38 protein-coding genes, 1 tRNA gene, 1 rRNA gene and 5 pseudogenes (1 of these 45 running past the window's edge) are annotated in these 57,671 nt (G+C 72.1%); 12 read left to right on the top strand and 33 right to left on the bottom strand.

Annotation, left to right across the window (positions count from 1 at the left end):
* On the top strand, positions 1-907 hold the 3' portion of the coding sequence (locus tag ACFZBB_RS32935) for a protein kinase (protein ID WP_391130324.1). 293 nt of this gene lie to the left of the window's left edge; only the last 907 of its 1,200 coding nucleotides appear in the window; the start codon falls outside the window, past its left edge; its stop codon occupies positions 905-907.
* On the opposite strand, the gene ACFZBB_RS32930 is transcribed toward ACFZBB_RS32935, so the two are convergent.
* The 5 genes and pseudogenes from ACFZBB_RS32930 to ACFZBB_RS32910 all read right to left on the bottom strand — a co-directional run bounded on the left by ACFZBB_RS32930 (position 885) and on the right by ACFZBB_RS32910 (position 7,529).
* Positions 885-1,466, bottom strand: coding sequence for an FHA domain-containing protein (locus ACFZBB_RS32930; protein ID WP_391130321.1), 582 nt, complete (start codon positions 1,464-1,466; stop codon positions 885-887). The two genes, ACFZBB_RS32935 and ACFZBB_RS32930, sit on opposite strands and share 23 nt — an antisense overlap.
* Positions 1,467-1,567: 101 nt before the next feature.
* Positions 1,568-3,334: pseudogene (locus tag ACFZBB_RS32925) on the bottom strand (IucA/IucC family protein).
* Positions 3,335-3,459: 125 nt separating this feature from the next.
* Positions 3,460-4,164, bottom strand: coding sequence for a GNAT family N-acetyltransferase (locus tag ACFZBB_RS32920; protein WP_391130318.1), 705 nt, complete (start codon positions 4,162-4,164; stop codon positions 3,460-3,462).
* A 117-nt stretch (positions 4,165-4,281) separates the two neighbouring features.
* Positions 4,282-6,117 carry an IucA/IucC family protein gene (locus ACFZBB_RS32915; protein WP_391130314.1) on the bottom strand — a complete coding sequence of 612 codons (1,836 nt, stop codon included), beginning with the start codon at positions 6,115-6,117 and terminating at the stop codon, positions 4,282-4,284.
* A 62-nt stretch (positions 6,118-6,179) separates the two neighbouring features.
* Positions 6,180-7,529: a diaminobutyrate--2-oxoglutarate transaminase family protein gene (locus tag ACFZBB_RS32910; protein WP_391130342.1), complete on the bottom strand. Its 1,350-nt coding sequence runs from the start codon at positions 7,527-7,529 to the stop codon at positions 6,180-6,182.
* A gap of 291 nt (positions 7,530-7,820) precedes the next feature.
* Between ACFZBB_RS32910 and ACFZBB_RS32905 the strand changes: the two genes are divergently transcribed.
* Positions 7,821-8,984: a trypsin-like serine peptidase gene (locus ACFZBB_RS32905; protein WP_391130311.1), complete on the top strand. Its 1,164-nt coding sequence runs from the start codon at positions 7,821-7,823 to the stop codon at positions 8,982-8,984.
* Positions 8,985-9,089: 105 nt separating this feature from the next.
* On the opposite strand, the gene hflX is transcribed toward ACFZBB_RS32905, so the two are convergent.
* From hflX to miaA, 5 genes are all read right to left on the bottom strand, one after another.
* Positions 9,090-10,586: a GTPase HflX gene (gene hflX, locus ACFZBB_RS32900; RefSeq protein ID WP_391130308.1), complete on the bottom strand. Its 1,497-nt coding sequence runs from the start codon at positions 10,584-10,586 to the stop codon at positions 9,090-9,092.
* Between the two features lie 344 nt (positions 10,587-10,930).
* Entirely contained in the window at positions 10,931-13,102 is a 2,172-nt protein-coding gene (locus ACFZBB_RS32895; protein WP_391130306.1) for an HD domain-containing protein, read from the bottom strand.
* 198 nt (positions 13,103-13,300) lie between these two features.
* Positions 13,301-14,206 (bottom strand): diaminopimelate epimerase, encoded by a 906-nt coding sequence (gene dapF, locus ACFZBB_RS32890; RefSeq protein ID WP_391130303.1) that lies wholly within the window; start codon positions 14,204-14,206, stop codon positions 13,301-13,303.
* A 52-nt stretch (positions 14,207-14,258) separates the two neighbouring features.
* Positions 14,259-14,777 (bottom strand): hypothetical protein, encoded by a 519-nt coding sequence (locus tag ACFZBB_RS32885; protein WP_355338786.1) that lies wholly within the window; start codon positions 14,775-14,777, stop codon positions 14,259-14,261.
* Positions 14,778-14,882: 105 nt separating this feature from the next.
* Positions 14,883-15,797 (bottom strand): tRNA (adenosine(37)-N6)-dimethylallyltransferase MiaA, encoded by a 915-nt coding sequence (gene miaA, locus ACFZBB_RS32880; protein ID WP_391130300.1) that lies wholly within the window; start codon positions 15,795-15,797, stop codon positions 14,883-14,885.
* Between the two features lie 120 nt (positions 15,798-15,917).
* On the opposite strand from miaA, the gene ACFZBB_RS32875 reads away from it, so the two are divergent.
* A complete protein-coding gene (locus ACFZBB_RS32875; RefSeq protein ID WP_391052242.1) occupies positions 15,918-16,154 on the top strand; it encodes an Rv0909 family putative TA system antitoxin in 237 nt (78 codons plus the stop codon).
* Between the two features lie 86 nt (positions 16,155-16,240).
* On the opposite strand, the gene ACFZBB_RS32870 is transcribed toward ACFZBB_RS32875, so the two are convergent.
* Positions 16,241-16,978 carry a class III extradiol dioxygenase subunit B-like domain-containing protein gene (locus tag ACFZBB_RS32870; protein WP_391130298.1) on the bottom strand — a complete coding sequence of 246 codons (738 nt, stop codon included), beginning with the start codon at positions 16,976-16,978 and terminating at the stop codon, positions 16,241-16,243.
* Positions 16,979-17,077: 99 nt separating this feature from the next.
* Positions 17,078-18,565 carry a tRNA (N6-isopentenyl adenosine(37)-C2)-methylthiotransferase MiaB gene (miaB, locus tag ACFZBB_RS32865; RefSeq protein WP_391130295.1) on the bottom strand — a complete coding sequence of 496 codons (1,488 nt, stop codon included), beginning with the start codon at positions 18,563-18,565 and terminating at the stop codon, positions 17,078-17,080.
* A gap of 112 nt (positions 18,566-18,677) precedes the next feature.
* Here miaB and ACFZBB_RS32860 point away from each other — a divergent pair, with 112 nt between their 5' ends.
* Entirely contained in the window at positions 18,678-19,694 is a 1,017-nt protein-coding gene (locus ACFZBB_RS32860; RefSeq protein ID WP_391130292.1) for a TAXI family TRAP transporter solute-binding subunit, read from the top strand.
* A gap of 93 nt (positions 19,695-19,787) precedes the next feature.
* On the opposite strand, the gene ACFZBB_RS32855 is transcribed toward ACFZBB_RS32860, so the two are convergent.
* Positions 19,788-21,245, bottom strand: coding sequence for an ATP-binding protein (locus tag ACFZBB_RS32855; RefSeq protein WP_391130289.1), 1,458 nt, complete (start codon positions 21,243-21,245; stop codon positions 19,788-19,790).
* Between the two features lie 17 nt (positions 21,246-21,262).
* Complete coding sequence (locus ACFZBB_RS32850; protein ID WP_391130286.1) at positions 21,263-22,030, bottom strand: response regulator; 768 nt, start codon at positions 22,028-22,030, stop codon at positions 21,263-21,265.
* A gap of 299 nt (positions 22,031-22,329) precedes the next feature.
* On the opposite strand from ACFZBB_RS32850, the gene ACFZBB_RS32845 reads away from it, so the two are divergent.
* On the top strand, positions 22,330-24,036 hold the full coding sequence (locus ACFZBB_RS32845) for an FAD-dependent monooxygenase (RefSeq protein WP_391130283.1): 1,707 nt from the start codon (positions 22,330-22,332) through the stop codon (positions 24,034-24,036).
* Positions 24,037-24,234: 198 nt separating this feature from the next.
* Here ACFZBB_RS32845 and recX read toward each other — a convergent pair.
* From recX to ACFZBB_RS32830, 3 genes and pseudogenes are all read right to left on the bottom strand, one after another.
* Positions 24,235-24,858: pseudogene (recX, locus tag ACFZBB_RS32840) on the bottom strand (recombination regulator RecX); the annotation flags it as partial.
* A complete protein-coding gene (gene recA / locus ACFZBB_RS32835; RefSeq protein ID WP_355338167.1) occupies positions 24,803-25,936 on the bottom strand; it encodes a recombinase RecA in 1,134 nt (377 codons plus the stop codon). The pseudogene recX and the gene recA, both read right to left, overlap by 56 nt.
* A gap of 237 nt (positions 25,937-26,173) precedes the next feature.
* On the bottom strand, positions 26,174-26,368 hold the full coding sequence (locus ACFZBB_RS32830; protein ID WP_188286122.1) for a DUF3046 domain-containing protein: 195 nt from the start codon (positions 26,366-26,368) through the stop codon (positions 26,174-26,176).
* Positions 26,369-26,468: 100 nt separating this feature from the next.
* Here ACFZBB_RS32830 and ACFZBB_RS32825 point away from each other — a divergent pair, with 100 nt between their 5' ends.
* A complete protein-coding gene (locus ACFZBB_RS32825) occupies positions 26,469-27,371 on the top strand; it encodes a hypothetical protein (protein ID WP_391130281.1) in 903 nt (300 codons plus the stop codon).
* A 94-nt stretch (positions 27,372-27,465) separates the two neighbouring features.
* Here the strand turns inward: ACFZBB_RS32825 and ACFZBB_RS32820 are convergent, their stop codons facing one another.
* The 3 genes from ACFZBB_RS32820 to ACFZBB_RS32810 are packed head-to-tail and all read right to left on the bottom strand — an operon-like array spanning position 27,466 to position 29,487.
* Positions 27,466-27,792: an AzlD domain-containing protein gene (locus ACFZBB_RS32820; protein ID WP_391130279.1), complete on the bottom strand. Its 327-nt coding sequence runs from the start codon at positions 27,790-27,792 to the stop codon at positions 27,466-27,468.
* Complete coding sequence (locus tag ACFZBB_RS32815) at positions 27,789-28,628, bottom strand: AzlC family ABC transporter permease (protein ID WP_391130275.1); 840 nt, start codon at positions 28,626-28,628, stop codon at positions 27,789-27,791. The genes ACFZBB_RS32820 and ACFZBB_RS32815 overlap by 4 nt, the downstream gene beginning before the upstream one ends.
* A gap of 10 nt (positions 28,629-28,638) precedes the next feature.
* The gene (locus tag ACFZBB_RS32810; protein ID WP_391130272.1) at positions 28,639-29,487 is read right to left on the bottom strand and encodes an AraC family ligand binding domain-containing protein; all 849 of its coding nucleotides are present in this window, start codon (positions 29,485-29,487) and stop codon (positions 28,639-28,641) included.
* A 105-nt stretch (positions 29,488-29,592) separates the two neighbouring features.
* Here ACFZBB_RS32810 and ACFZBB_RS32805 point away from each other — a divergent pair, with 105 nt between their 5' ends.
* Positions 29,593-34,236: an ATP-dependent helicase gene (locus ACFZBB_RS32805; RefSeq protein WP_391130269.1), complete on the top strand. Its 4,644-nt coding sequence runs from the start codon at positions 29,593-29,595 to the stop codon at positions 34,234-34,236.
* A 237-nt stretch (positions 34,237-34,473) separates the two neighbouring features.
* Here ACFZBB_RS32805 and ACFZBB_RS32800 read toward each other — a convergent pair whose 3' ends face one another.
* Positions 34,474-35,070, bottom strand: a complete 597-nt coding sequence (locus ACFZBB_RS32800) for an ankyrin repeat domain-containing protein (RefSeq protein WP_391130266.1) — start codon at positions 35,068-35,070, stop codon at positions 34,474-34,476.
* A 208-nt stretch (positions 35,071-35,278) separates the two neighbouring features.
* Here ACFZBB_RS32800 and ACFZBB_RS32795 point away from each other — a divergent pair.
* The 4 genes and pseudogenes from ACFZBB_RS32795 to ACFZBB_RS32780 all read left to right on the top strand — a co-directional run.
* Positions 35,279-35,568: pseudogene (locus ACFZBB_RS32795) on the top strand (ATP-binding protein); the annotation flags it as partial.
* A gap of 62 nt (positions 35,569-35,630) precedes the next feature.
* Positions 35,631-36,276: pseudogene (locus ACFZBB_RS32790) on the top strand (LuxR C-terminal-related transcriptional regulator).
* A 99-nt stretch (positions 36,277-36,375) separates the two neighbouring features.
* A complete protein-coding gene (locus tag ACFZBB_RS32785; RefSeq protein WP_391130263.1) occupies positions 36,376-37,179 on the top strand; it encodes a DNA-formamidopyrimidine glycosylase family protein in 804 nt (267 codons plus the stop codon).
* Positions 37,180-37,212: 33 nt separating this feature from the next.
* On the top strand, positions 37,213-38,010 hold the full coding sequence (locus tag ACFZBB_RS32780) for a glucose 1-dehydrogenase (protein WP_391130260.1): 798 nt from the start codon (positions 37,213-37,215) through the stop codon (positions 38,008-38,010).
* A gap of 683 nt (positions 38,011-38,693) precedes the next feature.
* Here ACFZBB_RS32780 and ACFZBB_RS32775 read toward each other — a convergent pair.
* The 9 genes and pseudogenes from ACFZBB_RS32775 to ACFZBB_RS32735 form a co-directional block, all read right to left on the bottom strand.
* Positions 38,694-39,164, bottom strand: coding sequence for a ferritin-like domain-containing protein (locus ACFZBB_RS32775; RefSeq protein WP_391130257.1), 471 nt, complete (start codon positions 39,162-39,164; stop codon positions 38,694-38,696).
* Positions 39,165-39,389: 225 nt separating this feature from the next.
* The gene (locus tag ACFZBB_RS32770) at positions 39,390-39,782 is read right to left on the bottom strand and encodes a helix-turn-helix transcriptional regulator (protein WP_355338132.1); all 393 of its coding nucleotides are present in this window, start codon (positions 39,780-39,782) and stop codon (positions 39,390-39,392) included.
* 94 nt (positions 39,783-39,876) lie between these two features.
* On the bottom strand, positions 39,877-40,428 hold the full coding sequence (locus tag ACFZBB_RS32765) for a nicotinamide-nucleotide amidohydrolase family protein (RefSeq protein WP_391130254.1): 552 nt from the start codon (positions 40,426-40,428) through the stop codon (positions 39,877-39,879).
* Complete coding sequence (gene pgsA, locus ACFZBB_RS32760; protein WP_391130251.1) at positions 40,425-41,201, bottom strand: CDP-diacylglycerol--glycerol-3-phosphate 3-phosphatidyltransferase; 777 nt, start codon at positions 41,199-41,201, stop codon at positions 40,425-40,427. Before pgsA ends, ACFZBB_RS32765 begins: the two co-directional genes overlap by 4 nt.
* 137 nt (positions 41,202-41,338) lie before the next feature.
* Positions 41,339-42,862 (bottom strand): annotated as a pseudogene (gene rimO / locus ACFZBB_RS32755) (30S ribosomal protein S12 methylthiotransferase RimO); the annotation flags it as partial.
* Between the two features lie 83 nt (positions 42,863-42,945).
* Positions 42,946-43,755: a RodZ domain-containing protein gene (locus ACFZBB_RS32750; RefSeq protein ID WP_391130339.1), complete on the bottom strand. Its 810-nt coding sequence runs from the start codon at positions 43,753-43,755 to the stop codon at positions 42,946-42,948.
* Between the two features lie 361 nt (positions 43,756-44,116).
* Positions 44,117-46,897 carry a DNA translocase FtsK gene (locus ACFZBB_RS32745; RefSeq protein WP_391130247.1) on the bottom strand — a complete coding sequence of 927 codons (2,781 nt, stop codon included), beginning with the start codon at positions 46,895-46,897 and terminating at the stop codon, positions 44,117-44,119.
* 127 nt (positions 46,898-47,024) lie between these two features.
* The gene (locus tag ACFZBB_RS32740) at positions 47,025-47,723 is read right to left on the bottom strand and encodes a response regulator (protein WP_355338120.1); all 699 of its coding nucleotides are present in this window, start codon (positions 47,721-47,723) and stop codon (positions 47,025-47,027) included.
* A 253-nt stretch (positions 47,724-47,976) separates the two neighbouring features.
* Positions 47,977-53,460, bottom strand: coding sequence for a HAMP domain-containing protein (locus tag ACFZBB_RS32735; protein ID WP_391130245.1), 5,484 nt, complete (start codon positions 53,458-53,460; stop codon positions 47,977-47,979).
* 325 nt (positions 53,461-53,785) lie between these two features.
* Here ACFZBB_RS32735 and ACFZBB_RS32730 point away from each other — a divergent pair, with 325 nt between their 5' ends.
* A complete protein-coding gene (locus ACFZBB_RS32730; RefSeq protein ID WP_391130242.1) occupies positions 53,786-56,458 on the top strand; it encodes a SpoIIE family protein phosphatase in 2,673 nt (890 codons plus the stop codon).
* Positions 56,459-56,582: 124 nt separating this feature from the next.
* Here ACFZBB_RS32730 and ACFZBB_RS32725 read toward each other — a convergent pair.
* The 3 genes from ACFZBB_RS32725 to rrf form a co-directional block, all read right to left on the bottom strand.
* Positions 56,583-56,655, bottom strand: a tRNA-Thr gene (locus ACFZBB_RS32725).
* A gap of 71 nt (positions 56,656-56,726) precedes the next feature.
* Positions 56,727-57,455: a DegT/DnrJ/EryC1/StrS family aminotransferase gene (locus tag ACFZBB_RS32720; RefSeq protein WP_391130336.1), complete on the bottom strand. Its 729-nt coding sequence runs from the start codon at positions 57,453-57,455 to the stop codon at positions 56,727-56,729.
* 133 nt (positions 57,456-57,588) lie between these two features.
* A 5S ribosomal RNA gene (rrf, locus tag ACFZBB_RS32715) occupies positions 57,589-57,671 on the bottom strand; the annotation flags it as partial.

Below are 57,671 nucleotides of genomic sequence, written 5' to 3'. Positions count from 1 at the left end.
GCTGCGCGGCGCGGACTTCCGCCAAGTGCTGCTGGACCGCGGCGGACTGCCGGTGGCCGATGTCATCGCCTATGGCGCGCAGATCAGCGCCGGGCTGCGGCACGCGCATGAGCGCGGGCTCGTCCACCGGGACATCAAGCCGGAGAATCTGATGCTTCTCCCGGACGGCGCCGTCAAGATCTGCGACTTCGGTCTGGTGGCGCACCGCGACGACAGCGCCACGCGGTACACCGATCCGCGGGCGGTCATGGGCTCACCGCCGTACTTCTCGCCCGAGCAGGCGCGCGGCGCCGAGGTGACCGCGCGGTCCGACCTCTATTCGCTCGGCTGCGTGCTGTACGCGATGCTCGCCGAGGGGCCGCCCTTCTCGGCCGGGACGTCCGTGGGATACGCGTACATGCACGTCCACGAGGCGCCGGAGCCCATCGAGCGGAGGCGCCCCGAGGTGCCCGCCGGACTCGCGCGCCTGGTGCACCGGATGCTCGCCAAGAAGCCGGACGACCGGCCCGCCGACGCCGGGGAGGTGGCCGAGCGGCTGCGTGCGCTGATGCGGCCCGCTCCCGTACGGCGCAGTCCCACGGTGCTGGACCGGAGCGCCGGCCATGTGCTGTGGGCGCTGCTGGAGGATGCCGAGGGGCTGCTCGCCGCGGACCGGTTCACCGACGCGGACGAGCGCTACTGGCAGGCGCTCCAGCACATCACGCGCCAGGGTGCGGAAAACGAGGCCGCACCATTTGCGGCGCTTTTCGGCCGGGCGCGGGCCCTGGAGGGTCTGAACGGCACGGCCGCCGTCGTCCGCCGCTTCGAGGAACTGTCGGCCGACGCCGCGGAGGCGCTGGGCCCCGAGCACCCGCTGGCCCGTTGTATCGCCGCCTACGCGGAGGTCAGAGCAGTACGCGGACGGTGACGTCGGCGGCGAGCCGGAGGGTGTCGCCGGGCCGTACGGGCGCCCGCTCGCCGGGCGCGAGCCGGTAGCCGTGGACGAAGGTGCCGTTCGTGGAGCTCTCGTCGGAGATCCAGGCGGAGCCGTCGGGCTCGACGCCGACCGTGGCGTGGATACGGGACAGATTGTCGTGCGCGGCGAGGAAGGGCACGGCGGGGCAGTACTTCGGGTCGCGGCCGAGCCGGATCGAGTTGGCCGGCTCCACCGGGACGATCTCGCCGCTGGGGAACCGCAGCCTCAGCGCCCGCGGCGGTGCGTCCCTGCGCGTCTCCAGGGGTCGGGGCAGCGCTCCGGGGATCACGTTGATCACCCGGGTGTGTTCGGAGTCGGCGCCGTGGGCGCTCGGCAGCAGCGCGGTCGGTTCCGCGGGTGCCTCCAGGGCGGCTCCCTGCGGCGGGGTCTGCGCGGCGCGGGCCGCGGCCATCAGCGCGAAGGGCACGAAGCAGCCCTGGCAGAGCAGTTGTCCCGGCCGCACGGCCGTACCGCACTCCGGGCAGGGCTCGGCGCCCACTGCCTCCCGCATGCCCGCCCCCACCTTTCCGCGGTGATTCCCGTACGCGTTCCGTACAGGATTCCGTACCGGGTCCCCGTGCTCGGATCGTATCGGCTCGGTCGCGGCGCGCCTCAGGGACGGGGAAGGTGGAGGGGGTTGGCGACCGTGCCGTGTGCGGCGGCGTGCGGGCGCTGCGCCCGGTCGCGGTAGCCGTCGAGGTGCAGCCGATTGCGGTTGAGGCAGAGCCGGTCGATGCGGGGCATGAGGAGGTCGAAGGCGGCGAAACGATCCTTGAGTTCGGGAAAGCGCTCCTGGTGGCGGATGATCTCGTCCCGCACCAGGGTCCAGAATTCGGCTTCGGGCACGTCCAGTTGTGCTTCGCACAGGGGCGTGAGATAGCGCAGGACCCCGATGAAGAGTCCGGCATGGATGAACTGGGTGAGGAATTCGGGCCGTTCGGTGAGCGGCACCTGGCGTACGTCGTCCGGCATGCTGTCGTGTTCGGGCAGTGGGTCCGCGGAAACGTTGATGTCGTCGACGAATTCCTACACCGCGAGGCGTACCGGGATGTCGTGCTCGTCGTAGACCACGATGGTGTTCTCGCCGTGCGGGGAGAAAACCGTGCCGTATTGGTAGAGAAAACGCAGGAGGGGCGGCAGCAGCGCCGCGAAGAGGTGGCGCAGCCAGACGCGGGGCGCGAGACCGGACCGGTCGACGAGTTCGGCGGTGAAAGATCGCCCGTTCGGGTCGGTGTGCAGCGGCGCGGCGAGGGTACGGGCGTGCTCTCCCGGTTCCAGGTGGGCGGCCAGCGGCTCGCGCCAGATGCAGCCGAGCAGTTCGCGGTACTGGTACGGGACGGTGGGCAGCCGGTCGTACTGCGGGTGCTCGACGGTGACGGAGGCGACCTCGCCGAGCAGGATCACCCGGGTCTCGTCCCGCAGGAAGGGGTCGGCGTCCCGCAGTCCCCGCACCCAGGAGGTGACGGCCGGGGCGGCCAGCGTGCGTTCGGTGGGCAGGCCGCGCCAGACCAGGGTGTTGAGGACGGACAGCGGGAGCTTGACGGTGCGCCGGTGCGGGCGGCTGGTGTTGAGGAAGGTGCGGATCGACTACTGGGGCAGCCGCATGTCGTTGTCAGTGGTGAGGTGGAGGATGGATCCGTCGCTGATCGCGGGGGCGAAGAGCGGCGCGATCGCCTGGTCCCACTGCCAGGGGTGGACGGGCAGCAGCAGGTAGTCGGCGGGGTCGCGGTTCCGGTCGGCGATGGTGTGCCGGAAGGTGTCGAGGGTGCCGGGGGTGAGTTCTTCGGCGTAGAGGAGATCGGGGGTGGCGAGCGTGGAGATACCGCGGTATCGGGCGAGGTCTCGGTGTACGGCGATCCAGGGCAGGCGCCGCGGCTTGCGCACCTCGGGTGCCCAGCGGGCGGCGTCGGCGGCGGAGAAGCCGATACGTCCCTTGTTGGCGACCAGCCAGGGGTGGCCGGTCTGGTGGCCTTCGAGGTCGGCGTAGTCCAGGTCGGCGAGTTCGGCCGCCGTCAGCGCGGTGCTGTCGAGCCGCACGTCGGCGCGGAGCGTCGCGAGGAGTTCCTGGATCAGGTGCCCTGTGGTGTCGCCGCTCAGGCCGAGCACGCTCTCGTGGCCGTGCAGCAGGAAGTGCAGCGGGTCACCGGTCGGCGTGACGCTGTCCGCGTCCACGTACCAACTGCCGTACGCGCCGCGCCGGGCGCGGAAGCGGTAGGTCACGTCCGGGCTGAGCCGTAGCCGGTACGCGGTCGGGCCCTCGGCGGGCTCCGGTTCGGGGACGATCACCTCCTCGTACGCGAACTCGGCGAGCATCTTGGCCAGCAGGCGCCTGGCCGCGTGCTGCCAGGCGGCGGAGTCGGACACGGAGGGGGTGAGCACAGTGAGGCTCCTGCGGTGGGGACCTGGTGACCTGGAAGGCAGGGGTGAGGAGGGTTCGGGGAACCGCCGCCGAGGCAGCGCCCGAAGGACGCGGGGTCGGGGCGCGCAGGCGCTGCCGGCCGGGCTCAGAGCCGGTGGCGCAGCGAACGGTCGCGGATCATGAGGGCCGCCCGCTTGCCGGGCAGTTCGAGTTCCGCGGACAGGCGGAAGCCCGCGGTGAGGAAGGCGGCGACGGAGGGAGTGTTGCGCAGGTCGGGTTCCGCGATCACTCGTGGGCAGCCGGGGCGGTGGTCGAGGACGATGTCGCACACAGCGCGCAGCAGTGTGCCGCCGAGGCCGCGTGCCCGGTCGGCGACGCCGCCGATGAGCAGGTGGACGCCGATGTCGTGCGGCCGGGCCGGGTAGAAGCGGGCAACCGGGTCCAGATCGGCGCGGTAGATCTCCCAGTAGCTCATCGGCGTGCCGTCCAGCACGCCGAGGCAGGGGACGCTGCGTCCGTCGCCCTCGGTCTGGCCGCGCAGGTGCCGCTCGGTGACGCGCTCGTCGCCGGCCAGTTCCCAGAATTCGGCGACGGCCGGGTCGTTCATCCAGCGCGTGAGCAGGGGCAGGTCGCGGTCGACGCGGACCGGCGCCAGCCGGAAGGAGCCTGCGGGGGTCTCGACGGCCGGCCAGGAGGCGGCCGCGCCGAGGAGTCCTGGCCTCGCGGCGCCCGCCGGGTCCTCGGTGTCCGGTTCGGCGGCGTCGAAGGCCGCCGCAGCGAAAAGGGCCAGGACCTCGGGCGGCAGCTTCAGGTCGAGGGTGTCCTCGGTACTGGAGTCGGCGGGTGTCACGGAAGCTCCTTCCTCTCCTGAGCGGGGTCCGGACCTGGTCGGGGTCCGGACCGGTTCCCGGCGGGGTACGGGTCCGGGGGCGAGGGCCGGGGACGGGCGCGCGGCCGGACGGTCCGCTCAGACGGTCAGCGGGTTGGGCATGGTGACGTAGACCGACTGGCTGTCGACCGGTCCGACGAGTTCGTCCATTCCGTGCAGCCTGGTCAGCAGATTGGCCTTGCTGCGCAGTTCCGGGGCGTCCAGCAGCCGGGCGGGAAGGCTGCTGCGGCCTCCCGCGGCGGCGGCCAGGAAGCGGCGGAATGCGGCGAGCAGCACCTGCTCGTCCGCGAGCCGCTGTGAACCGAAGGCGCCGATGAGACCGAGGACGTTGTTCACACCGAGGTAGTAGGCGAGCCGCTCGTCCGCGACCTCGTCGGCGACGAAGGTGTCGCTGTCGGCCCCGATGCCCGGCTGCTGGCGTTCCAGCTCCGCGCGGTGCGACTCGCGGAAGTAGTACCCCTGGTTGTCGCGGTAGCGCCCGCCGCAGGGCCAGCCGGAGGCGTCGAGCAGGACGAGAGTGTTCTGCTGATGCGCCTCCAGGGCGATGCCCGCCTCGCCGTCGAGCCACAGCACGGGCCGTACGACGGCGTCGAGGTAACGCAGGAACCACTCGGTGGCGACCGCCGTCGCGGGCCTTCCGGTGCGCTCCGCGAGGCGGGTGACGAGCATGGCCAGCCGGGAGCGCAGCGCGGGCGCGGGAACGCCGGGCCAGGGGCGCAGCGAGGTGAGTCCCGCCACGCAGTGCGCCTGGTCGCCGGGGCCGAACGGGCTGTGCCTGAGCACGACGTCCAGGCCGGGCACCGGTGTGCCGTCCGGCGTGTCCACACCCAGCCAGGCCGGGTCGCGGACGATGTCGAAGCCCGGGTGAGCGGCGTGCCACCGCGCGACGAGCCCGCTGCGCAGCAGCCGGTGCACCTCGGTGCCGCGCCTCAGCTCCTTGCGGAGATTCTCCCTGCGGGAGTTGGTGATGCGCAGCGCCAGGGAGAGCTTGAGCATCGCGGGCGCGTCGGGACGGTAGACGGTCCGCACGGATGAGGTGGCGTACCAGGGGTCACCGACCGGGCCCAGGTCACGCAGCAGCCCGGCGTCGAACAACCGCTGGACGGCGGGCCGGTGCAGGATGTCACGCGCCTGCCAGGGGTGCAGCGGGAGCGGCGCGGTGCCTGCCGGGCACGCGAGTTCGGGCCCGGCCATCGCGGTCAGCAAATCGGCGGCCGGTACGGGACGGCCGCGGTCGGTCCACGCGGAGTCGGTGGCGAGGACGGCGGCGTCCACGGCGAGCCAGTGCAGCACGAAGGAGCCGCGCGTCTCGGGCGAGTACGCGGCGCTCTCGCTCTCGCTGAGCCCTTCGCGCGCCTTGGGCGCGGGATGCGTCGGGTGACCGAGGAGCAGGGCCTGTTCCGACTCCAGGAAGGGCAGTTCCGGCTCGGGCCTGCCGGGCCGCGCACGCCGCTCGCTGACGAACACGGCGGTCCTGCGTACCGAATCGGCCACCCTCGCCACCAGGTCGTCGCCCTCGGCCGCCGCGCCGCCGCCTTCACGCGCCAGGAACGTGGCCAGTGCGACCGCGGTCAGCGGGCGGCTCGGGGCGGTTGTGAGGCGGACGGGCCCGAAGCGGTGGTGGCCGGTGGCCGACCAGTACAGGACAGCCGCCTGGGCCTGCGTGCCGCTGGCGGGCAGCGGGATCCGCAGCAGGCTGTCGGCGGGCTCCGTGAGGCCCGTCTCGCGGACCCAGCAGCGCAGCAGATTCTCGGCGCTCGCCGCTTCGGCGACGCGGTACGGGTCCGGGTGCTCCAACGGGTCCGGATCCTGGTCGGCCGCGGCGGCGCGCGGTCGCTGCACCGGTACGGCGGCGGCCAGCGGCACCGCCGCGCCGGGCGGCATGGGGGTGCCGGGGTCCACGGGTGCGGTCATGCCAGGGCTCCACTCGTCGGTACCGCGCGGCGGCACGGCTTCTCGCGGTCGGTCCGCCGGGGTCATGCCGGGCCGCCTCGCGTCGCGGTCCGCGCGGCGTCGATGGCGGCGGCCAGCCGGTCGAGCACGGCTTCGGCCTGTTCGTCGGTGATGGTCAGCGGCGGCAGCAGCCGGATCACGGCTCCGTGCCGTCCGCCCAGTTCGACGATGAGTCCGCGGCGCAGGGCCTCCTGCTGGACGCGGGCGGCGAGCGGGGGCGCGGCGGGAAGCGCTCCGTAGTCGTCGGGCTCGGCTTCGGTGTCGACGAGTTCGACGCCGATCATCAGACCGCGTCCTCGGACGTCGCCGATGCAATCGTGGTGCGCGGCGAGTCCGCGCAGGCGGCTGAGCATGCGCGCGCCGACGGTCTCCGCGCGCTCGTGCAGCGCGTGCTGCCGTACGAAGCGGAGCGTGGCCGTGCCGGCGGCCATGGCCAGTTGATTGCCGCGGAAGGTGCCCGCGTGGGCACCCGGCTGCCAGGCGTCGAACTCTTCGCGGTAGACGATCACGGCCAGCGGGAGGCTGCCGCCGATGGCCTTGGACAGCACCATGACGTCGGGCACGATTCCGCTGCGCTCGACGGCCCAGAAGGTGCCGGTACGGCCGACGCCCGTCTGCACCTCGTCAACCACCAGCGGGATGCCGCGCGCGGCCGTGATCTCGCGCATCGTGCGCAGCCAGGTGTCGGGCGCCGGGATGACGCCGCCTTCGCCCTGCACCGGTTCGAGGAGCATCGCGGCGGGCGGCTGCACCCCGCCCTTGGGGTCGTCGAGGAGATGCGCGGTCCAGCGCGCCGAGAGCTCGGCCCCCCGGTCGCCGCCGATGCCGAACGGGCAGCGGTAGTCGTACGGGTACGGCAGGCGGGTGATCCGCGCGTCCGCCTCGCCGACGGTGCCGCGGACGGCCGTGTCACCCGTAGCGGCGAGCGCGCCGGCCGTCATGCCGTGGTAGGCGCCGGAAAATGCGAGGAGTCCGCCGCGCCCGGTGGCGATACGGGCGAGCTTGATGGCCGCCTCCACCGCGTCGGTCCCGGCGGGGCCGCAGAACTGGATGCGGCCGTGCTCGGCGAGTTGAGCCGGCAGCGTCTCGAACAGCGCGGTGGTGAAGGCGTCCTTGACCGGAGTCGCGAGGTCCAGGACGTGCAAGGGAGCGCCCGAGTCCAGGACGCCCCTGATGGCCTCCAGGACGACGGGGTGATTGTGGCCGAGGGCGAGGGTTCCCGCGCCGGACAGGCAGTCGAGATACCGGCGGCCGTCGGCGCCCTCCACGGTCATCCCGCGGGCGCGGACGGGTACCACCGGCAGGGACCGCGCATAGGTGCGCGCGGCCGATTCGCGCTGCGCCTGCCTGCGGAGGATCGCCTCCCCCGTCATGGAATCGTCGGCCGATCCCTCGGCGGACACCTCGGCCGATGCCGCCAGTCGTTGTGTCGGCGCGCTCGAAATGGCGGCCACGTGCTCACTCCTCCGGGTCGGCGTCCAGGCAGTCGTCCCCCGCCGTACTAACGACTGGGTGACGGCTCGATCACGGGCGGCCCGGAGACTTTCGGCGCGGAACCGGCGAACACCCCCGGCCGTCCCTCACACCAGCGGCATAGTGGTGGCCACCGCGCATCGGGGGCGGCAACTGCCGTACAGCCGAAGACATCTCAGGGGGAGCAGTCCATGTCATCCATACGAAGGCCCTTGGTGGCCGCGGCGGCGGCAGCCGTTCTCCTCGCGGGCACCGCCACCGCGTGCGGGTCGTCCGGTGACTCCGCGGACGCCAAGCCCAGTTCGTCGGTGACGTCGGGCAACAACCTCGGTCTGCCGACGTCCTTCCCGACCAGCCTCGACGACCTGAAGAAGTGGGAGCAGGCGTACAAGAAGGGCGGCTGGAAGAACTGGGACAAAGCGAAGTGGCTGCGCAAGGCGGCGGATTTCGTCAACCCGGTGATCAACGGGCTGTGGAGCGACGACCGCATGAAGGGCGCGGACCAGAGCGACAAGAAGGTGCCGACCAACGTGTCGGCCGACCAGGGCGAGAGCGACCCTGCGCCGGATCCGGTGCAGGCGAGCCGGGTCACGGCGCCGTACCACGAGGCCGCACCTGGTGTCGGAAAACTCTTCTTCGACGGGCCCAAGGGCTCGATGGTCTGCTCGGCGACGGTGGTCCGGGATCCGGCGCATCCGGGAAAGTCGAATCTGGTGTGGACTGCGGGCCACTGCGTGCACGCGGGCGCGTCCGGCGGCTGGTACCGCAACATCGCCTTCGTCCCCGCCTACAACGACACGGGCAAGAGCGCCGCGGCCCTGGAGGGCGCCTCGCGTGATGTGCTGGCGCCGTACGGCGTGTTCTGGGCCGACTGGGCCAGCACCTCCGACCAGTGGATCAGCACGGGCGCCGAGTCCGGCGGCAGCGGTTCGCCGTACGACTTCGCCGTGCTGCATGTGAAGCCGGAGGAGGGCGCGGGCGGCAAGTCGCTGGAGGAGACGGTCGGTACGGCGATGCCGGTGTGGTTCGACGCGCCGTCCGCGACGCAGATCGGGACGATGGGCGCCTGGGGTTATCCCGCGGCGCCGCCCTTCAACGGGCAGCAGATGTACGACTGCGTGGGCAAGCCGGGCCGGCTGTCGCTGAGCGCCCAGGCGCCGACGGAGTACCGGATCGGCTGCACGATGACGGGTGGTTCGTCGGGCGGCGGCTGGTTCGCCAAGCGGCCGGACGGGACGACGGCACTGGTCAGCAATACGTCGATCGGGCCGGTGACGAACACCTGGCTGGCGGGGCCGCACCTGGGCGCCGAGGCGAAGAAGGTCTTCGACGGGGTGAGCCAGAAGTTCAACTAGCGGACGACGCATGGGTAAGGGGCCGCCTCTTGGAGGCGGCCCCTTACCCATGTCAGCGTGCGCGGCGGCGACCCGGCGTCGCGCTGCCGTGGCACCTCAGTGCTGTCAGGTCCTGGCCACGAGCGTGAACGGGGCCAGTTCCGCGGCCAGTTCCTCGTGCACCCGCACCTTGAGCAGCGTGCCGTCACCGGTGTGCTCCTCGGAGAGGACCTCACCCGCGGCGTGCACCCGGGAGACGAGGCCGCCGTGCGTGTACGGCACCAGCGCCTCGACTTCCACATCGGGCCGCGGCAGTTCCTGGTCGATGATCTCCAGCAACTCGTCGATGCCCATGCCGCTGCGGGCGGAGACCGCGATGGCGTGCTTCTCGTTGCGCAGCAGGCGCTGGAGGACCAGCGGGTCCGCGGCGTCCGCCTTGTTGACGATCACGATCTCGGGCACGTCCAGCGCGCCGACATCGCGGAACACCTCGCGTACTGCCGCGAGCTGTTCCTCAGGTACCGGGTGCGAGCCGTCCACCACGTGCAGGATCAGGTCGGCGTCGCCGACCTCCTCCATCGTGGACCGGAAGGCCTCGACCAGGTGGTGCGGCAGGTGCCGCACGAACCCGACGGTGTCCACCAGGGTGTAGAGCCGTCCACTGGGGGTCTCCGCGCGGCGCACGGTCGGGTCCAGGGTGGCGAACAGCGCGTTCTCCACCAGGACGCCCGCACCGGTGAGCCGGTTGAGGAGCGAGGACTTACCGGCGTTGGTGTATCCGGCGATGGCGACCGACGGCACCTTGTGGCGCTTGCGCTCCTGGCGCTTGAGGTCGCGGCTGGTCTTCATCTCCGCGATCTCCCGACGCATCTTGGCCATCTTCTCGCGGATACGCCGACGGTCGGTCTCGATCTTGGTCTCACCGGGACCACGCGTCGCCATGCCGCCCCCGGACGAACCGGCGCCACCGCCACCCATCTGCCGGGACAGCGACTGACCCCAGCCGCGCAGCCTCGGCAGCATGTACTGCATCTGTGCCAGCGAGACCTGCGCCTTGCCCTCACGGGACTTGGCGTGCTGAGCGAAGATGTCGAGGATCAGCGCGGTCCTGTCGACCACCTTGACCTTGACGACGTCTTCCAGATGGATGAGCTGGCCGGGGCTCAGCTCACCGTCGCAGACGACGGTGTCGGCGCCGGTCTCCACGACGATGTCACGCAGTTCCAGTGCCTTGCCGGATCCGATGTACGTGGCCGGGTCCGGCTTGTCGCGGCGCTGGATGACGCCGTCGAGGACGAGTGCTCCGGCGGTCTCGGCGAGCGCCGCCAGCTCGGCCAGCGAATTCTCGGCGTCGTCAACGGTCCCCGTGGTCCAGACGCCCACGAGCACCACGCGCTCCAGTCGGAGCTGCCGGTACTCGACCTCGGTGACGTCCTCGAGTTCGGTGGAGAGTCCGGCGACCCGGCGGAGCGACGCACGCTCGGAGCGGTCGAACTGGTCGCCGTCCCGGTCCTCGTCGATCTCATGACTCCAGGCGACGTCCTCTTCCATCAGGGCGTCGGCCCGAAGGCTCTCGGGGAGGCGCTGGCGGTTGTTCGAAGAGGAAGAAGAAGAGGAGGTCATTGGATCCTTTGGTCGAGCGGTCAACGGGTCGGCGGTGTTTCTGCCGTTACTACGATGGTCGCACGCCGGGCACTCGCGGTCACGCGGGTTTCGCCGCGGATACCCGCGAGGGCTGTCCGCCGGTCGACAGGACCGGATCTCCGGCGGCCGTCGCCGGATTCACTCGAGTGGGTGACGATCACCCCGGAACCTACGATCTGCCACCAGACGTTCACTGGGAGTAACGATCGAAGGAGAGAGTGATGATCCCCATCCCGAAGTCCCCACAGGTGCTCACCCGGGCTTCCGCGCACGCGTCCTCACGAGAGTCCTCGCACGCGTCCAAGCGTGTGTGCGCCCTGGTCTCAGGGCTGCGCCGCCGTGACGGCCAGTCGCGCGCGGTAGACGTCATAGACACCCGGCACCGACCGCATCGCCCGCATCAGGACCGCCAGCGCCTGGGGGTCGGGCAACTCCACCGTGTACGTGTGCCGCACCCGGTGCTCCTGCGGGGGCTCCACCGCGGCCGAGACGATCCCGACGCCCTGGGCCGCGATGGCCTCGGTGAGGTCGGCGAGCAGGCGCGGGCGGCTCAGTGCCTCGGCGAGGATCGTGGCCCGGAAGCCGTTGGCGGGGCTGTCGTCGCGCCAGCGGACGGGTACGGGCGCCCGGCCCGCCGTGACCATCCGGGCGGTGCTCGGACACTCGACGCGGTGGACGGCGACGGTGCCGCCGCGGATGACGAATCCGGTGAGGCCGTCCGGAGGCACCGGCGTGCAACAGCGGGCCAGCCGTACGGTCGCGTGCGGCAGGTCGGTGACCGCCACCGGTTCGGCGGCGCGCGCCTGGCCCGCGGCGTGGGTCGGGCGTACCGCAGGGGCCGACGTCGGCTTGTCCTCGTCTGCCGTCGCCGGGTTCTGGGTCAGCCACCTGGTGATGGCGATCCGGGCGGCCGGGGTGATGGCGTGCTCCAACCAGTCGGCGTCGGGGCCGGAGGTGGCGGAGTCGTCCATCAGGAGCTGGAGGGTGTCGCCGTCGCGCAGCCGGGTCCCCAGCGGCGCCAGCCGCCCGTTGACGCGGGCGCCGACGCACTGGTGACCGGCCTCGCCGTGCACCGCGTAGGCGGCGTCCACGCAGCTCGCCCCGGCGGCCAGCCGCATCGTGCCGATGGACTCGCCGGACTCGGTGGCGAAGACGGTGATCTCGCGGTCCTGGGCGAGGTCGTCCCGCAGAGCGGACCAGAAGGTGTCGGGGTCGGGGGCGTCGCGCTGCCACTCCAACAGCCGGGCGAGCCAGCCGGGCTGGGTCGGGTCCACCCTCCCCCAGGTCTCCGCCGCGCTCGCCCCCTGCTCGGCCTCGGCGGCCTGCGGAGTCTCCTCCACGGCGTGCGGATCGCCGAGCGCGATCACCCCGGCCTCCGCGACCCGGTGCATCCGCCGGGTGCGGACGAGGACTTCGGCGATCCGGCCGCGCTCGTCGGCGACGGCGGTGTGCAGCGATTGGTACAGGTTGAACTTGGGGGCGGCGATGAAGTCCTTGAACTCCGCGATCACCGGGGTGAAGCAGGTGTGCAGCTCACCGAGCACGGCATAACAGTCGGCGTCCTCGGCGACCACGACGAGCAGGCGGCCGAAGTCGCAACTGCCGAGTTCCGCGCCGCCGCGCTTGAGCAGGACGCGGTGGACGGAGACCGCGTGCCGCGGGCGGATGGCGACCTCGGCGGCGATGTCCGCCTCGCGCAGCACCTTGCGCAGGTCCTCGGCGACAGCCGCGAGGAGGTCGGGTCCGGCGGCGTTCGCGGCGATCATGGCGCGCGTCCTGGCGTGCTCCTCGGGGTGGAGGATCGCGAAGACCAGGTCTTCGAGCTCGGTCTTCAGCGCCTGCACACCGAGGCGTTCGGCGAGCGGGATCAGCACATCGCGGGTGACCTTGGCGATCCGCACCTGCTTCTCGGGACGCATCACCCCGAGGGTGCGCATGTTGTGCAGCCGGTCGGCGAGCTTGATCGACATCACGCGTACGTCATTGCCGGTGGCGACGAGCATCTTGCGGAAGGTCTCCGGCTCCGCGGCGGCGCCGTAGTCGACCTTCTCCAGCTTGGTGACGCCGTCAACGAGATAGCTGACCTCCTGGCCGAACTCCTCCCGTACCTGATCGAGCGTCACATCGGTGTCCTCGACGGTGTCGTGGAGGAGGGAGGCGGTCAGGGTGGTGGTCTCCGCGCCCAGTTCGGCGAGGATCAGCGTGACCGCCAGCGGGTGGGTGATGTACGGCTCGCCGCTCTTGCGCATCTGACCGCGGTGCGAGGACTCCGCGAGCACATACGCCCGCCGCAGCGTCTCGATCGCTTCGGGGCCCGCTTCGGGGTGGCGCGCGCGGTGCACCTTGGTGAGGTGCTCGATGGCGTCCGGCACGCGGTCCCGGCCGCTGGGGCCGAGTAGCGCCGCGCGGCCGAGCCTGAGCAGGTCGATCCGGCGCAGTCCACGGCGCGGAGCCCCGGCACTGCGGCCGGCGTCCACCGCGTTGTCTGCGCTCATCGGGCACCTCCAGCAGCCTGAACCGGCTGCGGACGCTCTCCACGCCCCGTGGGGCCGCGCCGGTGATTGATGCTACCGAGCCCACCACGTGCGGCAGTCACGCTCTCGCCGAGAGTGATCCCCATCACCCGTTCGAGGGAACGTGTGCGGGAATCCCGGTCGGATACCGCCGGAAAGGTGGTGGTTCAGGCACCGGGGTCAGCGGGAGGGGCCGCCGAGCCAGGCCGGGTCGATGACGCCCTCGGCGACGATCACCGCGGGTCCCGTCATCTCGATCTGTCCGTCGGCGGTCTCGGTGATCACCAGTCGGCCGCCGGGGACATCGACGATGTACGTGACCGGGCGGCCGGTGACGGCCGGGTCGGCGCCGTCACGGCGGGCCGCGGCGACCATCACGGCGCAGGCGCCCGTGCCGCAGGAGCGGGTCTCGCCGGAACCGCGCTCGTGGACGCGCAGAGCCACGTGGCGCGGCCCGCGGTCGACGACGAATTCGACGTTGGTGCCCGCCGGGTAGGCGTCGGCGGGGGCGACCGCCGGAGCACGGAGGAGGTCACCGGCATGGGCGAGGGTGTCAACGAAGGCGACGGCGTGCGGGTTGCCCATGTCGACGTGGAGCGCGGGCCAACTGCGGTCGCCCACGGTGACGGTGACGGCGCCGTCGGGAAGCGTGGCGCGGCCCATGCAGACCGTGATGTCGCCAGGAGTGCCGTCGTCGGCGTCCTTGGCGATGTGAACGTCGCGGACGCCGGCGCGGGTGGCGACGGCCAGATCGCCCGCGTCGGTCAGGCCGGCGCGCTGGAGGTAGCGGGCGAAGACGCGGACGCCGTTGCCGCACATCTCGGCGATGCTGCCGTCGCTGTTGCGGTAGTCCATGAACCACTCGGCCCGGTCGGCGAGTGCCGCGGCCTCGGGGTGGCCGGCGGAGCGGACCACGCGCAGCAGGCCGTCACCGCCGATTCCGGCGCGCCGGTCGCACAGCCGGGTGACGTCGGCCGGGGACAGGTCGAGCAGACCGTCCGGGTCGGGGACGATCACGAAGTCGTTCTCGGTGCCGTGGCCCTTGAGGAAGGCGAGCGGTGCGGTGTCGTGGCGCGCGTCAGTCACGTCATCGATCGTACGCGGGCGACGGAGGGGGACGGGCTGGTGGGCGGGGCCGTCAGCGCAGCCGGGCTACGCGCCAGACGGCGAGCACCGCCAGCAGGGCGATCAGCGCGGTGTACCCGGCCACGTAGCGCCAGTCGACACGGGCACCGGAGCCGCGGGCGGGCAGGCCGGGCCAGGTGTAGCCGACCCGGCGGGCGGCCATCAGGCCCCACCCGGCGGAGCAGCAGCACAGCAGCAGGCCGAGCATGGCGACGACAGGTCCCGCGTCGCCGGATTCGAAGGCGAGGGGGAAGGCGAACATCAGCGATCCGCTCACCGCGAGGGCGATGATCGGGGCGAGTTGCCAGATCCGCAGTCGGCGCTGGGGGCGCAGCTCGCGGAAGGACTGGCCCTCCTCCATCGGCGGAAGGGGCTCGATCGCTTCCAGGGAGCCGAGGGAGTCCAGGGGCTCGAAGGGCTCCAGGGTGTTCCTCGACTCGGGGATCGCGCCATTGCGCGGAAACTCCGGGGGAATCTGGGCTTCCGCCGCGGGGTCGCGCCCGGCTGGGGTGTCGCGTGGGCCGGCTTCCATCGCCACGCGCCCTCCCGATTCTCCGACACCGTAGCTAGATGCTCGATGATGGCACGGTCGACCGGCAGGTCCGGGACGCCGGAGCGTCCCGATGCCATCACGTGATCAGGCTGTAACCGCTTCTTGGAGCAACGTCAGCGCCTGGTGCGCGAGTTCCGTGCCGCGGGCCGTGAGCCAGTGCACACGCGGGTCGCGGCGGAACCACGAGTCCTGACGGCGTGCGAAGCGCTTGGTGGCGCGTACGGTCGTGGCGCGGGCCTCGTCCTCGGTGCACTCACCGGCGAGCGCGGCGAGCACCTGTTGGTAGCCGAGCGCGCGGGAGGCCGTCCGTCCTTCGCGCAGCCCTGCGGCCTCCAGGGTGCGGACCTCGTCGACCAGACCGGCCTCCCACATGCGGTCGACGCGCAGGGCGATACGTTCGTCGAGTTCGGGCCGGGGGACGTCGACGCCGATCTGGACGGTGTCGTAGACGCCCTCGGGGCCGGGGAGGTTGGCGGCGAAGGGGCGGCCGGTGATCTCCACGACTTCGAGGGCGCGAACGATCCGGCGGCCGTTGCTGGGCAGGATGGCGCGGGCGGCCTCGGGGTCGACCGCGGCCAGCCGGGCGTGCAGGGCGCCGGAGCCGCGCATGTCGAGTTCGGCCTCCAGGCGGGCCCGGACGGCCGCGTCCGTGCCGGGGAACTCCAGGGCGTCGATCGCGGCGCGTACGTAGAGGCCGGAGCCGCCGACGAGCACCGGGACGCGACCTTCGGCGTGGAGCCGGTCGATCTCGACGCGGGCGAGGCGCTGGTAGTCGGCGACGTTGGCGGCCTGTGTCACGTCCCAGATGTCCAGCAGGTGGTGCGGCACGCCCTGGCGTTCGTCCGGGCTGAGCTTGGCGGTGCCGATGTCCATACCGCGGTAGAGCTGCATGGAGTCGGCGTTGATCACCTCGCCGTCCAGGATCCGGGCCAGGGCCACGCCCAGATCGGACTTCCCGGCTGCGGTCGGGCCGACGACGGCGATCACACGGTTCTTCACGTGGCCAGTCTCGCAAACATTGGCCGCTGACCTCGATCGATTGGCGTGAAGCAGGTCAGGACGGGCACAGGTATGGTCGGGAACAGGGCGGGGGATTCACGATGCTTGGGAAGGTGCCGCATGGGCCTCAAGGACACATTCAAGGACAAGCTGGGCTTGGCGAAGAGCAAGGCCGGCGACTTGGCGCAGCAGCACGGCGGCAAGATCGAGTCGGGGTTGGAGAAGGCGGCGCACACCGTCGACTCCAAGACCGGCGGCAAGTACAGCGACAAGATCGGCACCGGGGTGGACAAGGCCAAGGGCGCCTTGGGCAACCTCAAGGACAAGAGCGGCAAGGACGGCGACGCGACCGCCTGAGCGCTCCCGCGGCGCCCTGCCGTACGACGTCCGAGTCGCGCGTCCGGGCGGGGGCTCCGGGTCGGATATCCGGGTAGCTCTCCGGCTCAGGTCCAGGTCGCCACGGCGTAGCCCACGCCGTACGGCGCCGCCTCGTACAGCAGCTCCCCCGCCAGGCTCGCGCCCTGTGCCGCGCCCGCGAGCACCTGCCACGGCGCCCGGCCGGACACCTTCAGCGCATCGGCCAACTCCGCGTCCAGCGCGGTGAGCGCGTCGGTGTCGGCGGCCGCCAGGGCCGCGGTCACGGCCACGTCGAAGGGCTCGGCGCGCTCGTCCAGGTAGCCGGGCCCCTTGACCGTACGGCAGGCGCTGCCGTCCCCCATCACGAGCAGGGCGACGCGTCCCGCGGCCTCGGCGACAGCGCGGCCCGCGGCGGCGCAGCGCGGCTGTTCCAGTTGCTCGCCGACCCCGAGGCCCTCGACGGGTGCGGCGTGCCAGCCGCGCAGCAGCCAGGCGGCCACGGCGAGCGAGGGCGGCAATGTGCGTGCGGGCTCAGCGGCGGGCTCGGCCGTGACGTCGGCCGCCGCGCCGGGTTCCGGTCCGAGGCGGACGTCAAGCGCGACACCGAACGGCCGGAAAGAGCCTGTGACGCCCTCGGCGAAAGCACCGCGGTGCGACCGGTCCGCCGGACCGATCACGACCAGCCGGTCGGGCCGGGAAGCGGCCAGAACGCCGATCGCGTCGGCGCAGGAGGCCCGCAAAGCGTCGAGTTCGGGTGCGGCGCCTGCCGCCACCTCCGGGACCAGCAGCGGCGGACAGGGACAGACGGCAGCGGCGACCAGCATGATCGAAACCTTACCGGCGCGGCCTCGCGGATAGACGGCCGTCGCCGGACAACGGCGTCGGCACGTTCAGCCGCGCACCGGTGTCCGGGACCGCGCGCGTCACTGGACGCTGCATCCGCCCAGGGACGCCGGCTCCGTCACGGCGGGCGCGCCGATCGTCGGCAGGCCCAGCATCACGCCCGTGCGGGGCGCGGCCGGAGCCGCGTTGCGCCGCTCCCACGCGTCGCCCGCCCGCGTACGGCGTACGGCGGCGGCGGGCTTCTCCGCGAGCAGATGGTGCGGCGCGGCGTAGGTGATCTCGACGGTCACCATGTCGCCGGGCCTGACCGGCTCGTCCGGGCGCTCGAAGTGCACGAGGCGGTTGTCGGGCGCGCGACCGGACAGCCGCCGGGTGGCGTCGTCCTTGCGGCCCTCGCCCTCGGCGACCAGCACCTCGATCGTGCGGCCGACCTGCTTCTTGTTCTCCTCCCAGGAGATCTCCTCCTGGAGCGCGACCAGCCGCTCGTACCGCTGCTGGACGACGGCCTTCGGGATCTGGCCGTCCATCTCGGCGGCGGGGGTGCCGGGCCGCTTGGAATACTGGAAGGTGAAGGCCTGCGCGAAGCGGGCCTCGCGCACCACGTGCAGGGTCTGCTCGAAGTCCTCCTCGGTCTCGCCGGGGAAGCCCACGATGATGTCGGTGGTGATGGCGGCGTCCGGCATCGCGGCGCGCACCTTCTCGATGATCCCGAGGTAACGATCCTGCCGGTACGACCGGCGCATCGCCTTCAGCACCGTGTCGGAGCCGGACTGGAGCGGCATGTGGAGCTGATGCATCACATTGGGCGTCTCGGCCATGGCGGCGATGACGTCGTCGGTGAAGTCGCGCGGGTGCGGCGAGGTGAAGCGGATCCGCTCCAGGCCGTCGATGGTGCCCGCGGCGCGCAGCAGCTTGCCGAACGCCTCGCGGTCGCCGATGTCGGAGCCGTACGCGTTCACGTTCTGGCCGAGCAGGGTGACCTCGACGACGCCCTCGGAGACCAGGGCCTCGACCTCGGCGAGCACATCGCCGGGCCTGCGGTCCTTCTCCTTGCCGCGCAGGGCGGGGACGATGCAGAAGGTGCAGGTGTTGTTGCAGCCGACGGAGACCGCGACCCAGGCGGCGTACGCGGACTCGCGGCGCGAGGGCAGCGTCGAGGGGAAGGTCTCCAGCGACTCGACGATCTCGACCTGGGCCTCTTCGGCGATCCTGGCCCGCTCCAACAGCACCGGGAGCTGCCCGATGTTGTGGGTGCCGAAGACGACGTCGACCCAGGGGGCCCGCTTCACGATGGTGTCGCGGTCCTTCTGCGCCAGGCAGCCGCCGACGGCGATCTGCATGCCGGGCCTGGCGGCCTTCTTCGGTACGAGCTGGCCGAGGTTGCCGTACAGCCGGTTGTCGGCGTTCTCCCGCACCGCGCAGGTGTTGAAAACGACGACATCCGCGCCGTCGGCGTCGGAAGGCGCGCGGACATACCCCGCGTCCTCCAAAAGGCCGGACAGCCGCTCGGAGTCGTGGACGTTCATCTGGCACCCGTAGGTGCGGACCTCGTAAGTACGCGCGCTCATAACAATCACCCAGAGTACGTGGTCGCCGGGGCCCGGCGCCCCCGCCTTCCCGGGACCGGCCGCCGCCGACCGCCCTTCCCCGATTCCCGCCCGGCTGGCAGGATCCCCATGCATGGACCTCCCCCGCCCCGTCGTACGCCTGCGCGATGCCGCGCTGGGCAGGCGACGGCGCGTGCTCCAGGCGCTGCTGGCCGGGGTCTCCGTGCTCGCCCTCCTGCTGTGGTGGCTGCTGCCGAACGCGGGTCCTTCGTATCCGCGGGCGCCGATGTCGCTGGCCACCGGGGTCGCCAACGGGGTGTACGAGAAGTACGGGCTGCTCCTCAAGGGCGATCTGCACACCGCGCTGCCGGGAGTGCGGGTCAATCTCGTGCACACCGAGGGCTCGGTCGACAACATCAAGCGAGTGGCGTCAGGACGGGCGGACTTCACCATCGCCGCGGCCGACGCCGTCGCCAATTACGACGGTCCCGGCAAGGACCAGTTGCGCGCCTGCGCCCGGCTCTACGACGACTACATGCAGCTTGTCGTACCGAGCGATTCCACGGTCCGGTCCGCGCGCGATCTGCGCGGGCTGCGGGTCGGGGTCGGCCAGGCGGACTCCGGGGTCAATCTGATCACCAGGCGGCTGTTCGCGGCGGCGGGCCTGGACATCACCAAGGATGTGGACGCGATACCGGTCGGCATCGACCAGGCGCCGGCGATGCTGCGCGACAAGCAACTGGACGCGTTCTTCTGGTCGGGCGGGCTGCCGACCGCCGCCGTGGCCGAGATGGCGCACTCCTCGCCGGGCATCAAGCTCGTCCAACTCGGCGACCTGGTGGCGAAGCTGCATTCCATGGGACCGCAGATGGCGTACTACCGGCAGGCCGTGATGCCCGCCGACGCGTATCCGCAGGCGCAGAAGGGGCAGGCGATCGCGACCATCGCCGTCGCCAATCTGCTGGTCACCACGGACCGCGCGAATACCGGCCTGGTCGAACGGCTCACCCGTGCGGTGATCGACAGCCGGGACGCGATCGGCAAGGAGGTGCACGCGGCGCAATTGGTGGACCTGCGGACCGCGGTGTTCACCGATCCGCTGCCGCTGCATGTCGGCGCGGAGCGGTACTACCGGTCGGTGAAGCCGTAGCGTGTGCTCCTCCGCCCCGACCCTGTCGCGCGCTCACCCCGCCGCGCATTCCGTGGTCATGATCAGACGTCGTACGATCCGACAACCGGACGGTCACGCCCCGACCGGCGCCGTCCTCGGCACCGTCAGGATGACCTCCAGGCCGTGCGGATCGCGCCGCCCGTAACTGATGGCGCCGCCGCCCTGACTCAGCAGGGCGCGGGCGATGGACAGGCCGAGGCCGGAGCCGTGCACATTCTGGTGGCGGGCGCTGCGCCAGAAACGATCGCCGATCCTGGCGAGTTCCTCGTCCGTCAGACCGGGGCCGCTGTCGGCGACGGAGATCGCGGTGCGCTGGTCGTCCGCCGCCACGCGCACATGGACGGCCTCGCCGCGCGGGGTGAATTTGATCGCGTTGTCGATCACCGCGTCCAAGGCGCTGGACAGCGCGACCGCGTCGGCCCACCCGGTCACCTTGAGCGCCGCCCGCTCCCCCGGACTCTCGCCTCCCCGGTCCTCCCCCTCCACCGTGAACTCCACGGAGATTCCCGCCTGGTCGGCGACCGGTCGCCAGGCCGCTGAGCGGGTACGGGCGAGCGCGGCGAGATCGGTGACGGCCAGATGACTGCCGGAGCGTTCGGCGAGCGCCAGGCCCAGCAGGTCGTCGAGCACCTGGGCGAGCCGGTGCCCCTCCTCCTTCACCGCCTCGGCCTCGTCGTGACCGTCTGGCAGTTCCAGGCCGAGCAATTCGATCCGCAGCAGCAGTGCGGCGAGCGGATTGCGCAACTGGTGCGACGCGTCCGCCACGAAGGCCCGCTGCTGGTCGAGGACTTCCTCGACGTTGTCGGCCATCTCGTTGAACGAACGGACCAGGCGGCGGAGTTCCGGCGGGCCGCCCGCCGTTCCGACACGCGACTTCATCCGGCCGGTCGCGATGTCGTGGGTTACGCGGTCCAAGGTGGCGACCGGAAGCAGCACCCAGGCGGTCAGGCGGACGGCGAAGAGCACGGCGATGGCCATCGCCGCCAGTTCCCCGGCCGCCAGCAGCAGCCAGCCGTGCAGGATGCGGGAGCGCAGCGCGCCGGTCGGCGAATCGGTCACGACGACGGCGACGACGTCCCCGTCCCGGACGATCGGCGAGGCAATGGCGAGTTTGCGGGTCTGCCACGGCCACACCTGGCGGGGGTCGTGGGTGCGGCGGCCGAGCAGCGCCGAGTTGTAGGCGTCGAACAGCTCGCCCTCGTCCGGCACCTGCCAGTCGCCGGGCGCGGCGGCCATCGCGGTGCGGTCCCGGTAGAAGACTCCGGCGTCGATGCCGTACAGCTCCTTGTAGCGGGTGAGTTCGGTGCGCAGGGTGTGCAGCCGCTCGTCGTCGGCGCTGTCCACGGCGGTCTGTTCGTCCCGCGCGGTGACGTACTGCGCGAGTGCCGCGAAGCGCGTGGTGTCGTCGATGCGGTCGACCACGACGCGTTGCTGCTGGGACGCGGCCTGGCTGGCGGCCAGCGGGAAGCCGAGGGCCAGCAGGACGCCGGCCATCAGCACGATGAGCAGCGGGAGCAGGCGGGAGCGCAAGGTGGTGGCCTCGACGGTCAGCCGACGGGGACGACGAGCCGGTATCCGACCCCGCGCACCGTCTCGATCATCGCCGGGGTCCGCAGCTTGGAGCGCAGGGATGCCACATGGACCTCAAGGGTGCGACCCGTACCCTCCCACGCGGTGCGCCACACCTCGCTGATGATCTGCTCCCTGCGGAAGACGACACCCGGCCGTTTGGCGAGCAGCGACAGCAGGTCGAACTCCTTGCGGGTGAGGGCGATCAGATCGCCCTCCACGGTGACGCGGCGGGTGGACAGTTCGATGGTGACCGTGCCGAGCAGCAGTTTGGCGCTCTCCTGCGGGCCGGTCTCGCCGGTCCGCGCGGCGGCCAGCACTCCGGTGCCCGCGACGGTCGGGCCGGTGGCCGTCGGCCCGGCGGCACCTTGCCCGTTCAGCGGCGGGCGGCGGCTCACGGCGTGGATCCGCGCCAGCAGCTCGCCCGTGTCGTACGGCTTCACCACGTAGTCGTCCGCGCCCAGGTTGAGGCCGTGGATCCGGGAGCGTACGTCGGCCCGCGCGGTCACCATGATCACCGGGGTCGCGGTACGGCGGCGTATCCGGCTGCACACCTCGAAACCGTCCTGATCGGGCAGCCCCAGATCGAGCAGGACGCAGTCGTACGCGGGGCCGTCGCCGGGCAGCAGCGCCTGGATCGCCTCCTCGCCGCTGCGGGCGTGCCGCACGTCGAAGCCGTGCTTGCCGAGGACCGCGGAGAGGGCGGAGGCGACCCTGTCGTCGTCCTCCACGAGGAGCAGTCGCATCGTCAACCTCCCTGTTCATCCGGTCTTATGATCATTTCGGCTGATCTTGTTGTTCGTGTGTGGTAGCGGTGCCTGTGGACCGAATCCACGCCGATCGGCACGGGGTGCGTCAAGGCCCTACCGGCTCGCGCGGCGGACCGTTACCGACCCGGTACGCACCGGAGGTGCCCGAGGGCGCGCACGGAGCGCGGAGGGCGCGTGGAGCGGCGCACCGCGCCGAGGCGGGACCGTCGCTTGACGTGGGAAGGCGCAGTGGGTTGCATACGCTTTGTGACCGCACTTCTTCCGGGGGCCTCTCCATGGACCCGGTGATCGTCGCGGGGGCGGGTCCCGTGGGCCTGGCCCTCGCCCTCGCTCTGGCCCGCCGCGACGTCCCCGTCATCGTCCTCGACGAGGCGGAGGCACTGACCGATGCCGACGGGTTACGGCGCCCACGCACCGCGGTCCTCGGCCCCGACACGGTCGCGTTCGTCGAACGGCTCGGCTACGCCGGTGTCCGCAGCGACGGAGCCTCCTGGTCGGCCTGGCGCACATTGCGCCGTCGTACGGAAGTGCTGCGCGTCGAATTCGGACCGCAGGACTCCCCCACGCACATCGCGCAGCACCAATTGGAGCGCGGCCTGCGCGACGCGCTGCTCGCCTGCGGGTCGGTGCGGATCGTGCCGGGCTGCCGGGTGGACGCCTTCGAGCAGGACGGTCTCGGGATCACCGTGCACACCCGCGGGTCGCACGACACCTGGTGGCGCGGCAGTTTCCTGGTCGGCTGCGACGGTCCCCGTTCGACGGTCCGCAAGCTGACCGGCGTACGTTTCCCCGGCCGCACCGCCGTCGACCGGCACGCGGTGGCGGTGATCCGCGCGGAACTCCCCGAACCGGGTGTGGCGTTGCTGCACCGCGACCCGCCGGGGGCGCCCGCGGGCCAGGAGGTGACGGCCCGTCCGTTGCCGGACGGCCTGTGGCGGCTGGACTGGCTGCTGCCCCCGCAGGGGCGGCTGCTCACGTCCGACGCGCTGGTGGAACGGCTGCGGTCCACGCTCACCGCCTGGTGCGGCAGCGTCGTCCCGTACGAACTCGTCGGCTCGGCCGACTATCCGGTGCACCAGCGGCTGGCCAGGCGCTGGCGCAGGGGGCGCGTCTTCCTCGCGGGGGACGCCGCACACCTGATGGGCGCGCTCGGCGCACAGAGCGTCGAGGAGGGGCTGCGGGACGCGGAGAATCTGTCCTGGAAGCTCTCGCTGGCCTGGCACGACGGCGCGTCGAAGATACTGCTGAACAGCTACGAGGCGGAGCGGCGCGGGGCGGTCGGCGCCCGGTTGCGCGCCACCGACCAGGCGCTTCCGCTGCTGCGGGCCAGTGGCGCGTGGCAGACGGTACGGCACGCGGTGCTGTCGGGCTCGGCGCGCGGCCAGGCGGAGCTGCTGACCGACAGCCATCTCGGCCGGGGGTCCGCCGCCGCGTCCTCGGTCTACGGGCGCTCGCCGCTCGCGCTGCCCGCGCCGCGCTCCGGTGGCGGCAAGTCCGGGCCGTCGCCGCTGGTCGCCGGGTGCGACACGCCGCCGGGCGGTGCGGTGACCGATGTATCGGTGACCGCGCTCGACGGCACCGTCGGACGGCTGCGGGACCGGCTCGGCCGGGGGTTGATCGTGGTGCTGATCGCGCCGGGTACGGGGGTGTGGGACAGCCGTCACTGGCTGACCGCCGGGCTCATGCCCCGGCTCGCCTCTGCGGTCGCCGCGCTGCCGACCCGCGCGGAACTGGTCGTCGCCGAGACGTATCCGGGGGCGACCGCGCACAGCGTGCTGCTGATCCGGCCGGACGGGCGACTGGTCACGGCGATGGTGGGCTGCCGCCCCGCGGAGCTGTACTCGTACGCCGACCTGGCCCGCGGCGGTCCGCCGGTGCCGGCGGCCGGCGAAGGTACGGAGCCGGACTCCGACGACGGTGACGGAGAAGGCGGCGGGCCCGGCGGCGCGGCGGGCACGCGGGTCAGCGGGCACACCCGGTAGCAGCCGGGCCGGACACGCCCTGCCGGACGGTCACCGCCAGTCGGCCGGGGCTGCCGGTCACCGGCACCGTTTCCCTTGGCTGATGGTCTCGGTGCCGGACGGCGGGGCGGTTTTCGGAGACCCTGGTGGCAGGGCGACGCCCGGTGGCGGGGCCTTCGTACTCCCTCACCTTCCAGGATTCCGCCGTCCTCGCCGCCGTCACTCCCACGGCTCCTCTTCGAGCTCCTCCTCGACGCCCTCGGCGGCGAGCGCTTCCCGGACCACCCGGAGGGCCAGGCCCTCGGAGTAGCCCTTGCGGGCGAGCATGCCCGCGACGCGGCGGATCCGCTTGTCGCGGTCCAGCCCGCGGGTGCCCGGCAGCCTGCGGCGTACCAGCTCGCGGGCGGTCTGCTCCTCCTGGTCGTGGTCGAGCAGTCCGACCGCTTCGTTCACCAGCTCCGCGTCCACTCCGCGGTGGCGGAGCTCCTGTGCGAGGGCACGGCGGGCGAGACCCCGGCCGCGGTGCCGGGACTCCACCCAGGAGTTGGCGAACGCCTGGTCGTCGATCAGCCCCACGTCCTGGAAGCGTTCCAGGACGTGCTCGGCGACCTCGTCCGGGATCTCGCGCTTGCGCAGGGCGTCGGCGAGCTGCCTGCGGGTGCGGGGTGTCCCGGTGAGCAGGCGCAGGCACAGCGCCCGCGCCTGCTCCTCGGGATCGAGCGGCGGCTCTCGCGAGGCCCTCGACTCGGAAGAGCCGCCGCGCTCAGTGGACCTGCGCGCCACGGCGTCAGGCCTTGGCGGCGGTCGCCTTGGTCGCCTTCGCGCCCTTGGGCGCGGGGACCTCGGCCTTGGGAGCGTCGGTCTTGGCCACGGCCGCGGGTCCTGCCGCGTCCGCCCCGGGCTGTGCGCCCGGCGCCTCGACCTTCGGCACGCCGACGCCGAGCTTCTCCTTGATCTTCTTCTCGATCTCGTCCGACAGGTCGGGGTTGTCCTTCAGGAAATTGCGCGCGTTTTCCTTGCCCTGACCGAGCTGGTCGCCCTCGTACGTGTACCAGGCGCCGGACTTGCGGACGAAGCCGTGCTCGACGCCCATGTCGATCAGGCCGCCCTCACGGCTGATGCCGTGGCCGTAGAGGATGTCGAACTCGGCCTGCTTGAAGGGCGGCGCGACCTTGTTCTTGACGACCTTGACGCGGGTACGGTTGCCGACCGCCTCGGTGCCGTCCTTGAGAGTCTCGATCCGGCGGATGTCGAGCCGGACGGAGGCGTAGAACTTCAGCGCGCGGCCACCGGTGGTGGTCTCCGGCGAGCCGAACATCACACCGATCTTCTCGCGGAGCTGGTTGATGAAGATGCAGGTGGTCTTGGTCTGGTTGAGCGCGCTGGTGATCTTGCGGAGGGCCTGGCTCATCAGGCGGGCCTGGAGACCCACGTGCGAGTCGCCCATCTCGCCCTCGATCTCGGCCCGTGGCACGAGGGCTGCCACGGAGTCGACCACGATGAGGTCGAGAGCGCCGGAGCGGACCAGCATGTCCACGATCTCCAGCGCCTGCTCGCCGGTGTCCGGCTGGGACAGGATCAGATTGTCCGTGTCGACGCCGAGCGCCTTGGCGTAGTCGGGGTCCAGCGCGTGCTCGGCGTCCACGAACGCAACCGTGCCGCCCGCCCTCTGGGCGTTGGCCACCGCGTGCAGGGTGAGGGTCGTCTTACCGGAGGACTCCGGGCCGTAGACCTCCACCACTCGGCCGCGCGGCAGCCCGCCGACGCCGAGTGCCACGTCAAGAGCGGTCGATCCGGTGGGGATGACTTCGATGGGTTCGTTCGGCCGGTCGCCCAGGCGCATGACCGCGCCTTTGCCGAACTGCCGTTCAATCTGCGCGAGCGCGGCGTCGAGCGCCTTCTCGCGGTCGTTTCCTGCCATGGGCTCCACCCGGGATGTCTGGTTCGATCGCTTCACGTCCACGACGCTAGCGCCTGGCACTGACAACGCGCCCGGCCGTCGCCCCGTGCTGTGGATAACTCCGGCGGAAACACGCTTCGTCACCACGGAAATCCACCCGGCACAAGCCATAAGAATGGATGTTCGAATTTGATGTCAAGCGACCCGCCGGGGGTGTCGGGCCACTCCTGAATCCGTCGCTCCGCTCGCGACGCCGCGTCAGCGCTTGGCGGCGGGCACGTCCATCGAGGCGCACACCGCGCGCCAGACGTCCTTGGCCTCCCAGCCGTCGTCCAGCGCCTGATGCACCGTACGGCCGCCCAATTCGGCCATCACATGGTCCCGCGCGAAGGAATCGGCGTACGCGTCGCCGAAGTGCGCGCGCATCCGCTCCCAGAAAATCGTCAACCGCATGACTGCCAGTATCCCGCGCCCGCACGCGTACCGTCACACAGCCGGGTGGCTCCTCGGCTCAGCCGTGTTCAGGCCGCCGCGCACGCCCTAGGGTGCGCGCATGCCAGCAACCCCGCTAGGTCGCGCCGAGCAGTTCGTGTGGCTCACCGCCCGTGTGCTCGAGCAGCGCAGGTTCGCCTTCCACTTCCTCGACGGCGACGGCGACGCGGTCGAGACCGCGCTCGACGCGTACCGCAATGACGACGCCGGATACGGCCACGCGCTGGAGCCCGACCTGCGCGGTCCGGTGAGCCAGCCGCTGCACGTGGCGTACGCGCTGCGGGTGCTGGACGAGATCGACCGGTGCAGGGGCGGCAGGGCCGAGCGCATCTGCCGCTATCTGACGGCGTGCTCGACGGCTGAGGGCGCGCTGCCCGCGGTCGACGCGTCCTTGCGCGGCTATCCGTACGCGCCCTGGATGCGGATCTCCGACGACCCGCCCGGTGACCTGCTCGCCACCGGACCCGTGGTGGGGCTGCTGCGCCGCAACGAGGTGTGGCACGCGTGGCTGTTCAGGTCGACGGACTTCTGCTGGGCGGCGATCGACGCCCTGGACCGGACGCATCCCTATGAGGTGCTGGCCTCGCTGGCGTTCCTGGCCTCGGCGCAAAACCGGCCGCGTGCGCAGGGCGCGGTGGAGCGGCTGGGACGACTGGTGCGCGAGCAGGGTCTGGCGCTGCTGGAGCCCGAGCGCGCCGGGCAGGTCGCGCCGCCGACCGGATACGCGCCGGGCGAACACCACTTCGCCCACGACTTCGCGCCCTCCCCCGACTCGGCCGCCCGGTCGTGGTTCACCGACACCGAGATGGAACGGTCGCTGGACCATCTCGCGGGGCAGCAGGGCGACGACGGAGGCTGGCCGATCACCTGGCGCGAGTGGGCGCCCGGCTCCGCCCTCGAAGGGCGGCCCATGGTGACGATCGAGGCGCTGCGGACGCTGCGCGCGTACGGCCGTCTCGGCTGACGTCGAGGCCGCGCGGGTAAGGGGCGCTGATCCAGGTGCCCGGTCCTTACACCGGTGACCGGGCACCGGATGTCGCGCAGGACCGGCCCGTGGCTCACATGCCGGAGACGGCCCGTACGGCCGCGGTCACGACGACGGCCGCGGCCACCACCACGAGGAAGGGCGCCCGCAGCAGGAGGGCCACGGCCGCCGCCGCGAGCCCGGCCGAGCGCGCGTCCACGGCCAACCGCAGTCCGCTGGTGCCGAAGGTCTGGAGGGCGGTGAGCGCGGCTAGGAGCGCGATGGGCACGAGCGCGGCGAGGCGCTTGACCAGGGGGCGTTCCAGCAATCCCGCCGGTACGGACAGGCCCAGCAGTTTGACCGCGTAGCAGCCGAGGGCCGTCACGAGGACGGCGATCCAGGTACTCGCTCCTGTGCTCATTCCGCTGCCTCTCCCTCTTCCCGCGCCTGTGCTGGTGCCTTTACTGGTACCCGTTCCGGCTTCCGTACGGTTCCTGACGCGTCCTTTCCGGTGCGCTTCGCGCGGGTGACGGCCAGGACGAGGGGCGCTGCCAGGGCGGCGACCAGGACCGGGACCCCGGCGGGCAGGAGTGGCAGGCAGACAAGGCCGAGCAGGACGGCGACCGCGGCGACCGCCCGTTCGGCGCGCCCCTTGACCATGGGGGCGAGGAGCGCGAGGAAGACGGCGGGGCCTGCCGCGTCCAGCCCCCAGGAAGCGGGGTCGCCGAGCGCCGAGGCGCCCAGGGCGCCGATGAGGGTGGTCAGATTCCACAGGGCGTAGAGGCTGACTCCGGTGACGGTGAAGCCCAGCCGCGCGGAGGCGCGGTCCTTCTGCGCCAGCGCGACCGCGGAGGTCTCGTCGATGACCCACTGCGCGGCCAGCGGCCGTATCGCGGCGGGCAGGCGGAGGAGTTGGGAGAGCCGGAGCCCGTAGAAGGCGTTGCGGGTGCCGAGGAAGAAGGCTCCTGCGGCTGCCGCGAAGGGGTTGCCGCCCGCCCCCAGGGCGCTGACCAGGGCGAATTGCGACGCTCCGGTGAACACCAGCAGGGACAGGGCGCAGGTCTGGGCGAGTGCGAGCCCGGCTCCGGCGGAGGTCACGCCGAAGGCGAAGCCGGAGAGCCCGACGGCGACGCCCACCCCGAGGGCGTCGCGGACGACCTGGGCGCGCGCGGGGCGCGGCTGCCGGTCCGCCGACCCGGTGGATTCTCTGCGGTCGGCGGATTCCGCGGGTTCTGTGGCTATCGGGTGTCCCGTCACCCGCATGAGGCTAGGGACGGCGGGACGGCGGGTCTTGTACGTTCTTGCGCCCGCGTTGGTAGGCGCCGGGCGGGACGCCGACGATCCGGGCGAAGTGCCGGTTGAGGTGGGGCTGGTCGGTGAAGCCGACGGCGGCGGCCGTGTCGGCCGGGCTGACGCCTGTGTCGAGCAGGCGGCGGGCGGCCCTGACCCTTTCACCGGTCAGCCAGGCGTGCGGCGGCAGCCCGTAGGCGGCCTTGAAGGCGCGCAGCAGGGCGAAGGGGCCGGTGCCGACCTCACGGGCCAGTTCCTCCAGGCTCGGCGGGGCCGCCAGGCGGGTGGCCAGCAGGTCGCGGGCGCGGGCCGCGACGCCCGCGCCCGCGACGGGCACGGGTCCGGGGGCCGCGGAGTTCGCGTGACGGGCGAGCATCCGGGCGACGACCAGGCGCAGCTGCGTGTCGGCGGCGAGCGCGTTGTCCCCTTCGGCGGCGCGATGGACGTCGGCGATCATGCGGGCGGTCACGGGGTCGTCGAGCACGGAGGCGTTGAAGGAGGGGGTGCCGCGCAGTGCCGTGGTCTCCGCGGCGACGGCGGCGACCACGGCGGGCGAGGGGTAGAGGACCCGGTAGCTCCAGCCCTCCTCGACACCCGCGTAGGCGGTGTGCGGGGTCTCGGGGTTGATCAGGACGACTCCGCCCGCGCCCGCCCGCTCGGCTCCGCCGGGCAGCCCGATGCCCTCGACGCCTCCGGTGACCGCCGCGATCACGTAGCTGTCGTGGGCGTGCCGGGTGAAGGTGTGCCGGACATAGCGGGCACGCAGCAGGTCGACTCCGGGCAGTCCGGGGTGTTCCCAGTACCTGGCCTGCTCTCGCACCGTCACAGGGCCATTGTGGACCGGTGGCGGGCCGGGGCGTCCAGCGAGTTATCCACAGGCTGAGGGGTCGGCCGCCGCGCGGTGTCGGTGCGGCGAGGCAGGATGGATGCCATGTCCAGTCGCAGCAGTCTCGACGCGTTCTCCCCGGCCACCCGCGCGTGGTTCACGGGGGCGTTCAGCGAGCCCACCGACGCCCAGGCCGGGGCGTGGTCGGCCATCGCCGAGGGCTCCGACGTGCTGGTTGTCGCGCCGACCGGTTCCGGCAAGACGCTGGCGGCCTTCCTCGCCGCCCTGGACCGGCTGGCCAGCACCCCGCCGCCCGCCGAGGCCCGCCGCCGGTGCCGGGTGCTGTACGTGTCGCCGCTGAAGGCGCTCGCGGTGGACGTCGAGCGCAATCTGCGCAGCCCGCTCGCCGGGCTGCGGCAGGAGTCGGTACGGCTGGGGCTGCCGGAGCCCGAGGTCCGAGTCAGCATCCGCTCGGGCGACACGCCTCCGGCGGAACGGCGGGCGCTGGTGACCAGGCCGCCGGACATTTTGATCACCACCCCCGAATCGCTGTTCCTGATGCTCACCTCCGCCGCGCGGGAGGCGCTGAGCGGGGTCGAGACGGTGATCCTGGACGAGGTGCACGCGGTCGCGGGCACCAAACGCGGGGCGCATCTGGCGCTCTCCCTGGAGCGGCTGGACGAGTTCCTTGAACGGCCCGCCCGCCGGATCGGGCTGTCGGCGACCGTCCGGCCGGTGGACGAGATCGCCCGCTATCTGTCACCGCGCCGCAAGGTGACGATCGTCCAGCCGCCGTCGCAGAAGCGGTTCGACCTGTCGGTGGTCGTGCCGGTGGAGGATCTGGGCGAGCTGGGCGGCTCCCCGGTGGCCGAGCACACCGGGCCGGCCGCGGGTCCCGCCGAGCGGGCCTCGATCTGGCCGCATGTGGAGGAGCGGATCGCCGACCTGGTGCAGGCGCACCGCTCCACGATCGTCTTCGCCAATTCGCGCCGTCTGGCGGAGCGGCTGTGCAACCGGCTCAATGAGATCGCCTACGAGCGGGCCGAGGGCGAGGCGCTGCCCGAGGCGCACTCCCCCGCCGAGATCATGGCCCAGTCCGGCGCGGCCAAGGGCACGCCGCCGGTGCTGGCCAGGGCACACCACGGCTCGGTGTCCAAGGAGCAGCGGGCCCTGGTGGAAGAGGATCTGAAGGCGGGGCGGCTGCCGGCGGTCGTCGCGACGTCCAGCCTTGAGCTGGGGATCGACATGGGCGCGGTCGATCTGGTGGTGCAGGTGGAGTCGCCGCCCTCGGTCGCCTCCGGTCTGCAACGCGTCGGGCGCGCGGGGCACCAGGTGGGAGCGGTCTCCACCGGGGTGGTCTTCCCCAAGTACCGCGGCGACCTGGTGCAGTCCGCCGTGGTGACCGAGCGGATGCGGCAGGGCGCGATCGAGTCGCTGCGGGTGCCCGCGAATCCGCTGGACGTGCTGGCCCAGCAGATCGTGGCGATGACCGCGCTCGACACCTGGGACGTGGACGACCTGCTGGCCCTGGTGCGGCGTGCGGCGCCGTTCTCGGCGCTGCCCCACTCCGCCTACATCGCGGTCCTCGACATGCTGGCCGGGCGCTACCCCTCGGACGCCTTCGCCGAACTGCGCCCGCGCCTGGTGTGGGACCGGGTGGCGAACACGGTGACCGGACGCCCCGGCACCCAGCGGCTCGCCGTCACCTCCGGCGGCACGATCCCCGACCGCGGGCTGTTCGGGGTGTTCCTGGCGGGCTCCGACCCGAAGAAGGGCGGCGGCCGGGTCGGGGAGCTGGACGAGGAGATGGTGTACGAGTCCCGGGTCGGGGACGTCTTCACCCTGGGCACCACCTCGTGGCGCATCGAGGACATCACTCGCGACCGGGTCCTGGTCTCGCCCGCGCCGGGAGTGCCGGGACGGCTGCCGTTCTGGAAGGGCGACCAACTCGGCCGCCCGCTCGAACTCGGCCGTGCACTGGGCGCGTTCCTGCGCGAGGTGGGCGCGCTGGCACCGGAGCGGGCCAGGGAGCGGCTGACGGCGGCCGGTCTCGACACCTGGGCGACGGACAATGTGCTGTCGTATCTGGCCGAGCAGCGGCAGGCGTGCGGTCATGTGCCGGACGACCGGACGATCGTGGTCGAGCGGTTCCGCGACGAGTTGGGCGACTGGCGGGTCGTCATCCACTCCCCCTTCGGCGCGCAGGTGCACGCGCCGTGGGCGCTGGCGCTCGGCGCGCGGCTCCAGGAGCGCTACGGCCTGGACGCCCAGGCGATGCACGCCGACGACGGGATCGTGCTGCGGCTGCCGGACGCGGACTTGATGGGCCTGGACCTGCTGGACTCCGATCCGGTGCTGCGCGGCGCGGAGTTCGACCCCGAGCAGTCGCCGGTGGGCGCGGCGGATGTCGCCTTCGACAAGGGCGAGGTCGAACAGCTCGTCACCGATCAGGTGGGCGGCTCGGCCCTGTTCGCCTCCCGGTTCCGCGAGTGCGCCGCCCGCGCCCTGCTGTTGCCGCGCCGCGACCCCGGAAAGCGCACCCCGCTGTGGCAGCAGCGCCAGCGAGCCTCGCAACTGCTCCAAGTCGCCTCGGAGTTCGGCTCCTTCCCGATCGTCCTCGAGGCGGTCCGCGAATGCCTTCAGGACGTCTTCGACGTGCCGGGCCTGGTGGAGCTGATGGGCGACATCGAGGCCCGCAGGGTGCGGCTGGTCGAGGTGACCACGCCCGAGCCGTCGCCCTTCGCCCGCTCGCTGCTGTTCGGTTATGTGGCGCAGTTTCTCTACGAGGGCGACTCGCCGCTGGCGGAGCGGCGGGCCGCGGCGTTGTCGCTGGACTCGCGGCTGCTGGCGGAGCTGCTGGGTCAGGCGGAGCTGCGCGAGTTGCTGGACGCCGATGTCCTGGCCGAGTTGGACACCGAATTGCAGTGGCTGACCGAGGACCGGCGGGTGAAGAGCGCCGAGGGGGTCGCGGATCTGCTGCGGGTGCTCGGACCGCTGACCGGTGCGGAGTTGGCCGCGCGGGGCGCGGAGCCGGGGTGGGCGGAGGAGCTGGAGACGGCAAGGCGGGCGATCCGGGTGCGGATCGCCGGGGCGGAGCACTGGGCGGCGGTCGAGGACGCGGGGCGGTTGCGGGACGCGCTCGGTACAGCGCTGCCGGTGGGCGTGCCGGTGGCGTTCACCGAGCCGGTGAAAGACCCGCTGGGGGATCTGCTCGCCCGGTACGCGCGCACGCACGGGCCGTTCACGACAAAGGAGGCGGCCGGGAGATTCGGCCTGGGCGCTGCGGTGGCGGACGGGACGCTGCAGCGGCTGACGGCGGCGGGCCGTACGGTGCAGGGCGAATTCCGGCCGGGCGGCGCGGGCCAGGAGTGGTGCGACGCGACGGTGCTGCGGCGGTTGCGACGCCGCTCGCTGGCCGCGCTGCGGCAGGAGTTGGAGCCCGTGCCGCCCGCCACGCTCGGCGTCTTCCTCCCGCAGTGGCAGCACGTGGGCACGCACAGTCTGCGCGGTCCGGACGGGCTGGTGCGGGCCGTGGAGCAGTTGCAGGGCGCGTCCGTACCCGCATCGGCGCTGGAGAAGCTGGTCCTGCCGTCCCGGGTGACGGGCTACAACCCGGCGATGCTGGACGAGTTGACGGCTTCCGGCGAGATCCTGTGGGCGGGGGCGGGCGCCCTGCCGGGCAAGGACGGCTGGGTGTCGCTCTACCTCGCCGACAGCGCCCCCCTGCTGCTGCCCGCCCCGCAGCCGTTGGAGCTGTCCCCGCTGCACGAGGCGGTGCTGGCCGCGCTGTCCGGCGGCTACGGTCTCTTCTTCCGGCAGATCGCTGAGCAGGTCCGGGCCGCGGGCCAGGACACCACCGATCCCCAACTGGCCGACGCCGTCTGGGACCTGGCCTGGTCGGGACGGCTCACCAACGACACCCTGTCGCCGCTCAGGGCGCTCCTCGGCTCGGGCCGCACCGCGGGTTCCACCGCGCACCGGGCACCACGGTCCGTGCCGCGCGGCCGGTACAGCTCGCTGGCGACCCGCGCCCCGCGTGCGACGGCGTCCCGCTCCGGTCCGCCGACCACCGCGGGCCGCTGGTCCCTCGTACCGTCCGCCGAGCCCGACCCGACGCTGCGGGCGCACGCCCTCACCCACACGCTGCTCGACCGGCACGGCGTGGTCACCCGGGGCGCGGTGGCCGCCGAGGGCGTCGCGGGCGGCTTCTCTGCGGCCTACCGGGTGCTCGCGGCCTTCGAGGAGACCGGGCAGGCCCGGCGCGGCTATGTGGTGGAGGGACTGGGGGCGGCCCAATTCGCCATGGACGGCGCCGTCGACCGGCTGCGCGCCCTGAGCACGGCGCGCGACCGCGAGGAGGAGCATGCCTCCCGCGCCCGTACGGTGGTGCTCGCCGCCGCCGACCCCGCGAACGCCTACGGCGCGGCTCTCCCCTGGCCCGAGCAGCCCGCAGGCGTCACCCACAAACCGGGCCGCAAAGCCGGCGCGCTGGTCGTCCTCATCGACGGAGAGCCCGCCCTCTACGTCGAGCGCGGCGGCAAGACGCTGCTGGCGTGGCCCGACGACGAGATACGTCTCCAGGCCGCCGCGGACGCGCTGGCGCTGGCCGTCCGCGAGGGCGCGCTGGGTCGCCTCACGGTGGAGCGGACCAACGGTGAGTCGGCCCTCACCTCGCCCCTCGGCCGTGCCCTGGAAGCCGCGGGCTTCCACGCCACTCCGCGCGGCCTGCGCCTGCGGGACGGCGGATAGAGCCCGGTCGGGCTCAGGGCAGCGGAAGCAGCGGGCAACTGCGAGGGGAAGTCGTGGCGGGCCGGGGCCTCGACCTGGCCCCGCGGGGGAGCCGCCCCGATCTGCGGGCCGCCCGGACGCGCCCGCCGCCGGGCGCGTCTCGCCCCGCCTTGGGCGACCGGTCGCGGGCTCGCCACAGCCGGTCGACCGCCCCGGCGGGGCGGGGACCGGCGAGGGGCCTGGGGCGGGGGGCCTGCGTCAGGTCGCGGCGCGGAGTTGTTGGGCGATGGCGACGAAGCCACGGCGTTCGGCGTGCTGGAGAGGGGTGACGCCGTCGGCGTCGGGGAGGGAGGGGGAAGCGTGGGCGGCGAGGAGGAGTCGGACGATTTCCTGGTGGTCGGGGCCGCCGTCGCCGAGGATGACGGCTTCGAGGAGGGCGGTCCAGCCGAGCCGGTTGACGTGGTCGACGTCGATGTCGGTCTCGGCGAGGACGGCGCGGACGTAGGCGACGTGGCCGCGTTCGGAGGCGGGGATGACGGAGACGCCGCCGTAGCGGTTGGTGAGGGTCAGGTCGGGGTGCGCGGGCAGCAGGGCGCGCATCATCTCGACGCTGCCGGTCACGCCGGTGACCAGCCAGGGGGTGTCCTGGCGGTAGTCCCGCGCGTTGGGATCGGCCCCGGCGGCGACCAGCCTGCGGGCGGCCTCGGGGTGGTCGGCGAGCGCGGCGAGCAGCAGCGGGGTGCACCGTTGGTCGTCGCGGGTCTCGATGTCCGCGCCCCCGTCGAGCAGGGCGGTCACCTGCTCCGCGTCGCCGCAGTGGGCGGCGTCCAGCAGCCTGGTGTTCAGGTCGGCCATGCCGGTGTCTCCTCCATCTCCGGAAAGCTTCTCCGGGTTTTCCCGCTTCTCCGGGTTTTCCCGCTTCTCCGGGTTTTCCCGCTTCTCCGGCTTCTCCGGTGCTTCGGGCTTCCCGCACGTCTCATGTCTGTCGGACGCCGGGGTGATTGTCCCCCCGCCCGTCGGCCTTCAATGGCCGAGCGATACCGCTCCCGCCCGGGCGAACTGCTCGGCGCTGCTGCGGATCGCGCAGGGCGCGCTCGCCAACACCGCGGAGCACGCCGGGGCCGCCCACGCCACGCTCACGCTGACGTACCTCGACGGCCAGGTGCCGCTCGACGTCTCCGACGACGGGCGCGGCTTCGATCCGGCCGCCGTCGCCGCCACCGGGGTACGCGGCCCGCGATCCGCGCGCGGGTGGGCCAGCTCGGCGGCACCCTGAGCATCGAGTCCGCCCCCGGCGAGGGCGCCGTGCTGTCCGTCGCCGTCCCCCTCGAAGCCCTGGAGGCCGCGCCGTGACAGAGATCCGTCCCGTCCGTCTCGTGGTCTGCGACGACCATGCCGTGGTGCGTGCCGAACTGATGGCGCTGCTGGCCGGCGCGGACGGCATCGAGGTGATGGGCCAGGCGGGCAGCGGCGAGGAGGCCGTCGCGATGGCGGCGAAGACGCGGCCGGACGTGGTCCTCATGGACCTCCAGCTCGGTCCGGGCATCGACGGCGTCGAGGCCACCCGCCGGATCGCCGCCGCTGCGGCCCACGCACCGGCCGAATCAGTTCGGCCGGAGACGCCCGGAGCAGCCGCGACGCCCGGAACAGGCACGGCGCCCGGCGGCCTGTACGTCCTCGTCCTCACCACGTACGACACCGACGCCGACATCACCCGCGCCATCGAGGCGGGCGCGACCGGCTACCTGCTGAAGGCCGAGCGCCCGGAGGAGCTGTTCTCCGCGATCCGCGCCGCCTCGCCGGGCCGCACCGCGCTGTCGCCGCCTGTCGCGGCGGGCGCGTGATGGCCCATATGCGCGCGCCGGGACCGCAGTTGAGCGCCGTGAACGCGACATCCTCGCCCAGCTCGCCCATGGCCTCGGCAACCGCGACATCGCCCGCGCCCTCTTCATCAGCGAGGCCACCGTCAAGACCCACCTCGGCCGGATCTACGACAAACTCGGCGTCGACACCCGCGCGGACGCGGTGGCCACGGCGACCGAACGCCGCCTGCTCGGCTGATCCGGCACCCGAACCCCCAGCACCCCGCCCCCAGGGGCGCGCCAAAACCCCCGCCGCCCCGACGTGACCCGCGCCCCCACCCCGCGTCATCATGGACGGGTGCCCGAGGGAGACACGGTCTGGCTGACGGCCCGCCGACTGCATGACGCGTTGGCGGGGCGCGCCCTCGTTCGGGCCGACCTGCGGGTGCCGCAATTGGCCACGGCCGATCTGACCGGCCGCCGGGTCCTCGACGTCGTGAGCCGCGGCAAGCACCTCCTCACCCGACTGGACGGCGGCGCGACGCTCCACTCGCATCTGCGGATGGAGGGCTCCTGGCACCTGTACGCGCCCGGTGAGCGCTGGCGGGGCGGTCCCGCCCACCAGATCAGGGCGGTGCTGGAGACGGAGCACAGGACGGCCGTCGGCTACCGGCTGCCGGTGCTGGCGCTGCTGCCGACCGCCGAGGAGTCCGAGGCCGTCGGCCACCTGGGCCCCGATCTGCTCGGGCCCGACTGGGACCCGGCGCGGGCGCTGGCGCGGCTGGTCGCCGAGCCGGAGCGGGAGATCGCCGAGGCGCTGCTCGACCAGCGCAATATGGCGGGGCTCGGCAATGTGTACGTGGTCGAGCTGTGTTTTCTGCGCGGGGTGACACCGTGGACGGCGCTCGGCGACGTCAGGGCGCCGGAGAAGGTGGTCGCGCTGGCGAAGCGGCTGCTGGAGGCGAACAAGGAGCGTCCCGGCCACATCACCACGGGCGATACGCGGCGCGGCCGTACGCACTGGGTCTACGACCGGGCGAACCGGCCGTGTCTGCGCTGTGGCACCACGGTCAGGACCGACCGGCACGGCAGAGCGGACCAGAGCCGGGGCGCGTACTGGTGCCCGAGCTGCCAGAAAGGTCCGTCCCCGCACGGCAATTGACGGACCGTCAGATACGGTCGTACGGTCGGACGCATGACGGTCACGGCGTACGACCTCAGCGGGCGGGTCGCCCTGGTCACCGGAGCGGCGAGCGGGATCGGCCGGGCCAGCGCGCGGTCGCTGGCGTCAGCGGGCGCGGTCGTGGTGTGCGCGGACCGGGACGAGCCTGGGGTACGCGAGACGGCGGCGCTGATCGAGACGGCCGGCGGGCGGGCCGAGCCCAGGGCGCTCGACGTCACCGACAAGGCGGCCATCGCCCGGACCGTCGCCGGCATCGTCCGGGACCACGGCGGCCTCGACATCTTGGCGGCCGTCGCCGGAATCATGCACAGCAGCGGCGTCCTCGACACCAGCGACGACGACCTGGACCGCGTCCTGGCGGTGAATTTCCGCGGGGTACTGCACTGCGCCCAGGAGGCGGCCCGCGCGATGGCCGACCGCGGCGGCGGCAGCATCATCACGATGTCGTCCAGCGCGATCGACACGGGCGCGCGCGGCCTGCTCTGCTACAGCGTGTCCAAGGCGGCCGTCGTCCAGCTCACCAAGACCCTCGCCACCGAACTGGGTCCGCTCGGCATCCGCGCCAACACCGTGGCCCCTGGCTTCATCCGCACCCCGATGACCGCGCACTACGGCACCGGCGCGGACGGGGTGTTCGACGAGAGGGCGCAGGGCCGCGCCGAGGAGTCGCTGGCGCGCATGTCCCCGCTGGGCCGGGTCGGCAGGCCCGAGGACGTGGCCCCGGCCGTGCTCTACCTCGCCTCAGACGCCTCCGCCTTCGTCACCGGCCAGATCCTCCGCCCCAACGGCGGGGTGGCCATGCCCTGGTAGGACGCATCCCCGGAATCCGGCGTCGGGCGACAGCCGTCCGGTCCGCACTCGTTCCATCGGCCCCCGCGGAACCGAGGGCCCGTCCGCGTCACCCGCCGCGGCCGCCCGCATCCGCCGCTTCACCGTCGGCACCGCGTGCAGGGGTATGAGCCCGAGGCTCCAGCCGCCCGCGGCCATCGCGCCCTCCCACGGCCCGACGGCCTCCGGCCGTATCCACAGCCGCAGCACCGCCCACCACCACAGCAGCCCGCAGACGAGCGCGAAAAGGACGGCGGCGGAGCGTACGCCCCGGCCGGATCCCGTACGGCGGACACCGGATTCCGCACCGCGGCCCGCGCATCCCGCACGGCGGACCGGAGAACCGTCCGGCGTCTCCCGGTCCGGCGGCCGCACCGCTGACCGGCGCCATGACCGACCCCATGACCCGTCCCATGACCAGCCCCACACCCGGTCCGTGGCCTGGAGCACGAAAACTCGCAGTGCGCGCATGGCCGCCTCCTTCGGACCCCCGAGGTTGCGGCGGGAGGCCGCCCGCGGCGGGTCCCGTACTCAGGTGCGATGCCCTGCCGCCAAGATCGCTAGCCGCGCGCCGGCAGGTCCCGGGCAACGTTCACCCGAAAGGGTCACCGCACGGCCACGACCAGCTGCGACATATGCACGCAAAGCGCCACCCCAGCCGTGCGTCAGACGTTCTCGGCCTGGAACATCCAGTGGAACTTCTCGATGTCGGCGGTGATCCCGATCAGGATGTCCTGGCTGACCGGATCGGGCTGCTCGGTGGTCTCGATCCGCTCGCGCATCCGCACGATCACGGCGTCCAGCGCGGCGACCAGGATCTCGACGACCTCGGTGTCCTTGACCCAGCCGTCGGTCACCGTGTCGATCCCGCTGGTCTCGGCGACCGTGCGGGCCCGCCCATCGGGCGTCACGCCGATCGCGGAGGCCCGCTCGGCGACCGTGTCGGAGTGCAGCCGGGCGGTGTCGACGACCTCGTCGAGCTGGAGATGGACGGAGCGGAAGCGCGGGCCGACGACATTCCAGTGCACCTGCTTGGCGAGCAGCGACAGGTCCACGAGGTCCACCAGGGCGCCTTGCAGCGCGTCTCCGACGGTCTTCCGGTCCGGCTCCGACAGCGGGCTCTTGACGACAGTCATGCGGTTCTCTCCTAGCGGATCGACACCATGAGGTCCGTTTCGCCCCCCTTGACCCTCCCCGCCTACCCTGCCTCGGGCTCGCACACATGGCAAAAGCACGAACAACAGCGCGGACGAAAGCCCGGCCCGAAGCCCAGCGAAAGCCCGGCGGACGTACGGGCACACGCCAACGGCCCCGACCGGGAGCGAGCCGGTCGGGGCCGTCGGAACAAGCGGGTCAGAAGGCTAGGCGGCGACCACGTCGACAGCCTCGGCAGACTTCTTGGGCGCCTTGATAGTGATCCGTTCGTCCGGTGTGGACGTCATGGACGTGACAGAAGTGACCGCACCCAGCAGGGGCCGCATCGGCGCGGCAGTGGTCTCGGACGCCGCCGACTGTGCCAGCTCGGCAAGCGACAGATCGTCACTGACCTCCCGCATCACCTCGGACATAGGAACGTCCAAGGCGTCGCAGATCGCCGAGAGCAGCTCGGATGACGCTTCCTTCTGCCCCCGTTCGACCTCTGACAGATAGCCCAGGGAAACCCGGGCGGACGAAGAGACCTCACGCAGGGTGCGGCCCTGGCGCTGGCGCTGCCGACGCAGCACGTCACCAAGCAGGCGACGGAGCAGGATCATCGGTGGCTCCCTCCTCGGACCGCGAATCCGCATCCTCTTCGCCCCACCGTACCGCCTCGGGCACCGGCCGTGCGGGGAGCGATGTCGTGTTCACTCAGGGCTGCAAACATCCCTTCCCCCCGTGTTCTTCCCTATCCTTCGCCTCCGGACTCTTCTCGGGGCGGGTCTTCCTCAGCTCCGAGGTCAGCAGTTCGAACACGGCGGCCACGGTCGCCCGCCGGATCTCCGTACGGTCGCCCGACAGCCTGAGCGCGGCGCCCTCCGCACCGCCGGGACCCGCGACGGCCACGAACACCGTGCCCACCGGCTGCCCGTCCTGCGGGTCGGGTCCCGCCACACCGGTCGTCGCGGCGCCCCAGTCGGCGCCGAGCCGGTCCCGTACGCCCTCGGCCATCTCGCGGGCCACCTGGGCGTCCACGGCGCCGCGCGCGGCCAGCAGGGCCGCGTCCACGCCGAGCAGCTCGTGCTTGAGGGCGGTCGCGTACGCCGTCACCGAGCCGCGGAAGGTCCGGGAGGCGCCGGGCACCCCGGTCAGCTCCGCGGCCACCAGACCACCGGTCAGGGACTCCGCGACGGCCAGCGTCCGGCCGCGCTCGTCCAGCAGCCGCAGTACCTCCGCCGCGTCCGCCCGCCCAGCGGCGGTCATACGCCCTGCGGTCGCTCGGCCCCGGCCTCGGCCTCCAGCTCGACGCCGACCACGGAATCCGCCGCGGTCGCACCCGCCGGGGCTTGGGCCGGAGCGGCGGCCGCTTCCGCGACCGCCTCGGAGGCCGCCGCGACCGCGGCGCGCTCCGCCGCCAGTCCCGCGCGCCGCAGGACGACCGCCTGCCGTACGTAGTCGAAGCCGGTGGCGACGGTCAGAACGACCGCGGCGCCCATCATCCAGGCCCGTACGGTGGCCAGCGGGCCGGTCAGGATCAGGACGTACATGCCGACGGCGATGCCCTGCGTGAGCGTCTTGAGCTTGCCGCCCCGGCTGGCGGGGATCACGCCGTGCCTGATCACCCAGAACCGCATGGCGGTGATGCCCAGCTCGCGGAAGAGGATGACGACGGTCACCCACCAGGGCAGGTCGCCGAGGGCGGACAGGCCGACGAGCGCCGCGCCCATGATCGCCTTGTCGGCGATGGGGTCGGCGATCTTGCCGAAGTCGGTGACCAGGCCGTAGCGGCGGGCCAGCTCGCCGTCGAAGAGGTCGGTGATCATCGCGACGGCGAAGGCGGCCCAGGCGAAGGAGCGCCAGGCCGGATCGTGCCCGTCGCCGTGCACGAGCAGCAGCACAAAGCCGGGGACCAGGACCAGCCGGGCCATCGTGAGCATGTTCGCGATGTTCCACAGGTCGGCCTTGGGCAGCACCGGGTCCCCGAGGTGGTCGGGGGTCGAGGAGGCCGGGGCGGCGGGCGCGGGGGCTCCGGTCATCTGCCCACCTCCTGCAGGCCGCGCGGGGCGTCGGTCACGCCCCCCGCGGCACTCGCGGTCCCGGTCGTATCCTCAGGAATCTCAGGAACCGCCGAAACCGCCGGAACCTCAGGGCTCGCCGGAACCGCCGGGACGTCCAGCGGCTCCGCGATCAGGTCCACGCCCTCGGTCGCCGTCACCTTCGCCATGACGAAGGTCCCCGGCAGCGGGGCGGGAACGCCGTCGGGCACCGCCAGCACGACCTGTCCGTCGGTCTCCGGCGCCTGGTGGTCGGCCCGGCCGGTCACCTCGCCGGTCTCCTCGTCCACCGCCTCGACCAGCACCCGTACGGTCGCGCCCAGCCGCTCCTGCGCGCGCTGCGCGGTCAGCTCCTCGGCCAGCCGCGAGACCCGCGCGAGCCTGGCGGCGACCACGTCCTCGTCGAGCTTGTCGCCGAAGGTCGCCGCCTCCGTACCGTCCTCGTCGGAGTAGCCGAACACGCCGATGGCGTCCAGCCGCGCGGAGCCCAGGAACCGTTCCAGCTCGGCCAGATCGGCTTCCGTCTCGCCGGGGAAGCCGACGATGAAGTTCGAGCGGACACCCGCCTCCGGGGCCTTGGCCCGGATGGTGTCCAGCAGTTCGAGGAAGCGGTCGGTGTCGCCGAAGCGGCGCATGGCGCGCAGCACGGCGGGCGCGGAGTGCTGGAAGGACAGGTCGAAGTACGGGACGACGCCCGGAGTTCCGGTGAGCGCGTCGATCAGGCCGGGGCGCATCTCGGCGGGCTGGAGGTAGCTGACCCGGACCCGCTCGATGCCGTCGACCGCCGCCAGCTCCGGCAGCAGCGTCTCCAGCAGGCGGATGTCGCCGAGGTCCTTGCCGTACGAGGTGTTGTTCTCGCTGACCAGCATCACCTCCTTGACGCCCTCTCCGGCCAGCCAGCGGGTCTCGCCGAGGACGTCGGAGGGGCGGCGGGAGATGAAGGAGCCGCGGAAGGACGGGATCGCGCAGAAGGTGCAGCGCCGGTCGCAGCCGGAGGCGAGCTTCACGGAGGCGACGGGTCCCGAGTCCAGGCGGCGGCGCAGCGGCGCGCGCGGGCCGGAGGCGGGCGCGACGCCCTCGGGCAGATCGGCGGGCGCCCGGGCCGCGAAGTCCTCGGAAGCCTCAAGAGCGCTCGCGGCGGCCTCGACCGGCTCCTCGCCCGACGTCCCGTGCCCCTGCGCGTGTCCCGGCAGCGCCACACTCGCCGCCTGCCGCTCGGCCGGGCTGATCGGCAGCAGCTTGCGCCGGTCGCGCGGGGTGTGCGACGCGTGGACGCCGCCGGCCAGGATCGTCCGCAGCCGGTCGGAGATGTCCGCGTAGTCGTCGAAGCCGAGTACGCCGTCCGCCTCGGGCAGCGCCTCGGCCAGTTCCTTGCCGTACCGCTCGGCCATGCAGCCGACCGCGACGACGGCCTGGGTGCGCGCCTGCCCCTTGAGGTCGTTGGCCTCCAGCAGAGCGTCCACCGAGTCCTTCTTGGCCGCCTCGACGAAGCCGCAGGTGTTCACGACCGCCACATCGGCCTCGGAGGCGTCGTCGACCAACTGCCATCCGTCCGCCGCCAGCCGGCCGGCGAGTTCCTCGGAGTCCACCTCATTGCGGGCGCAGCCGAGCGTGACAAGAGCGACGGTACGGGGTTCGGGCATACGCTCAGCGTACCCGGCCACGTCGCCGCCGCCCCCGCGCCACCGGTGCTCGCGGTGGCGCCGGAACGGCGGGGAAGCACAATTCAGCCCTGCGTGGGGTCACCCGGCGTGTAGGTGAGACGCACCACCTGACCGTCGGCGCCCGCGGCGCCGAGGTCCTTGCCGTTGACGAAGAGCTTGACGGCGCCCGCGTTGCCGACGACGAGCTTGATCTTCTTGTCGTCGGTGAAGGTCTGGGACTCGCCCTTCTTCAGCGACTTCTGGAAGAGCTGCTTGCCGTTGCCGTCACTGGCCTGGACCCAGCTCGTGCCGCTCTCGGCGCTGATCTTGACGGTGACCTTGCCGGGCGGGGCCGCGGCGATGGCGCTGTCGGTCGGGTCCGTCTTCGGATCGGCGCCGTTGCTCTGCGGCGACTGGGTGACGGCGGGCGCGCTGGTGGTCGCGGACGGGCTCGGGGAGTTCGCCGCGGTCTTGTCGCCACCGCTGCCGCCGGTGAAGACCGTGAAGCCGACGAAGCCCACCACGGCGACGATCGCCGCGACCATGGCCGCCGTCCAGTTCGCCCGGCGCGGCTCCGAACGGATCTTCTGCGCCTCGTAGAGCGGCGCGACGGGAGCGGGCGCCTCCTCGCCGATGTGCTCGGCGACGTACTGCTCGACCAGTGGTTCGGGGTCGACGCCGACGGCACGCGCCAGGGTCCGGATATGCCCGCGGGCGTAGACGTCGCCGCCGCACCGCGAGAAGTCGTCCTGTTCGATCGACTGCACGATCGGGACGCGCACCCGCGTGCTGATGCTGACCTCGTCGATGGAGAGCCCCGCCGCGATACGGGCCTGGGCGAGGGCGTGACCGACCGAAGGCCGGTCTTCGGAGGGCGAGTTGCCGACGGACACGAGGGCGCCTTTCGAGGGTGCAGCCACCTGCTGGAAGTTCAGTCTAGGGGGGGTACGAAACGCGGCGGCAACCGGACGATCACTTTTTGTCCGCCATCCGGATTGCCATCGGGATCGCAGTCGGGGTTGCCATCGGGATCGCGGTCAGGATCGTCGTCGGAAGCCGACAGGTTCGCTCGTGTACATCGATACGAGCCCCCCTGTATCAACTTGACGTACGAACAGGAGAAACGGTTGCCCCAACACATTCCCCGAGTCCCGTGACTTACGCATTTGCGTGGGCCGTCCGGGCCCCCGGTACGTACAGGACCGGCCGTTCCCGCGCTCGACCGGCCGATCCCCGGCTCCGGACCGCCCGCTCCTACGCTCCCCCGCCGCGGATCTCGGCGAGGACGTCGTCCAGCTCGTCGGCCTTCACCATCACGTCGCGTGCCTTGGAGCCCTCGCTGGGGCCGACGATGCCGCGCGACTCCATCAGGTCCATCAGCCTGCCCGCCTTGGCGAAACCGACCCGCAGCTTGCGCTGGAGCATCGACGTGGAGCCGAACTGGGTGGAAACCACCAGCTCAGCGGCCTGGCACAGCAGGTCCAGGTCGTCGCCGATCTCCTCGTCGATCTCCTTCTTCGGGCCGCTGCCGACCGTGACGTCGGAGCGGTAGCTGGGCGTGAGCTGCGCCTTGCAGTGGTCGACGACCTTGGCGACCTCGTCCTCGGTGACGAAGGCGCCCTGCATACGAATCGGCTTGTTCGCGCCCATCGGCAGGAAGAGCCCGTCGCCCTTGCCGATCAGCTTCTCCGCGCCGGGCTGGTCCAGGATGACGCGGCTGTCGGCGAGAGAGGACGTCGCGAAGGCGAGCCGGGAGGGCACATTGGCCTTGATCAGACCTGTCACGACATCGACGCTGGGCCGCTGGGTGGCCAGCACCAGGTGGATGCCCGCGGCGCGCGCGAGCTGTGTGATGCGGACGATGGAGTCCTCCACGTCGCGCGGCGCGACCATCATGAGGTCGGCCAGCTCGTCCACGATCACCAGCAGATACGGATACGGCGTCAGCTCGCGCTCGCTGCCCTCGGGCGTCTTGGCCTTGCCCGACCGCACGGCGGCGTTGAAGTCGTCGATGTGCCGGAAGCCGTACGCGGCGAGGTCGTCGTAGCGCAGGTCCATCTCGCGCACCACCCACTGGAGGGCTTCCGCGGCCCGCTTGGGGTTGGTGATGATCGGGGTGATCAGGTGCGGGATGCCCTCGTACGCGGTCAGCTCGACGCGCTTGGGGTCGACCAGCACCATCCGGACCTCGTCGGGGGTGGCGCGGGCCATCACCGAGGTGATCAGACAGTTGATGCAGGAGGACTTGCCGGAGCCGGTGGCGCCCGCGACCAGGACGTGCGGCATCTTGGCGAGGTTGGCCATCACGTAGCCGCCCTCGACGTCCTTGCCGAGCGCGACGGTCATCGGGTGGTCCTCGCCCGCGGCCTCCGCGGAGCGCAGCACGTCGCCGAGGTTGACCATCTCGCGGTCGCTGTTGGGGATCTCGATGCCGACCGCGGACTTGCCGGGGATCGGGCTGATGATCCGGATGTCGGGGCTGGCGACCGAGTAGGCGATGTTCTTGGCGAGCGCGGTGATCCGCTCGACCTTGACCGCGGGGCCCAGCTCCACCTCGTAGCGGGTGACCGTCGGGCCGCGGGTGAAGCCGGTGACGACCGCGTCGACCTTGAACTCCTTGAAGACCTGGCCGAGCGCCGCGACCACCGCGTCGTTGGCGGCGCTGCGGGTACGGCCGGGGCCGCCGCGCTCCAGCAGGTCCAGGGAGGGCAGCGCGTAGGTGATGTCACCGGAGAGCTGGAGCTGTTCCGCGCGGGGCGGCAGCGGCGGTCCCGTGGTCTCGGGCGACTTCTTGGTGAGGTCGGGGACGCCGCCCGACTCCACTGAGGCACCGCTCGAATTCTCCGGGGTGTCCTCGGCGCGCGCGGCCGGCACCGGCTTCCTGATCCGGCTGGTGAGGTCGGCGACCAGCGGGGAGGGCTGCACACCGTGCAGCACCGCGCCGTCCAGCGCGGCGGCGGCAGCGGCGGCCACGTCCACCGCGTCCCTGCCGTCCTCGTCCCGGTCGCCGGGCAGCGCCTCGGAGCGGCGCCTGGGGCGGCGGCGCGGCTTGGGCTCGTCGGCGCCCGGGTCGCCCCCGGCCGCGGACGCGACGGCGGAGCGCTCGTCGGGGTCGGTGTCGCTGTCGACGTCGTAGGGCTCCGCGGCCGATTTGCCGAAGCGGATAGGCAGCAGCCGTACGGGCGACTCGTCGGTGGTGTCGGCGGTGCGGGGATCGTCCTCGTCCTCGAAGAAGTCCTCCAGCGGGACCGCCTCGGGGTCCGCGGGCGCCTCGTACAGGCCGAGCCGGGTGGCGGCCTGGCGCAGCCGCTGCGGGATCGCGTTCACCGGGGTGGCGGTGACCACGAGCAGGCCGAAGCCGGTGAAGAGCAGGAGCAGCGGGACGGCGAGCACCGAGCCGACGGTGTAGACGAGCGGGGAGGCGGCGGCCCAGCCGAGCAGGCCACCCGCGTCGCGCATCGCGGTCGCGCCCTCGCCGCGGTCGGGGGCGCCGCAGGCCAGGTGGACCAGGCCGAGCGCGCCGATGACGAGGGCGGACAGGCCGATCACGATCCGGCCGTTGGCCTCCGGCTGTTCCGGGTGGCGCATCAGGCGTACGGCGACCGCGCCGAGCAGGAAGGGCACGAGCAGGTCGAGGCGGCCGAAGGCCCCGGTGATAAGGACCTCGACGAGGTTGCCGACCGGGCCCTGGAGGTTGGACCAGGTGCCCGCGGCGACCACCAGGGTCAGGCCGAGCAGGAGCAGCGCCAGGCCGTCCTTGCGGTGCGCGGGGTCCAGGCCGCGCGCGCCGCGCCCTATGCCGCGGAAGACGGCGCCCACGGTGTGCGCCAGGCCGAGCCACACGGCGCGCGCCATGCGGTAGAGGCCGCTGGTCGGCGACGGTGCGGGCCGGGGCGCGGGTCTGGCCGCCGCTGCCTTCTTGGCGGGCGGTCTCCCCGCGGCGCTTTTCGCGGCGGCGGGCTTCTTCGCCGCGGTCTTCTTGGCCGCAGGCTTCGCCGGGGCTTTTTTGGCGGTGCCGGACGTACGTGAGGCCATGGTGCCGAGGTTACCGCCCTTGTGATCGGGTGACACGCGTGCCTGAGAGTACGCCCGTTCGTGTCGTCCGGCCGGGGCCGGGGACTGACGCGGCGTCAAAAGCGGCGCGCGGCCCTCCCCGTACGACTCACTCCTGATTCGGCAGCTTGACGACGCCGTTGCCGGTGCCCGGTTCGAGCGCGTCCAGGGCGCGGCGCAGGCCGGTCAGCTTGCGCTCCAGGTGAGCGGCGGTGGCGACGGCCGCGGCGTCCGCGGACTCGTCGAGCTGCTTGGTGAGCGCCTCGGCCTGCTCCTCGACGGCGGCCAGCCGTGCGGACAGTTCGGCGAGCAGCCCCGCGGGTTCGCCCGCGCCACGTCCCCTGCCGTTGGTGCCCGCGGCGGACGGCACGCCCTGTTCCAACTGGAGCCGCAGCAGCGCCGCCTGCTCCCGGAGCTGGCAGTTCTTGGTGTAGAGGTCGACGAAGACCGACACCTTGGCGCGCAGCACCCACGGGTCGAACGGCTTGGAGATGTAGTCGACCGCGCCCGCCGCGTACCCCCGGAAGGTGTGGTGCGGGCCGTGGTTGATGGCCGTGAGGAAGATGATCGGGATGTCCCGGGTCCGCTCCCGCCGTTTGATGTGCGCCGCAGTCTCGAACCCGTCCATGCCCGGCATCTGGACATCGAGCAGGATCACCGCGAAATCATCGGTGAGCAGCGCTTTCAGCGCTTCCTCCCCGGACGATGCCCGTACCAGCGTCTGATCGAGCGCAGAGAGGATCGCCTCAAGCGCCAGCAGATTCTCCGGCCGGTCATCGACCAGGAGGATCTTGGCCTTCTGCACCATGGCCCGCCCTCCTCGCCCCGGCACTACACCGGTCGCCGCCCCCGGGGACGACTCCGTCATGCCGCCCGTCCTTGTGCCGGTCATGGTAGCCGCACCCCGCCGTTCGCCACACCCTGTCACCGCCAGGTCACTCAACACGTACCGCAAACGTAGGCGGAGACCAGAAGGTTCCCCTTAATCGGCACCCTCACACCTCATCGGGCGCATGATCCCGAGCGCGGGCCCATGGCGTCGCCGGGCCCGCGCTCCGCCGTCACCGGGCGTGCATCCACTCCTCCATCAAGGTGAGCAGATGGTCGGTGTCGACCGGCTTGGTCACGTAGTCGGACGCCCCGGACTCGATGCTCTTCTCCCGGTCGCCCTTCATCGCCTTCGCGGTGAGCGCGATGATCGGCAGCCCGGCGAACTGCGGCATCTTGCGGATCGCCGTGGTCGTCGCGTAGCCGTCCATCTCCGGCATCATGATGTCCATCAGCACCACGGCGACGTCGTCGTGCTGCTCCAGGACCTCGATGCCCTCGCGGCCGTTCTCGGCGTACAGCACGGTCAGGCCGTGCTGTTCGAGGACGCTGGTGAGGGCGAAGACATTGCGGATGTCGTCGTCCACGATCAGCACCTTCTCGCCGCTGAAGCCGCCGGAGAAGCCGGTGTACGCGTCGGGGCGCCCCTCGTCGGACCAGGTGTCCTCGGTGCCCGCTCCGCCCTGACCCCGCGACTGCGCGGAGCCGTTGGCCGAGCCGTTCGCGGACCCGCCGCGCGGACCCGACCCGTTCGAGGGCGCCGAGCCGTTGGACTGGCCGCCGCCTTCGGGCAGTTGCGGGGGCTGGGCGGAACGGCGGCGCAGCCGGGCCAGGCTGCTGCCGGGACGCGCCCGGTCGCCGGCCGAGCCCTGCTCGAAGTCGCCGCCGTGGCCGCCCGCGGGCAGTTGCGGCAGCGCCTGCGGGAAGTCGCCCAGGGACAGCGGCAGATACAGCGTGAAGGTCGAGCCGCGTCCCGGCTGGCTGTCGGCGTGGATCTCGCCGCCGAGCAGCCGGGCGATCTCGCGGCTGATGGACAGACCAAGGCCCGTACCGCCGTACTTGCGGCTGGTGGTGCCGTCGGCCTGCTTGAACGCCTCGAAGATCACCCGCATCTTGCTGGCCGCGATGCCGATGCCCGTATCGGTCACGGAGAACGCGATCAGCGGCTGGTCGGGCTCGCGCATCGTGCCCGCTTCCAGCAACTGCTCCTTGATCGACTGCGGCACATCGGTGCCCGCGGGCCTGATCACCAGCTCGACGGAGCCGCTGTCGGTGAACTTCACCGCGTTCGACAGCAGATTGCGCAGCACCTGGAGCAGCCGCTGCTCGTCGGTGTGCAGCGTGACCGGCAGTTCAGGCGAGACCCGGACGGAGAAGTCCAGGCCCTTCTCCGCGGTCAGCGGACGGAAGGTGGCCTCCACGTAGTCCACGAGCTGCACCAGGGCGATACGGGTCGGCGAGACGTCCATCTTGCCGGCCTCGACCTTGGACAGGTCCAGGATGTCGTTGATGAGCTGGAGCAGGTCGGAACCGGCGCCGTGGATGGTCTCGGCGAACTCGACCTGCTTGGGCGAGAGGTTGCCGTCCGCGTTGTCGGCGAGCAGCTTCGCCAGGATGAGCAGCGAGTTGAGCGGGGTGCGCAGCTCGTGCGACATGTTGGCGAGGAATTCCGACTTGTAGCGCATCGAGACCGCGAGCTGTTCCGCGCGCTCCTCCAGCACTTGGCGGGCCTCTTCGATCTCGGTGTTCTTCACCTCGATGTCGCGGTTCTGCCGGGCCAGCAGTTCGGCCTTCTCCTCCAGCTCGCCGTTGGACATCTCCAGGGCGGCCTGCCGGTTCTCCAGCTCCGCCGAGCGTTCCTGGAGCTGTTCGGTCAGCTCCTGGGACTGCTTGAGCAGGCCCTCGGTCTTGGTGTTGACCGAGATGGTGTTGACGCTGATCGCGATGATGTCGGTGATCTGGTTGAGGAAGTCCTTCTGGATCTGGGTGAACGGCTGGAAGGCGGCCAGTTCGATCACGCCGAGCACCCGGCCCTCGAAGAGCACCGGCAACACGATGACGTGCGACGGAGGTGCCTCGCCGAGTCCCGAGGTGATCTTCAGATAACCCGGCGGCACGTTCTCGATCAGGATGGAACGCTTCTCCACCGCGGCCTGGCCGATCAGCCCCTCCCCCGGCAGGAACACCGACGACATCGTCCGCTTGGAGAAGCCGTATGCGCCGATCAGCCGCAGCTCGTACTCCTCGCCGACCTCCCGGGTGTCCTCGGCGAGGAAGAAGGCGCCGTGCTGTGCGGAGACGACCGGGGTCAGCTCGCTCATGATGAGCGCGGCCACGTCGCCGAGGTCGCGGCGGCCCTGCATCAGGCCGGAGATCCGCGCCAGGTTGCCCTTGAGCCAGTCCTGCTCCTTGTTGGCGAGCGTGGTCTCGCGCAGACGGACGATCATCGTGTTGATGTAGTCCTGGAGCTCCAGGATCTCGCCCGCCGCGTCCACGTCGATCCGCAGATTGAGATCGCCGCGGGTCACCGCGGTCGCGACCTGCGCGATGTTGCGGACCTGGCTGGTCAGGTTGTTGGCCATCAGGTTCACGGACTCGGTGAGGTCCTTCCAGATGCCCGAGACGTCGGGCACCCGCGCCTGACCGCCCAGGCGTCCTTCCGTACCCACCTCGCGGGCGACGCGTGTCACCTCGTCACCGAAGGCGGAGAGCTGCCCGACCATCGTGTTGATGGTCGTCTTCAGCTCCAGGATCTCGCCGCGCGCGTCCACGTCGATCTTCTTGGACAGGTCACCGCGGGCGACCGCCGTGGTCACCTGCGCGATCTGCCGCACCTGACCGGTCAGGTTGGACGCCATGCCGTTCACCGACTCGGTGAGGTCCTTCCAGGTGCCCGCCACGCCCGGCACCCGCGCCTGGCCGCCGAGGATGCCCTCGGTGCCCACCTCGCGGGCCACGCGCGTGACCTCGTCACCGAAGGCCGACAGCGTGTCCACCATCGTGTTGATGGTCTCGGCGAGCTGCGCGACCTCGCCGCGCGCCTCGACGGTGATCTTCTTCGTCAGGTCGCCGTTGGCCACGGCCGTGGCGACCGACGAGATCGAACGCACCTGGCTGGTCAGATTGTTGGCCATCAGGTTGACGTTGTCGGTGAGGTCCTTCCAGATGCCCGACGCGTCACGGACCCGCGCCTGGCCGCCGAGCTGGCCCTCCGTACCGACCTCGCGGGCCACGCGCGTGACCTCGTCACCGAACGCGGACAGCGTGTCCACCATCTGGTTCACGGTCGTCACCAGCGCCAGGATCTCGCCCTTGGCGTCGACGGTGATCTTCCGGGACAGGTCGCCCTGCGCCACCGCGTTGGTGACATCGGCGATGTTGCGGACCTGACTGGTCAGGTTGTTCGCCATGAAGTTGACGGACTGCGTCAGGTCCTTCCAGGTGCCGCTGACGCCCTGCACCTCGGCCTGCCCGCCCAGGATGCCCTCGGTGCCCACCTCGCGGGCCACCCGGGTCACCTCCGCGCCGAACGCGGAGAGCTGGTCGACCATCGTGTTCAGGGTGTTCTTCAGCTCCAGGATCTCGCCCCGGGCGTCCACGTCGATCTTCTGCGACAGGTCACCGCGCGCCACAGCGGTGGCGACCTCGGCGATGTTGCGGACCTGGGCCGTCAGATTCCCCGCCATGCCGTTCACGGAGTCGGTCAGGTCGCGCCACACACCGGCGACGCCTGGCACCTGCGCCTGACCGCCGAGCCGCCCTTCCGTGCCCACGTCACGGGCCACGCGGGTCACCTGCTCGGCGAACGACGAGAGCTGGTCGACCATCGTGTTGATGGTGTTCTTGAGCTCCAGGATCTCCCCGCGCGCGTCCACGTCGATCTTCTGCGACAGGTCACCGCGCGCCACAGCCGTCGTGACCTGCGCGATCTGCCGCACCTGGGACGTCAGATTGCCGGCCATGAAGTTGACGGAGTCCGTCAGGTCCTTCCAGGTGCCGGCCACACCGTCCACCCGCGCCTGACCGCCAAGCCGGCCCTCCGTACCCACGTCACGCGCCATCCGCGTCACCTGGGCGGCGAAGGAACCGAGCTGGTCGACCATCCGGTTCACGGTGTTCTTGAGCTCCAGCATCTCGCCGGAGACGTCCACCGTGACCTTCTGCGTCAGATCGCCGTTGGCGACCGCCGTCGTGACCTGCGCGATGTTACGGACCTGGCCCGTCAGGTTGCGGAAGGCCGTGTTCACGGAGTCCGTGAGGTCCTTCCACGTACCCGCCGCGCCCGGCACCTGCGCCTGACCGCCCAGCACACCTTCGACGCCGACCTCGCGGGCCACCCGCGTGACCTCCGCGCCGAACGCGGAGAGCTGGTCGACCATCGTATTGACAGTGTTCTTCAGCTCCAGCATCTCGCCGGAGACGTCCACCGTGACCTTCTGGGACAGGTCGCCGTTGGCGACCGCCGTGGTCACCTGCGCGATGTCGCGCACCTGGCCGGTCAGGTTGCGGAAGGCGGTGTTCACCGAGTCGGTGAGGTCCTTCCACGTACCCGCCGCGCCCGGCACCTGCGCCTGCCCTCCCAGCAGACCCTCGGCGCCGACCTCACCGGCGACCCGCGTCACCTCGTCGGCGAACGTCCGCAGCGTCTCGGTCATCGCGTTGATCGTCTCGGCGAGCTGCGCGACCTCGCCGCGCGCGCCGATGGTGATCTTCTGCGACAGGTCGCCGTTGGCGACCGCCGTCGTCACCTGCGCGATGTCCCGCACCTGGGCCGTCAGATTCCCGGCCATCAGGTTCACGGAGTCCGTGAGGTCCTTCCACACACCGGCCATGCCCGGCACCTGGGCCTGGCCGCCCAGCTCGCCCTCGGTGCCCACCTCGCGGGCCACCCGGGTCACCTCGGAGGAGAACGAGGAGAGCTGGTCCACCATCGTGTTGACGGTGTTCTTCAGCTCCAGCATCTCGCCGGCCACGTGCACCGTGACCTTGCGGGACAGATCGCCCTTCAGGACCGCCTGCGTCACCAGCGCGATGTCCCTGACCTGCGCGGTCAGCCGGTACGCCATGGTGTTGACCGAGTCCGTGAGGTCCTTCCAGGACCCCGCCATGCCCCGGACCTTCGCCTGCCCGCCCAGCTTGCCCTCGGTACCGACCTCGCTGGCCACCCGTGTCACCTCGTCGGTGAACGCGGAGAGCTGGTCCACCAGCCCGTTGACCGTCCGGCCGACCTTGAGGAATTCGCCGCGCAGCGGGTGCGCCGACCCGTCCGCGTTCTGCGACCGCAGGTCCATCCGCTGTTCCAGGTCGCCCTCGGCCACCGCCGACAGCACCCGCCCGACCTCCGACACCGGCCGTACGAGATCGTCCACCAGCGCGTTGGACGCCTCGATCGCGGCGGCCCAGGCGCCCTCGCAGGCACCGGTCTCCAGCCGCTCTGTGAGTTTTCCCTCCCGGCCGACGACCCGCCGGACCCGGGCCAGCTCACCGGTAAGGTGCTGGTTACGGTCCGCGACCTCGTTGAAGACGGCGGAGATCTCCGCCATCACGCCGTCACCCGACACCGTCAGCCGCTTGCGGAAGTTCCCGTCCCGCATCGCGGCCAGCGCTCCGAGGAGCTTGACCAGCGCGGCCGAATCGACCTCTACGGTCCCACTGGCGCGGGATCGCCCGTTCTTCGTGCGCGTGCTCGTGCCCCGCGCCGATGCGCCAGACTCCACCGTGTCCCTCCTGGAGGGTCGACCGACCTGCAAAAGTGCAAGATTGCTGCCTTGAGAGCATGCCCAGTGTTTCACCATGGCCCCACCCGGCCATAACAGTTCGGCAGCAACGCGTATAACCCGTGGCACGTTCGGGGTGGAAACACCCGCAACCGGCGCACGCGGTGTCCGCGTGGGTAAGTAACCTGGCACTTGTGTTGGCGGCGCCGCACCTTGCCAGGCGTACACCTCAGGGGGCCGCCGACGAGGACCGGGCAGGACGGCGGCGGCACGGGCGGCGGGACCGGTCAGCGGACCCGCCCACGGACGAGCAACGAGGAGACCGGTGATCACGGCGCGCGCTGCGGCCAGCTTCGAACCGGTGGGGCGGTCGGTCGCCGTCGCGCGTGCCTTCGTACGCGACACCCTGCACGGCTGGGGCTTCGCCGACGTCGTGGACGACGCGGTGGTGCTCACCAGCGAACTGGTGACCAACGCCGTCGTGCACGCGGGCACCGCCGCCGACGTGCAGTGCCTGCGGTACGAGACGGCCGTACGCGTCGAGGTCGCCGACCACTACCCCGACCGCGAGATCCCCATCCAGGGCAGAGGCCGCCAGTTCCGCGACCCCGACAACGAGGGCGGGCGCGGTCTGCTGCTGTGCGCCGCCCTGGCCAGCCGCTGGGGCGTGGAGTACACCGGCGCGGGCAAGCACGTCTGGTTCCAGCTCGACCTGCCCGAGCGCCCCGCGGGCACCCGCTCCGCGGGACCCGTCCTGCCCGCCGCCGACCTCCCGCTCACCGACGAGAGCGTGCGCGTCGCCGTCGTCCAGGTCGACCGCATGGCCTCGATCACGCGCTGGAACGACGACGCGGCCGAGCTCTTCGGCCACCCCGCCGCCGACGTCGTCGGCAAACCGCTCGCCGACCTCACCGCCTGGCCGCAGACCCCCGGCACCGGCATCGGCCTCGCCGAGGCCCTGCTGCACTCCCGCTGGGAAGGCACCTACGGCCTGCGCGATGCCGACGGCCGCGTCCTGCCCGTGTACGGCTCCCACCTGCGGGTCCGCGACAGCGAGGGCGAGCCCTCCACCGTCATCCTGCTGGTGCGCGCCGAGGAGCGCGCCGTGCTCCAGACGCCGTCCCGCGGCTCCGGCAGCGCGGAATCCGGCCTCGGCCAGCGCGGCAAGACCACGGACGCCTTCGAGGTCTTCATCGGCTCCCCCGCCCCCGACGACCTCGACAGCCTCCTCCAGCGCACCGTCGAACGCGCCCGCGACATGCTCGACGGCGACGCCGCCTACCTGCTGCTCGCCACCGACGACGAGACCGAGCTGGAAGTACGGGCCTCCACCGGCCTGCCGTCCGCCCGCCAGCGCTTCGCCCGCGTCCCCGTCGAAGCGGGCACCGGACGCTACGGCAGCGCCCGTATGCCGGCCGTCCACGAGGACCTCACCGCGGTCCCCGGCGCCGTACCGCTGCTGTCGGGCACCGGCATGCGCTCGGTGGTCACCGTGCCGCTCAAGGTCGAGGGCCGCCTGACCGGGTCGCTGGGCGTCGCCGCCGAGGCCCCCGGCCGCTACAACAACCAGGAAGCGCTACGGCTGCAATTCGCCGCCGACCGGATCGCGCTCGCCGTGGAGAGCGCCCGGCTCACCGAGCTGGAACGGCTGCGCCGCGGCTCGCTGTCCTTCCTCGTCGAAGCGTCCGACCTGCTCGCGGGCACGCTGGAACGCGACCAGACGCTGGCCCTCATGGCCCAGATGACGGTTCCGACGCTGGCGAGCTGGTGCGCGGTCTACACGATCGCCGAGCAGTCGGAACCGGAGCTGGCCTTCGTCCTGCACGAGGACGAGGACCGCATCGACGGCATCAAGGCGCTGCTGTCCCAGGTACGGCCTCCGGAGCCCGACCCGACACCCGGCGCCCGCATGTGGACCGCGCCCTCCGACGCGGCCCACTCCAGCGCCCTGCGGGCCTCTCTGCGCAGCCTCGGGGTCGGCGCGCGCTCCGCGCCCTCCTCGTCCGCGCCGAACGCCGCCACGCCCACCTCGGGCAAGGGCGGGCGCGCGCCGAGCGCCCCCGGTGTCGCGCTCGCCACCGCGGCGGCCGTCGGCGGCGAAACGGTCGTCCTGCCGCTGGTCGCCCGCAACCGGGTCATCGGCATGCTCACCCTCGGCAAGCCCGCCGACGAACGCTTCCGCCAGGAGATCCTCGAACTCGCCGAAGACCTCTCCCGCCGAGCGGCCCTCGCCCTGGACAACGCCCGCCTCTACAGCGAGCGCACCGCCATCAGCCAGGCCCTCCAGCGCAGCCTCCTGCCGCCGGAGCTGCCGCACATCCCCGGCGTCGAGGTCGAGGTCGTCTACCGCGCCGCGGGCGAGGGCAACGAGGTCGGCGGCGACTTCTACGACCTCTTCCCGATCCGCGACGGCTGCTGGGGCTTCGCCATCGGCGACGTCTGCGGTACGGGCCCGGAAGCCGCCGCCGTCACCGGCCTCGCCCGGCACGCGCTGCGCCTGCTGGCCCGCGAGGGCTTCGGCGGCCCCGCCGTCCTCGAACGCCTCAACGCCGCCATCCTCGACGAGGGCGCCCGCAGCCGCTTCCTCACGCTCCTGTACGGCGAGTTGTGGCCCCAGCACGACGGCAGCGCCGTCCTGCGCATGGTCTGCGCAGGCCACCCGCTCCCGCTGCGCCTGCGCCCCGACGGCACCGTCGAACCCGCCGCCGACCCGCAGCCGCTGCTCGGCGTGATGGACGACCTCGAACTGTACGAGCAGACCGTCTCCCTCGACCCCGGCGACGTCCTGCTCTGCGTCACCGACGGCGTCACCGAGCGCCGCGAGGGCACCCGCATGCTCGGCGACGACGGCCTCGCCGACGTCCTGTCCACCTGTACGGGCCTGACCGCGGGGGCCGTGGCCGCCCGTATCCAACGGGCCGTGGAGCGCTTCGCCTCTGACGCGCCGTCCGACGACATGGCGATCCTGTCGATGCGGGTCCCGAAGAAGTCCGAGTAGCGCGGGGCGCGCCTTCTTCGCACGGGGCTTCTTCGCGCGGTCCTTGGCGCGCGTCCTGGTGCGGGTCCTGGTGCGCGACGACATGAAGAAGGCCCCCACCTGACGGCGGGGGCCTTCTGTGCCGAGCCCCAATACGGAATCGAACCGTAGACCTTCTCCTTACCATGGAGACGCTCTACCGACTGAGCTATTGGGGCGCGTCGATGGGAAGATCCTATCCCATGAACGCGGGTGCTTGAAGCACGCTCAGGGGTCGTTCAGCGGCGGTTCACAGCAGCCCGCCGAGCGCGTTGCAGGCGTCCGCGATGTGCGTCAACTCCCGCTGGGTGATGCCGGGGTGGACCGGCAGCGACAGGCTGTCCGCGGCCACCAGCTCGGTCTGTGGCAACACGGCCCCCGACCGGTGCGCGGGCATCCTGTGCACCGGTACGGGCACGCTCACGGTCGCCCGCACGCCCCGTGCCGCGAGGGCCGCGGCGAAGGCGTCCCGGTCCGGCCGGCCGTTGCCGGGAATCCGTACCGCGTACTGCCGGTAGAGGTGGTGCGCCCCCGGCTCGGTGTACGGCACGACCACGCCCTTGAGCGCCGAGTCCAGGAACCGCGCGTGTGCCCGCCGCCGGGCGACCACTCCCGCGTCCTCCTCGACACCGCCCTCGGTGCCCTGCTCCACGAGCGCCAGACCACGGCGCGACGCCAGGTCGTTGAGCCGCGCGATCGGCGCGGGGTGCCCGAATACGTGGACGGGTACGATCGCGGCCGTCCGCGCCGTGACGCCCGCGGCGACGGCCTCGGGGGCCAGGCAGAACGTCCGGGGGTCGATGTCCGCGAACACCGGTGTGGCGCCCGCGAGTCGGACGGCGTCGGCCGGCGCGCCCGGTCCGAACGACGGGACGATGACCTCGTCCCCTGTCCCGATACCCAGCTCCTCGAGCGACGTGCGCAGCGCGGCGGCCGTCGCGTCCGAAGCGATCCTGTGCCGTCGTCCGGCAGTCGTCATCTGCTGCACGTCTCCACACCTCCGCCTATCGGGAGGCCCAGAGTCTCGGGGCGACGTGAACAGAGGGTAACGGAAAACAAAAATGCCTTGGCCCCCGAGCGGAAGCTCGGGGGCCAAGGCATTTATAAAGATTGTTCGGCGGTGTCCTACTCTCCCACAGGGTCCCCCCTGCAGTACCATCGGCGCTGAAAGGCTTAGCTTCCGGGTTCGGAATGT

Source organism: Streptomyces sp. NPDC008139 (assembly GCF_042957025.1).
Classification (GTDB): Bacteria; Actinomycetota; Actinomycetes; order Streptomycetales; family Streptomycetaceae; genus Actinacidiphila.
Note: the sequence above shows the minus strand (reverse complement) of the source record. Positions and strands in the feature narration are given on the sequence as shown.

Bases quoted from the DNA above. Each gene is read 5' to 3' on its own strand.
- ACFZBB_RS32905 (WP_391130311.1), top strand. From the start codon at position 7,821: ATGTCATCCATACGAAGGCCCTTGGTGGCCGCGGCGGCGGCAGCCGTT.
- ACFZBB_RS32930 (WP_391130321.1), bottom strand. From the start codon at position 1,466: ATGCGGGAGGCAGTGGGCGCCGAGCCCTGCCCGGAGTGCGGTACGGCC.
- ACFZBB_RS32910 (WP_391130342.1), bottom strand. From the start codon at position 7,529: ATGACGGGGGAGGCGATCCTCCGCAGGCAGGCGCAGCGCGAATCGGCC.
- ACFZBB_RS32825 (WP_391130281.1), top strand. From the start codon at position 26,469: ATGCCAGCAACCCCGCTAGGTCGCGCCGAGCAGTTCGTGTGGCTCACC.
- ACFZBB_RS32860 (WP_391130292.1), top strand. From the start codon at position 18,678: ATGGACCTCCCCCGCCCCGTCGTACGCCTGCGCGATGCCGCGCTGGGC.
- hflX (WP_391130308.1), bottom strand. From the start codon at position 10,586: ATGACCTCCTCTTCTTCTTCCTCTTCGAACAACCGCCAGCGCCTCCCC.
- ACFZBB_RS32885 (WP_355338786.1), bottom strand. From the start codon at position 14,777: ATGGAAGCCGGCCCACGCGACACCCCAGCCGGGCGCGACCCCGCGGCG.
- ACFZBB_RS32820 (WP_391130279.1), bottom strand. From the start codon at position 27,792: ATGAGCACAGGAGCGAGTACCTGGATCGCCGTCCTCGTGACGGCCCTC.
- ACFZBB_RS32745 (WP_391130247.1), bottom strand. From the start codon at position 46,897: ATGGCCTCACGTACGTCCGGCACCGCCAAAAAAGCCCCGGCGAAGCCT.
- recA (WP_355338167.1), bottom strand. From the start codon at position 25,936: ATGGCAGGAAACGACCGCGAGAAGGCGCTCGACGCCGCGCTCGCGCAG.
- ACFZBB_RS32895 (WP_391130306.1), bottom strand. From the start codon at position 13,102: ATGAGCGCAGACAACGCGGTGGACGCCGGCCGCAGTGCCGGGGCTCCG.
- ACFZBB_RS32800 (WP_391130266.1), bottom strand. From the start codon at position 35,070: ATGGCCGACCTGAACACCAGGCTGCTGGACGCCGCCCACTGCGGCGAC.
- ACFZBB_RS32915 (WP_391130314.1), bottom strand. From the start codon at position 6,117: ATGACCGCACCCGTGGACCCCGGCACCCCCATGCCGCCCGGCGCGGCG.
- ACFZBB_RS32845 (WP_391130283.1), top strand. From the start codon at position 22,330: ATGGACCCGGTGATCGTCGCGGGGGCGGGTCCCGTGGGCCTGGCCCTC.
- pgsA (WP_391130251.1), bottom strand. From the start codon at position 41,201: ATGACCGGAGCCCCCGCGCCCGCCGCCCCGGCCTCCTCGACCCCCGAC.
- ACFZBB_RS32830 (WP_188286122.1), bottom strand. From the start codon at position 26,368: ATGCGGTTGACGATTTTCTGGGAGCGGATGCGCGCGCACTTCGGCGAC.
- ACFZBB_RS32780 (WP_391130260.1), top strand. From the start codon at position 37,213: ATGACGGTCACGGCGTACGACCTCAGCGGGCGGGTCGCCCTGGTCACC.
- ACFZBB_RS32775 (WP_391130257.1), bottom strand. From the start codon at position 39,164: ATGACTGTCGTCAAGAGCCCGCTGTCGGAGCCGGACCGGAAGACCGTC.
- ACFZBB_RS32870 (WP_391130298.1), bottom strand. From the start codon at position 16,978: ATGCTGGTCGCCGCTGCCGTCTGTCCCTGTCCGCCGCTGCTGGTCCCG.
- ACFZBB_RS32740 (WP_355338120.1), bottom strand. From the start codon at position 47,723: ATGGTGCAGAAGGCCAAGATCCTCCTGGTCGATGACCGGCCGGAGAAT.
- ACFZBB_RS32720 (WP_391130336.1), bottom strand. From the start codon at position 57,455: ATGACGACTGCCGGACGACGGCACAGGATCGCTTCGGACGCGACGGCC.
- ACFZBB_RS32765 (WP_391130254.1), bottom strand. From the start codon at position 40,428: ATGACCGCCGCTGGGCGGGCGGACGCGGCGGAGGTACTGCGGCTGCTG.
- miaB (WP_391130295.1), bottom strand. From the start codon at position 18,565: ATGAGCGCGCGTACTTACGAGGTCCGCACCTACGGGTGCCAGATGAAC.
- ACFZBB_RS32875 (WP_391052242.1), top strand. From the start codon at position 15,918: ATGGGCCTCAAGGACACATTCAAGGACAAGCTGGGCTTGGCGAAGAGC.
- ACFZBB_RS32805 (WP_391130269.1), top strand. From the start codon at position 29,593: ATGTCCAGTCGCAGCAGTCTCGACGCGTTCTCCCCGGCCACCCGCGCG.
- ACFZBB_RS32850 (WP_391130286.1), bottom strand. From the start codon at position 22,030: ATGCGACTGCTCCTCGTGGAGGACGACGACAGGGTCGCCTCCGCCCTC.
- ACFZBB_RS32770 (WP_355338132.1), bottom strand. From the start codon at position 39,782: ATGATCCTGCTCCGTCGCCTGCTTGGTGACGTGCTGCGTCGGCAGCGC.